Source organism: Gemmatimonas sp., assembly GCF_021298855.1.
GTDB lineage: Bacteria > Gemmatimonadota > Gemmatimonadetes > Gemmatimonadales > Gemmatimonadaceae > Gemmatimonas.
Genome location: NZ_JAJTHI010000024.1, coordinates 1 through 57,671, shown reverse-complemented (window position 1 = coordinate 57,671; position 57,671 = coordinate 1). Strand labels below are relative to the sequence as shown.

Below are 57,671 nucleotides of genomic sequence, written 5' to 3'. Positions count from 1 at the left end.
TGCCGTCGAGGTTGGTGGCTACGGTGTGGTGCCATCGGGCATCGTCCAGCTGTTCCACCGGCACCGCAACATCGGGCCACACGCCCGCGTTGCCGACGAAGATGTCCACGTGGCCGAAGCGCTCGACTGCACTGGCCACAAAGGCATCGTTGGCGTGACGCGTGGCAAGATCCCCCTGAAAGGCCACGGCGTCGCGGCCGAGCCCCCGCAACGCATCCACGAGCTGTGCTGCCTCACTGGCGCGCGAGCGGTAGGCGATGGCCACATCGGCCCCGGCGCTGGCAAGCAACCGGGCGCAGGCGGCACCGATGCCGCGCGCGCCGCCCGTGACCAGTGCCGTCTTCCCGGTCAGGTCAATCACAGCGTGGCCTCGATGGCGTCGCAGATCGCGTGCTGAATGCAGAGGTGAATCTCCTGCGCGCGGTCGGTCCGATCGGTGGGCACCACAATGCACAGATCGGCACGCGTACGCAGCGCGCCGCCATCCTTCGCGCTCAAGGCCAGCACCGCAACGCCCCGCTGGCGTGCCGCATCGGCCGCGAGCAACACGTTGGGAGAATTGCCACTCGTGGAATGGATGATGAGCAGGTCACCGGGGCGCGCCAACGCTTCCACCTGCCGAGCAAACACCTGATCGAAGCCGAAATCGTTGCCCGCTGCCGTCAGGAGCGAACTGTCGGTCGTGAGCGCGATGGCCGGATAGGCTCGGCGGTTGCGCATGTAGCGCACCACGTACTCGGTGGCCAGATGCTGGGCATCCGCAGCCGATCCGCCATTGCCGCAGAAGAGCAGTGTGCCCCCGCGCGCCACGGTGTCCTGCACCATGGCCAGCGCACGAGCGATCTCCCCTTCGAGCTGCGAGGCGGAGCGCTCGGCGGTTGCGGCGAGATCACGCAGGGCGGCGAGGAGAGGAACCACAGGGTCGTGCTGTTCCGACGACGTCATGAAGCGGCGCGGCGAGGGGGTCAACGGCGGAAGAATCGCTTGAGGCGATCGAGGAGTCCAGCGCGCAACGGAGGAACGGGAATGGGGTCCTCATCGTGGAGCACGCATTCGGCATTCGTGTGCGTCAACAACGCCACCTGCTCGTCCGCCCCATGCGCCTCAAGCCATTCCCGGGCACTGGCGAGCGAGCGCGCATCACCGTGGTTGTCCGAGGCCAGCACATCGATCACACCGGCCGCCAGCATCTCGCGCGCCAGTTCCGATGGCGCCCCCCGCCCCATCAGCATCGACGCATCGGTTTGGATGACCACCCCGATCTTCCGCCACTCACGCACCGCGTCCAGCGTGCACCCGAAGTACCGCTCAGGGTGGGCGAGCACCGGCGTCAACCCACTGCGTGACAGACGCCGCAGTTCGGCCGTCGCGCCTCGCGGCAGGCCGCCACGCGTGAACTCCACCAGCACGGCACGCGAGCCTCCCAGCGCCAGTTCCCTGGCGGTCAGATCGATGTTGGGGGCGTCAAGCATGATTTCCCACCCCGGCTTGAGCGCGAGCCCCGCCGGCGCCCGCCGCTGCAGTTCAGTGAGCAGCTCCCGGTGCGCCTGGACCGGCGCCTCGGCGGCATCGCTGGCGTTGAGATGCGGCGTGCACACCAGCGTGGTGACGCCCTGCTCCGCAAACCGCTGGAGCACCGCGACCGAAACCTCGAACGACGGTGATCCATCGTCGACACCCGGGAGGAGATGGGAATGAATGTCGATCACTGCCGCCTCCAGGACGGGGTCACGTGGGCACTATTCCTGAAGCGCCGCCGGCAATGCCGCGATGCGCGCCATGGCCCGGGCCGCCCGCTCTTCCAGACGCGCCGGATCGTCGGCGGCTGCCTGAAAGGCGTATGTCACCAAGGCATCGACGGCCAGCAGGTCGAGCGCGGTGGCACGCGTAGTGGACCCTGACGTGAGCAACGCGTCCAGCAGCCGCTCCCCGGCTTCGAGACAGGCTTCGGGCACCTCCTGCGCCGGGAGTGCGGCCCAGGGGGCGACCAGCTCACACAGCCGCCCGTGGAGCGCCGGGGGCGGGACCGGGTCGATCCGTGCCATCCACTCACCGACCGTGAGCGCCGGTGCCGTACCGGTCGCCGTCGACGCCAATCCCGTCACCGTCACGGTCATTTTGCATCCGCCAGGCGCGACACAATCTCACCGGCAGCGGCCAGAGCGCTATCGAGCTGCGCCACCTCCACCCCGGCCTGCGCCATGTGCGGCTTCCCACCGCCGCGTCCGCCAACGGTGGCCGCCACCTCGCGCACGATCGCGTCGGCCCGCAGCCCACGCTCACGCACGTCTTCGGTGGCGACGGCCAGCAGCGCCCCCTTACCGTCGGCAAGCGCCGCCCCCAGTACCGCCACGCCACTGCCGAGCGCCTCGCGCACGGCGTCGCCAAGCGCCTGCAGCGCCTTCGCATCAGGGACCGCGACGCGCGATGCCACGAGCCGGGTGCCGGCCACGTCGTTCGCCTTGGCGGCGAGTTGCTGCGCGAGCCCGCCGCCCTGCGCGCCGCCTCGCATGGCCTCCTCGAGCCGCTTCTCCAGTTGCTTCCGCTCATCGAGCAAGCCATCGAGCTTCTTCTCGATTTGTTCGCCCCCCGACGTCATTCCGCTCATGGGCACCTTGAGGCGCGCCGCGACCTGCAGCAGCGCACGCTCCCGGTCTGCCATGAAGTGAAACGCCCGCGGACCGGCAACCGCCTCGATACGGCGGACACCCGCCGCGACGCCACTTTCGCTCACGATGCGGACGAGTCCGATTTCCGACGTGTTGCGCACATGGGTGCCGCCGCACAATTCGACGGAGAGCCTGGGAATCTCCACCACGCGCACGACGTCGCCGTACTTCTCACCGAAGAGCGCCATCGCGCCCCGGGCAACGGCGTCGGTGTACGATTCTTCCTGAATGGTGACCGGCGCCGAGGCCCACACGCCGGCGTTCACATCGGCTTCGATGGCGGCCAACTGCTCGGCGGTTACCGGACCGTGATGGGTGAAGTCGAAGCGCAGGCGATCGGGGGCCACGAGCGACCCCGCCTGATGCACATGCTCCCCCAATACCTTCCGCAGCGCCGCGTGCAGCAGGTGCGTGGCCGTGTGGTGTCGCTCGGTATCGTTGCGCCGTTCGCGCGGGACGGACGCGTGCGCGCGCCCGAAGGTCACCTCCGCCGTGGCCGTGCCAATGGCCGCGATGCGACCGTCCATCTTGCGCACTTCGGTCACCGACACCGACCACCCGTCGCCGCGGATCTCCCCCTGATCGGAGACCTGACCACCGGACTCCGCGTAAAATGGCGTCTCGCGCAACATGACGGCCACGCGCCCATCGGTGAGCTGACGCACCGCCGTGACCACCGAGTCGACCTCGATCACCTCGTATCCCACGAAACGCCCGAGCGCCTCGGCATGCTGCTGATCGTGCGTCCATTGCGTCGGGTCGGCAAAGTCGTCGGCGCTCACGGTCAACTGCTTCGACTTGCGCTCCTCCTGCGACTGCTTTCGCTGCGCCGCCAGTGCCTGCTCGAAGCCGGAGATGTCGACCAGATAACCGCGCTCACGCGCCATCAGTTCGGTCAGGTCGATCGGGAAGCCGAAGGTGTCGTACAGCCGGAACGCGTCTTCGCCGGAGATCGTGCCGCGGAGCCGTGACGAGCCCTGCGTGGAGCTCTCCGGCGCCATCTCCTCGAAGCGCGTCATCCCGGCATCGATGGTCGCGAGGAACCGCTCCTCCTCCGCCCTGGTGGTTTCGAGGATATGCTTGCGGCGCACATGCAACTCCGGGTACGTGTCGCGCATCGACTCGATCAGCGTCTCGACCACGTGCACCAGCGTCGGCTCGCGACGGCCCAGCAACCAGGCATGTCGCACCGCACGCCGCAGGATGCGACGGAGCACGTACCCGCGACCATCGTTGCTCGGGAACACCCCATCCGCAAGCAGAAACCCAACCGCACGCGCATGGTCGGCCAACACGCGGAACGAGGCCGGATCGATTTCCTTGCCCGACGCATCGTGTGCCTTGCCGAGCCCGACCCCCGGGCGGTAGGGGTACTTGATCCCGACGATCTCCTCCACCTTGGTAATCAGCGGCCGGAAGCCATCGGTGTGAAAATTGTTGGTCACGCCCTGCATCACCGCAGCGATGCGCTCGAGCCCGGCGCCGGTATCCACGGACGGCTGCGGCAGCGGCACCAGCGTCCCATCCGGCTGCCGGTCGAACTGCATGAAGACGAGATTCCAGATCTCGAGGAAACGCCCTGCCTCGGCGCCTTCGACGAAGGCATCGAGGGAGTACTCCACGAGGTCGGTGTTGGTCCATTCGCCGGACGCATCGGCAGGGAACGCCCAGTCCGCGGCCATCTTCGCGAGGTCGACGTAGATCTCGGTGCACGGACCGCAGGGACCGGTGTCGGCCATCTGCCAGAAGTTGTCCTTCGCGCCCAGACCGTAAATGCGGTTGTCCGGGAGGCCGGCTTCCTCCTTCCAGAGCTGCCGCGCTTCGTCGTCCTCGTGGAAGACGGTGACGCGCAGGTGCTCACGGGGAATCTTGAGATCCTCGGTCACGAACTCCCACGCGAACCGAATGGCCTCTCGCTTGAAGTAGTCGCCAAACGAGAAATTGCCCAGCATCTCGAAGAATGTATGGTGGCGCGCCGTGTGCCCGACCTGTTCGAGGTCGTTGTGCTTGCCGCCGGCGCGGACGCACTTCTGCGAGGTGGTGGCCCGACGTTTCCCGTCGGGCGCCTCTTCCATGCCGAGAAAGACCTTCTTGAACTGCACCATGCCGGCGTTGGTGAACAGCAGGGTCGGATCGTCGGCAGGCACGAGCGCGGAGCTCGGGCGGACGGCATGGCCATTCTTCGCGAAATAGGCCAGGAATCGGGCGCGGATATCGGCAGCGAGCATAAGTCCTGCAATATAGCCGACTTGGGGTGCGACTGAAACGCCCCGTCCTTACTCTGCGCGTCGTGACTCCAGAACTGAGCGCGCCACACGCGCGGCAATGCCGGCGGCGAAGCCACGACGCAACAGAAAGCCCTGCAGCTTGCGACGCGCCGCAACGGGATCGGTCGCATCAAGCGAGCGGGCCCGCTTCTCGGCCGCAGCGCGGCATGCCGCCTCTTCATCGAACGCATCGTCGTGCATGGCGCTGGCCATCGCCTCCTGCACCTGCGGCGCGGCCACACCCTTTCGCCGCAGCCGTTGCTGAATGCGCGCCGGTGCCTCCCCCCGCCGAAGTCGCGACGCGGCCTCGGCCTGCGCAACGGATTCGTCGTTGAGCAGACCGGCCGCATCGAGCCGAGCGAGCGCTTCCTGTACCTGTCCAGGTGTGCCATCCCGCCGACGCAGACGCAGCTCGAGTTCACGCCGGGTGCGCCGACCACGAGCGAGCGCGTCCAGCGCCCAATCGGCCAGCGAGGTCACGGCGTGCTCGTGCTGCAGGCGGCCCAGGAGCTCGGGCGCCAGGACCACCCCCATCCGCCCGGCGCCGGTGTCGGCGAGCACCCCGGCTGGCACCACGAACTGCTGCCCATCACTGAGGCTGAGCAAGAATCGGCCTGGGCGCCTCGGCGATTCCCGGAGCGCGGTGACATGCGGTGACGGCAATGGAGACTGTTCCATAAGGAGAAAAGAGCCGAGGGGCTACTCACGATGAGCCGTGGTGATCCGGGCACCACTTCCCACCGCGAGCGACCCCTCGGCCCGCATCCCTGCGCATCCAGCCACGCGGGGAACCGCGGTCAGTCTTCTCCCTCGTCAGCACCGCCAGTCGGCGCCGGCGCGTTCACACCGAGTACCACTTTGACCTTTTCCTCGATTTCCGCCATGAGCACCGGGTTATCCTTGAGGAACAACTTGGCATTCTCACGTCCCTGACCGATGCGCTGCGATCCATAGCTGTACCAGGCGCCGGACTTGTCGATGATGCCGGCTTCCACACCGATGTCGACCAACAGCGACGTATGGCTGATCCCCTCGGCGTACATGATGTCGAACTCGGCCTGCTTGAATGGGGGCGCGACCTTGTTCTTCACCACCTTCACTCGCACATGTGAACCGATGACATCTTCCTTCTCCTTCACCGGGCCAATACGGCGAATATCGAGTCGCAGCGACGCGTAGAACTTGAGCGCCTTGCCGCCGGTCGTGGTTTCGGGGTTGCCGAACATCACGCCAATCTTTTCGCGCAGCTGATTGATGAACACCACCGACACCTTGGAACGCGCAATCGCACCCGTCAGCTTGCGAAGCGCCTGGCTCATGAGCCGCGCCTGCAGACCCACGTGCGAGTCGCCCATATCGCCTTCGATTTCCGCCTTGGGAACCAGCGCCGCCACGGAGTCGATCACAATGACGTCGACAGCACCGGAACGGACGAGGATCTCACAGATCTCGAGCGCCTGCTCGCCGGTGTCAGGCTGCGAGATGAGCATGTTCTCGACATCCACACCCAGCTTCTTCGCGTACTCCGTGTCCAGCGCGTGCTCCGCGTCGATGTAGGCGGCAACGCCACCGTTGCGCTGCGCATTGGCGACGACGTGAAGACAAAGCGTTGTCTTTCCGCTGGACTCGGGGCCGTAAATCTCGGTGATGCGCCCCCGCGGGATCCCACCCACGCCGATGGCCGCATCGAGATTGATGGCGCCGGTCGGAATGGACTCGACGCGCACCTTGGCGTCGGTACCCAGCCGCATGATGGAACCTTTGCCGCAGCTCTTCTCGATCTGCGCCACCGCGAGCGCCAGGGCCTTGCGCTTGTCGTCTGTGATTACCGAACCCGCCATGTGAACCGCCGTGGTAAGGGGTTGAAGCTGCCGTGCCCTGGCTCGCGAGAATCTAGGGTGAACGCGAACAGGACCAAGACCCGAATAAAGTACGAAGAAAACGCAGTGTGGACAACTCCTGAATTCGACCGGATTCAGGACAGCTGGAAGGCGTTCGGCACGTGGCACACACGGACAGAACGACCGAACAACAGCACGCCAACCACGTCGAAGCGGTATTCGAGCGAAGATGTCCCGAATCGGTCCACCCAGACCGTGGCCGAACGAATCAGCTCATTCCGCTTGCGGTGGTGTACCGCCTCGACGGGTGACCCGAACGCCAGACCGCGCCGTGCCTTGACCTCAACGAATGCCACCACCTGCCCTTGGCGCATGATGAGATCGATGTCCCGGTGACCGCTGCGGAACCGATGCACCACCAGCTCCCACCCCGACCGAGCGAGCCATCGCGCCGCAATGCGTTCACCCAGCAGCCCGAGTTCCTGCCGCGCTTTCGTCATGCCCTATCGTACAAGGCCCCTCTGACAACTGCCGCACCATTTCTGCGGCGCCCCTACCCCCGCGACGCACCGCACCGTCTGCGGCGCACGGGTATACGATGCCCGTTCAGCGTTCGCCGCGGACCGCCAGCATACGCGCAGGATCGTCGCTGATGATGCCCTGCACGCCGCTCGCCCAGAGACGACGCGCCTGAGCCGGGTCATTGACCGTCCAGACATGCGTTGCCACACCGAAGGGTCGGGTCGTTCTGGCGAGCATGGCCACCGGCACCGGGATCCCGCGGTGCCACGGCGGAATGCACAGCGCGTGGAACCAGGGATGGGCGATGGGCCGACGCAACAGCGCCGGGATCAGGAGCGCCGCGACGTCGGGGGTGCTCGCCCCCAGCGCCAACGGTGCACCGCGCAGCGGCCTGGTACTCTCCGGGTCGAAGCCCGCCACAATCACGCGCCCGGCCAGTCCGTGTCGCTCGATCGCCGCGGCGAGAGCAACCGTCGCCTCTGGCGTCTTGATCTCGATGATCAGAGGCAGGTCGCGCGGCAGCGCCTCGATGACGTCGTCGAAGCGGGGGATGCGCAGCCCCCGCCCTCGCCATGGGAAGTGACGACCGTCGGTGGTGAAGCGGGCACCGGCATCGACGCGGCGCAGCTCGGCCACCGTGTACCCGGCCACCGCCCCTGACGCATCGGTCGTGCGATCGAGGGTGGGGTCGTGCAGGAGTACGAGTTCGCCGTCGCGCGTAACCTGCACGTCGAACTCCAGCGCATCCGCCCCGACCGCCACGGCCGAAAGCAGACTTTCCAGCGTGTTCTCCGGCACGTGCGCCCGATTGCCGCGATGCCCGATAACTGGCCGGGCGCTGAGGTCAAGCAACAGCATGCCGTACGTTAATGCGTGCGCGTCCACGACGGCACACCACGACGCAGACGGGGCGGACCCACCTGGGCCCGCCCCGTCGCAACTCACACCGATGCGATGTGAGGGGACGCGTACCCCGTCCCCCACTGCTCCGGGCTCAACGGGCCCGGATCAGAAGGTGTACTGGATGCGCGTCATGAGCATGCGACCGATGTCCGGCGCGCCCGGGAACGTGCGCAAGCGGTTGTTGAAGACGTTCTGCCCGCTGAGCGACCACATCAGCTTCTGGTCCCCGAGGGTGAATCGCTTGGTGAGCTGGGCATCGACCATGAACGCCTCCGGTACGTTCTCGTAGCAGAAGGTCCCGGCCGGAGCAGGCGAGCACCGTCCGGGTCCACCGGAGGCCGACGGGGTCGCCCCGGTTTGACCGGCGGCAATCGGAAAGGCAAACCCGGTCGCGTACACGCCCGAGTTGACCTGGTAGGACTCCATGTAACGGGTCCGGAGTTCGAGCCCGAGGCCGTTCGACGTGTTGTTGTAGCGGGCACCGATCGAGCCGCGCGAGCCTGGCGAGTTGGACATCAACGGCAGGCTGTTCCCCCCGTTGATGCCGTCGAAAATGGTCCTGCTCTGCCAGCTGTACATGAAGTCGAAGGTCAGGAGATCGGAGGCCACGACATCAGCCGCCATATCCAGCCCGTTCACCCAGACGCTGGACCGGCCGCTGGCGGCGGGCAGATAGGTGGCGTACACGGCGTTCGGGGCACTGTTGCCGTTCGCGAAGGTGACGACCCCCAGAGGCACCGCCGCCACGCTCGGCGTGAGCGCGGAGGCCACGCCCGAAGCCAACGCCGCCGCCGTCGCGGGAATCTGCGCTGCCGGGACGACGCCGGCGAGCGCCTGGGCGAAGTAGGCGCCCAACTGCTGGCCGAGGTAGCCGCCCAGCTGTTGCGGGTTGCCAAAGAAGACATTCGGCGTCGCCAAGGAAGGGGGGGTGCCGATGTCGCCGCGCTCCTGCGACCAGAACGTGGCGTCGAGGCGGACCCGGTCCTTGATGATTGCCTTGTAGCCCACCTCGAACGTGTTGTTGAAGGCCGCGGCCAAGGGGGCAATGTCCGTCAACCTGGCGGGATCGACCGGGATCGTGGCACTGGTCAGGTACGACACTCGGGTCGCGAGGTCGGCGTTGCTGGGTGTCCGGGTGCCGAGAAACTGCACGGCCCCAGCGGCCAGCTGCTGTGCGACGGCCGCAGGGAAATTGGCCGACAGCGCCTGGGCGATGCCGGGGACGAGGCGAGCGCTGAGTGCTTGCACCGCTCCCGGGAACGCCGCCGCAGCCGATGCACCGACGAAGTTCCCCTGGTTGGCGAAAGCCGACCTCATGCAGAAGCCGCTGTAGGCGCTCGCCGAACCGCAACTGCGGTTGAACTGCCACCCTTCCTTGGGCGGGTTCCCGCGGGCGATCACGTCATAGCCAGAGCCACCGATGTTCCGGGCCTGCACGAGATCGAGGAAGAACGCGAAGTTCGCCGGAGTCTGGAACGCCCGGTTGTACGTGAAGCGGATGTTCTGCGACTCGGTGGGCTTGATGATGAGCGCTGCCCGCGGCGAGAAGAACTGCCCCTCGATGACGTTGTTGCCGTCCCCGCGCGCGGCCAGCAGCAGTTCGACCTGCTTGATCGGCTTGGTGGACGACTGGATGTAGGCCCCGTACTCGGTGACGTTGTCCACATCTTCGTTGCGCCCGTTGATCGTGTTCGCCGTGCGCGGATTGGTGTAGATGTAATCGAGGCCGTAGGTGAACGTCTGCTTCTTGCCGACGTCGAATCCATGCTGGAGCTGGGCCGCCATCACGCGCGACTGGTCCACGATGGGCTGTCCCGAACGGAGCAGGAAGGTGCCGCGATCGTCGGCCGCGGACTCGTTGCCCGCATTGCTGGAGTTCAGGAACGCCTGCAGGAACAGCCGGTTCCAGCTGAATCGCTGTTGGGCGCTGAGATACGTCCAGTTGCGGATCTGCGAGGACCCGTTGGCGCCGGTCATTTCGATGGCGCTGCCGACCCTGGTGTAGCCCACCGTGGTAATGGCCTCGACGCCATCCGCTGGCCGCACGTCCAGACGGGCTTCACCGCTGGTCTTCTCGAGGCTGAAGTCGCGGGCGTTCGGCCGGCCGGCCCGACTGGCAGGAACCCCGGTCGTCGGGAAGACGGTGGGTTCGGACCGGTCGTTGTATTCCCAATCGTTGCCGCGCATGTACTCGCCGGACAGCTTGAACGCCATCTTGTCATTCAGCTTGCTGGCATGACGCAGGCCGGCCCGGAGCACCGAGCGCTCGCCGCCGTCGAGGCTCACCGTGGTCCCCTGCGAGGCAAAGGGCGACTTGGTGATCACGTGAAGCACACCGTTGCCGCTGTTGGGGCCATACAGCGCCGACGCGGGGCCGAGCAGCACCTCCATGCGGTCGATGTCCTCGTTCGTCCCCGTGAAGAGGAACGGCACGTTCACGCGCAGCGACGGGACGCCGGCGAAGCGGTAGTCCTGCAGCATCAGCATCGAACCGCTGAAGGCGTTGTTGAAACCGCGCGACACGATGTTGGCCTGCGCTATGCCACCCTTGTTGATGTTCACACCGGGCTGCGCCATGAGGTGATCGGCGACCGTAACCGCCGGCCGTTCCTCGATGCGCTCGCTCGAGATCACCGAAATCTGCGCCGGCGCATCGAGGGCCTTCTCGGGACGCGAACGGCTGGCGGTCACCACCGTCTGCGACAGTGTCGTCGTGGCCTGCGCCAACGCGAAATCCACGGTCTGGCCGGGGCGGACGTTGGTGACGGACTTGCGCTCGTACCCGATGAGGCGCGCCGACACCGTGTAGGTACCGTTGGGCAGGTTGTTGATCCGATAGCTGCCATCGGCGCCGGAAACGGCTCCATAGCGCTGGCCGGCGGCCAGTTCGGCACTGATGCCGACGTTCTCGATGGGCCGCCCGGTGGAAGCGTCGGTGATTTTTCCGGAAATGGAACCGCCTTGGGCTGCCAGGGGGGCGGTCGCGACGGCCGCGGCCGCTACGGACAGTGCCGCCGCAGCCAGACCACGTCGGAGCAGCTTGAACATCTCGTACCTCGTAAGGGAGGAAAGACAACGAGGGGCGGCGCGGGCGCGTAGGATCACGCGCAAGGGAGGGAGTCCGGGGTGGAACGCGCCGAGGGACAAACGGAATGTCCCTATGTTGAGTGAGGCACCATGCTGCGTCAATACTCGGCGGGGCGATTTAGCGGCCTTCGCTACCCCTCGCCACAGATCCGGTCGAGGTCCTGCGGCCCCACCAACACGTCCCGCGGGCGCGCCGCACCTTCCGACGGGGCCAGCACGCCAGCCGCTTCCAGTTGGTCGATGATGCGGGCCGCGCGGCCATACCCGATCTTCAGCCGGCGCTGCAACAGCGACGTGGACCCCTGCCGATGCTGAATCACCACTTCCGCCGCCTCGCGGAATCGGGCGTCTCGCTCGTTCGAGCCCCCCCCGTCATCGTCCTCCCCTTCTCCCGCCGCCTTGGCTTCCTGTGCCCGTACGGCTTCGAGGATGTCGGGCTCCGCTGGCACGCCCCCCGACGCATCGGCCTCCATTCGCAGCCGCGCGTCATCGTACCACCGCAGCAGCCTTTCCGTGTCCTCGCTCGACAGGTAGGCTCCCTGCAGGCGTGAGGCCTCGGACTTGCCCGGCGGAATGAACAGCATATCGCCGTTTCCCAGCAACGACTCGGCGCCCGCCCCATCGATGATGGTGCGACTATCCACCTGCGAGGCCACCCGGAAGGCAATCCGGCAGGGGAAATTCGCCTTGATCAGTCCCGTGATGACGTTCACGCTCGGACGCTGGGTGGCCAGGATGAGATGGATACCGATGGCGCGCGCCTTCTGCGCCAGCATGGCGATCGGTGTCTCGACCTCACCCTGCACGGTCATCATGAGATCCGCCATTTCATCGATGACCACCACGATGTACGGCAGGATGCCACCGCCGTAGGTACGGTCCTCGAACGCCACTTCCGGACTGCGCGGCTTGAGTACCGGTGGCCCTTCGCCGGCTGCGTGCTGCGTGACACGCTTGTTGAACTCCTGGAGATTGCGGCACGCGTTGGCCTCCAGCAGGCGATAGCGATCCTGCATCTCCATGACCGCCCACTTGAGCACGGCCGCGGCATCCCGGTTGTCGGTGATGACCTTGTGCCGGAGATGCGGCAAGGCGTTGTAGACGCTGAGTTCGACCATCTTGGGATCGACCATCAGGAAGCGCAGCGTGCGCGGGGTATGCCGGTAGACGAGGCTCGTGATGATCGTGTTCACGCACACCGACTTACCCGAACCGGTGGCGCCGGCAATGAGCAGGTGGGGCATCTTGGCCAGGTCGGCAAGCACGGGGCGGCCCTCGAGGTCCTTGCCCAGGGCGATGGGCAGTGCCGCTCGCGCCGAGCGGAACTCCGGTGCTTCCAGCACTTCGCGCAGCACCACCATTTCCGGCGACGGGTTGGGCACCTCCACCCCGACCGCGCCGCGCCCCGGGATCGGGGCCACGATGCGAATGCTGGGGGCACGCATGGCCAGCGCCAGATCATCGGCGAGAGCAGCGATCTGCCGGACCTTGATGCCGGCGGCCGGCTCGATCTCGAACTGCGTGACCGTGGGCCCCGTCGTGCGCCCCACCAACTCGCCGTCCACCTTGAACGTGCGCAGGGTGTTCATGAGCTTCTCGCCCGCCAGATCCAGTTCGCGTCGACCGAGATCGACGTTGCGCGGTGGCGGTGGTGACAGCAGATCGGTTCCGGGAAGATCCTCGCTGAAGAGCGCCGGCTCTGCCCCCTGCTCCAGCGCCGCCTCGACGATCTCGTCCCGCGCTTCCTTCCCCTTCCGGCCCCGCCGCTCCTTCCCCTCGACCGGCGGCGGGGCAAACGACGCCTCGGCGGCCCCTTCCCCCTTCTTTGTCCGGGACGGGGTAGCCGACAGCACGTCCCGCGCCAGCGCCGGGTCAATGGCGGGCATCTCCTCCGGGTCCGGCGCCAGCTGCTCGGCAAGCGTTGGCGCATACCTCACTGCCGAGGGCGACGAACTCGCATCACGTGGCACGGCCGGGCCAATGAGCAGTCGAATGGGATTCCATCGCAACGTGGCCACCGTGAGCGCACTGGTGGCGAGCAGGAAGGCGATCCACGCACCGGCGGCTCCCAGCCCCTTGCGGAGGTAGTGTGCGGCAAAGGTTCCCCAGAGACCCGCGGCCTCGTTGCTCAGCGGATCGCCGCCCTGCGCCAGCCCGATGGCCACGGGGACCAGGGTCACCGTTCCGGCGAACAGGACCGTCCAGTCACTCGCGTCGTCGGCACGCCTGATGCGCCCGAACATGGCCAGTGCCACCACGAGGCATCCGAGCGCAATGAGTACCATCCCCGGCACGCCCACGGCTGCCACCAGTGTGCAGCGCGCGACCGTACCGACAGGGCCGAAGGGGCCGGCGGCGTCCCAGCAAACGGCGGTGGTACTGCGCTGAAAGACGAGAGCGCCCACCAGGAACACCGCCAGCAGGCTGAGGCCGATCGCCCCAAGTTCCCGCCGCAAAGGGTGTCGTTCCATCGATTCTCCGGTGGTGCGCCGATGCCCGCGCGTCAGCGCGGCGCGATCATCGCGTCGAGTTGCAGGTGCCGGTCATGATACCGCCCGACCCGCTCGAAGTGTTCGAGGGTGAGGCCCGCCTGTCCATCCGGCTCGAAACCGGCGCCGATGAGCGTGCGCGCACGCACCGCTTCATGAGCCCCCTTGGCGATGCCTCCCCCGACGGGACGCCCAACGAGTTCAGCCACCCGCGCCCCGTCACCGCGATCCCCGTTGCCACGGCCGTCGGGCAGCGCGGTGGCGACCGTCGTGGCCGCACGCAGGACGTCGATGACCGCGACCACGCGATCGGCCACATCGGCGGAGGTGACCGGCGCCTCGCCGAGCAGCACGTCAATGCGCACTCAGCCCGGCTCCTTGAGCAGGTCGGCCCCCTCGAACTCCAACCACTTGGTGTGCACCTTCCCCGCCTGGAAGTCGGGGTGCTGCATCACGCGGGCCAGGAATGGCATGGTGGTCTTCACGCCTTCCACCACGAAGCTTTCGAGCGCGATCTGCATGCGCTTGAGCGCCTCCTCGCGAGTCGCCCCCTGAACGATGAGCTTGGCGATCATCGAGTCGTAGAACGGCGGCACGGTGTAGCCGGCATACGCGTGCGTATCGATGCGAACGCCCGGGCCACCGGGCTGATGAAACACCTCCAGCTTCCCTGGCGATGGCTGGAAGTTGCGCGAGGGATCTTCAGCGTTCACGCGGCACTCGATCACATGGCCGCGGAACGGGGGCAGCTCCGTCACGGACAGGGGAAGCCCGGCGGCCACGCGAATCTGTTCCTTCACGAGATCGACGCCGGTGAGTTGCTCCGTCACCGGATGCTCCACCTGGATGCGCGTGTTCATCTCCATGAAGTAGAACGAGCCATCCTCGTCGAGCAGCATCTCGATGGTGCCGGCTCCCACGTAGTTGATGGCCTTTGCTCCGCGGGTCGCGGCCTCGCCCATGCGCTCGCGCAACTCCGGCGTCATCACCGGGCAGGGCGCTTCCTCGATGAGCTTCTGGTGCCGGCGCTGCACCGAGCAATCCCGCTCTCCAAGGTGAATGACATTGCCGTGCGTATCGCCCAGCACCTGGAACTCCACATGGCGCGGACGCTCCAGGAACTTCTCGACGTATACGTCCCCGTTGCCGAACGCCGACAGCGCCTCGGAGCGGGCGAGCTGAAACGAGCGGAGAAAGTCATCGGGATCGCGAGCGACGCGCATGCCCTTGCCCCCACCGCCGGCCGCCGCCTTGATGATGACGGGGAAGCCGATCTGTCGCGCGAACTCCAGCGCTTCCTCCGGATCCTCCACCGGTCCCGGCGTACCGGGGACGATCGGCACCCCGACCTCCTGCATCGCGCGCCGCGCCGAGGCCTTGTCGCCCATGACACGGATCTGGTCCGGCGTAGGACCGATGAACGTGATGCCGGAGGCCCGGCAGGTCTCCGCGAATTCGGCGTTCTCGGCGAGGAAACCATACCCCGGATGAATGGCGTCCGCGCCGGTGATTTCCGCGGCGGCAATGAGGCGCGGGATCTTGAGGTACGAATCACGCCCCGGCGGCGGACCGATGCACACGTCGTCATCGGCAAAGCGCACGTGCAGCGATTCGCGGTCAGCCTCCGAATAGACGGCGACCGTCTGGATGTCGAGTTCACGGCACGCACGGATGACGCGGAGGGCGATTTCCCCGCGATTGGCGATCAGGACCTTTTTGAACATCCCCTATGGTGGCGAGGTCACGTCCCCGCCGCCAGCCCTGTACAGCACCTTCGGGGGGGTTCCAGGCCGCTCAGACGGCGTTGCTCCCCGGCTTGAAGCCCGAGAAGGAGGTATCGCTGGCGCCATCGACCCCCTGCACCCGCAACGCGAACTCGGCGGGGTTGGTGGCATTGAAGAGCGCGTCTTCGTAGGAAATGATTCCGCGCGAGTACCAGTTCATGAGCGACTGGTCGAAGCTCTGCATGCCGTAGGCGACGCTGCCTTCCCTGATCAGATCCGGGATATTGAGCGTCGCCGACAGGTCGCGAATCTGCTCGCGCACGGCCTCGGTGTTCACGAGGATTTCGCAGGCTGGAACGCGCCCGGGCTGGTCGGCACGCGGCACGAGGCGGAGGGACACCACCGCCGACAGGGCATTCGCCAACGCGAATCGCACCTCATTCTGCTGGTGCGGCGGGTAGAACGAGAGCACCCGGTTGATCGTGAGCGTCGCATCGGTGGTGTGCAGCGTGGAGAACACCAGATGGCCCGTCCCGGCCGCCTTGAGTGCCACCTCGAGCGTCTCCAGATCGCGGATTTCCCCGATCATGATGACGTCGGGGTCCTGTCGCAACACCCGTCGGAGCGCCTGCGAGAAGGAGGCCGTATCGGTGCCGACTTCACGCTGGTTGATGTGGCAGCGCACATCGCGATGCACGAACTCGATCGGGTCCTCGATCGTGATCACGTTGGCGCCGCGGCGCTCGTTGATGTACTGGATCATGGCGGCGAGCGCGGTGCTCTTGCCCGACCCGGTCACGCCGGTCACGAGCACCAGACCTCGCGGGCGCATGGCGATCTGCTCGATCACCGGCGGCAGGTTGAGGTCGCGAACGCTCGACGCGGCGTGCGCGATGGCACGCATGGCGAACGCCACCGTGCCCTTCTGCTGATACACATTCACCCGGAAGCGCCCGATCCCCGGCACGTTGATGGCGAAGTCGCTCTCGCGAAATTCCACGAACTCGCGCAGTTGGGCCGGCGGCAGCAGATGCTCGGCCAGGGCCCGCAACTCCTCGGGCCGCATGGGCGGCATTTCCAGGGCAACGAGGTCTCCGTGCAACCGCAGCGTGGGCGGTCGACCGACCTTGAGATGCAAGTCGGACGCGCCCTCCCGAACCATGCGCTGCAGTGCGGCCTTCAGGTCGAGCCCGGGGGCCGGGGCCGCACGGGTGGCGGTGGCGGGTGCCGCGCCGGAGACCATCGTCATGTCATCATGTCTCAGCCGGTCGGATCGATGCGGAAGAGCACCTGACCGTACTCCACGGCGTGCGTGTCGGCGATACCGATCTCACGCACGACGCCGTCGAATTCGGACTCGAGCTCGTTCATGATCTTCATCGCTTCAATGATGCAGACGATCTGCCCCTTGCTGATGCGATCGCCGACCGATACGTACGGCTTCGCACCCGGCTCGGGCGCCGCGTAGAACGTCCCCACCATGGGCGACTTGATCTCGAGGGCCGCGGACTTCGGTGCCTCGGCCTTCGGCACCGCCGTTCCCCCCTCCTCGGTAGGACGCGCCGCTGCCGCAGCAGGCAACACGGCGGGGGCCGCAACGGCGACCGGGGCCGGGAGCGCCGGCGCCATGGCTACCGCGGCACGCTGCTGCGGACTCTTCGAGATGCGGAGCTTCATCCCCTTGTCCGAAGAGATCTCGATGGAATCCACGGTGGAGCCGTCGAGCATCTCGATCAGCTTCTTCACGTAGCGCAGGTCGATCATGAGCGGGAAAGGCTGGAGAATGCGCGGCGACCCGGGGCCGCCGCACAGCGATCAGGCGATTTCGATGAGGTGGCGCGGAAAGCTCGTGAGAACCTCCCTGCCATCCTCCGTCAACACAACGTCGTCTTCGATACGCACCCCGCCCCACCCCGGCACATAGATGCCCGGTTCGATGGTCACCACCATGCCGGCGGCCAGCGGTGCGTCGGCGGTCCTGGACAGGCGCGGGGCTTCGTGCACGTCGAGGCCGATGCCATGGCCCAGCGAGTGCCCGAACTCCTCACCGTGTCCGCAGGCGTCAATGTAGTCTCTCGCGATCGCATCTGCAGCCATCCCGGACATTCCAGCCCGAATCGCGCCCGAAGCGCGCGCATTTGCCTCCTGCACCACCGCATACAGCGCACGCTGTGCGCTGGTGGCCGGGCCAAGGACCACAGTACGGGTGATGTCCGAGCAGTAGCCGTCGCACACGGCGCCAAAATCGAGCAGCACCAAGTCGCCCGTCTCGAGTACCCGATCGCCGGCCCGCGCGTGCGGCAGTGCCGAGCGCGGTCCGGAGGCCACGATTGATGGGAAGGGAAACGCCTCGCTGCCGAGATTCCGGAGATGCTGTTCGAGGATACCGGCAACGGCCGACTCGCTCAATCCGGGACGCAGCACCTCGAGGGTCCGCTCCAGCGCCCGTTCCGCGACCTCCACGGCCCGCACAATGGCCGTCACTTCGTCGCGATCCTTGACCGCCCGCTGCGCTTCGACCAAGTCGGTCGTGGGGCGCCAGTGCCAGCGGGCTCCCTGCTCCAGCAGACGGGCGAAGTCCCGATGCAGGAGATTCGACGATTCGAATCCGATGCGCTGGACGCCCGCACTGCCAGCGATCGCCGGCCAGAGCCCGGACCACAGGCTGGAGGACTCGATGCGCACGGACGCGGCATCCCCGACTTCCTCCTCCACCTGTGCCGCATAGCGGAAATCGGTGAAGAGCACGCACTCCAGGGGAGCCACCAGCAGCAACGCGCTGCTGCCTGCAAACCCCGTGAGGTAGCGGATATTCGGCAGCGTCGTGATCAGCAGCGCGTCGAGGTCGGCGCGCCCTAGCGCATCACGCAGGGCCGCCACGCGTGCCGGGCGGCGGTCAACGGGGGGAACGGCATCAGCGCGCATCGCGCGATGCTATCGGGTCAGCTGCGGCTTCGCAACGTTTGGACAAGTCCGCGCAACGCGAACTCGTATCCGCTGGCACCCAGGCCACAGACGAGGCCGATGGCCCCACTCGCGAGCACGGAGTGCCGTCGCTCCGGCTCGCGGGCATAAATGTTCGAGAGGTGCACTTCGACGAACGGGAGACTCGTGGCCGCCAGTGCATCGCGCAGGGCGAGGCTGGTGTGCGTGTACGCACCGGCATTGATCACGATACCGCAGGCAACACCGCGCCATGTGTGCAGCTGGTCGATGAGCGCTCCTTCGCTATTCGACTGAAAGGCCCGCACCTCAGCGCCGAGTTCGGCCGCCACGGCACCGCACCGCGCGACGATCTCGTCGAGGGTCGTCGTACCGTAGACCGCCGGTTCACGAGTGCCGAGCAGATTGAGATTGGGCCCGTTCAGGACGCCGATGATCACGAATTCCCCAATCCCTTGATCCACTGGGAGAACTGGGCCAGATCATCGCCGGCGGCCGGGGCACCGGGCGCGGCCGCGGTCGTGCTGGTCCCCTCACCACCGGAGGCGGCGCCACCGTCGTGGGTGTGCCCGCGTGCCTGGGCAGGATCCGGGAAGAACCGATCGAAGCTGAAATCGGACGACGCGCTGTCGGTGCGTGCCGTCGACCGCGGCGTGGCCGGCCGTGCCGGGGCCATCGGAGGCGCCGCGCCGTACGCGGGCGTTACCGCGCGTGAGGCGTCGCTGCCGCCAAACAGGCTCCCCACCGGGGCCTCGACCTCCTTGAGCGGTGGCGTGAACGCGCTGGCCAGCGTTTGCGCCGCGTCATCATCGGCCAGCATCGTCGGGGTGCCGAACAGCGACGCGAGGGACTCGTCAGCGCGCTGGGCCGGAGTGGACGCCAGCGGAGTGCCGAACGCCGGCGCCGACGGCGGGGTCGGCATGGCGGGCTCGGCCGCCGATGGCGTGTGTCGCGGCATGACCGGCGAGGCAATGGCAACAGGCGCCGGTACCGGCGTGCGTCGAACCACCCGGCGGGTCGCAAGCTTCGCGTACCGATCACGCGCCGTGTACAGCGCCAACGGCAACGCCCTCGCTTCCTGCTCACGCAGCTCCGCGAGCCGGGCCGACAGCACCGGGTCATACGGACGGCGACGCACCAGCTCCTCGTAGACCGCGACGGCGCGGTCAACGAACCCCTGCGCGACGAGCAGCTCCCCCATGGTTTCCGTCACAAACGCCGGGGCGCTACCGGGTGGCGTGGCCACCGGCGCCCGTCCGGCGTCCGGAACCACTTCCTCGCGCTCGCCTGCGGCATCCGGGTTCACGTCCACGAAACTGGTTTCCGCCGCGCTCCCGAGCTGTGACACTACGGGCTGGGGAGCCGAATCGGCGGGACGCGAAAACGACACCGACACGTCCTCGGACTCACCGCTCGCACGCGCATCATCTTCGAGCGCCTGCACAATGGCCGAGACCTCGGCCACCGGCGTGCGAGACGCCGCGAGCCACGGGAGCTCCGCGGGCTGATCCGCCTCGGTCGTCACGGCATCGTCCTCATCGACGGCCTCCACCGGGCTGGCTTCCGCTGGCGCGTCGCCGCTCCCCCAGACGAGCTCGGTTTCCACGACCTCCAGCGTCTGGACCACGGCGACGACCTCGATCCTCTCTGCGAAGTCGGGCTCCGCCGGCGTCTCGCTCATGACGGTTTCCACCTCCGGCTGTTCGAACGCCGCGGCGGGGGCCGCCGACGGTTGCAGGTCGGCTTCCCCGAGGTACACATCAAGCTCCGGCTGCGGCACGGCCACCGGTGCGCGATCCCCGACTTCGCGACCGAATGCCTCCGCCGCCGCCTCGGGCACGTCGATCGGCACCGCCGCCGTGGCACGCGGCGTGGGCACCCGTGGGGCGAGCGTGTGAGGATCGGGCCACCCCGCTGCGACCAGCCCCTCCTCGAACGCGGCTTCCAGATCGACCGGTTCGACCCCTCCGCTGTCGACCGTCTGCTCGCCCGCGCTGGCCTCGCCGAAGCGGAAGGGATCGTCCAAGGCCGTTGGCACCATCGGGGGCGCTTCGGGAACGACCGGCCCGGGGGCCTCCCCGTCATCCGCGAGATCGAGGGGCTCTGACGTCTCCGGCCGGCGCAGACTGGCGTTGACCATGTCGAAATCCACCGCCCGCATCGAGCCGTGGGGGGTGGGGGCCAGCGGCAGCGCATCGATGACGGGTTCGCCAACCGGCTGCGTGGGAAGGGCCCCCGGGATCCGAGGCGGCTGTCCGTACCCCGTGTCCAGGAAGGCCAGTTCCATTTCATCTGGCAGCTCCTGCTCGGCGACTACCGCCGGGGGGGCAACAGCCGGTGTCGGCACGGCCGGCTGGAATCGGACCGGCGTGGCCAGCGACGCGAGCTGCAGCGCGATATCGTCGTTGCCCGGGTCGGTCTCGAGTGAGCGCTCGTACCAACGGCGAGCGGCGGCGGTATCGCCCTGCTGTCTGGCGATGTGGCCGAGATGATGCAGCGCGATCAGGTTCTCGGGGTCGAGTGCGAGTGCCTGTTCGAAGACCACGCCGGATTCGTCGAGCGCGCCACTTTCGTAGAGGGCCTGACCGAAGACGATGTACCCACTCATGTGACCGGGCTGCTTTGGCAGGTGCTCGCGGCACAGCGCGATGGCCTGCGTCAGGTCCCCGGCTTTCCGGAGTTCGTTGGCCAGCGGCGCGAAGTAGCGACGCGGGTTTTCCTCGAACTTCTTCCGGAGTTCTTCGATCCGGGCGGCGGTGCTCATCCGTGCGGTGCCCTCAAGGTGGTTTCCCGCGGCCTGCCCCCTGTCACACCGGCGGCACAGCCGCGGTGCTTTTGCGCAAGGTTGGCGAAGATGGAATTCTTCGCCCGTGGGGCCTGGGAAGTCAATCGCGAAACGGTGACGGGAAGTGCTGGCGTGTCTTGCCTTTAGGAGAACGCGCTGGCTAGGTTTCCGGACTCTGCGGCACACGCCCGTCTCCAGGGAGGTGCGTGTGCCTTTCCGTTTGCCCGTTTTTCCCGACCGAAGGAGTCACGCCCCGTGCTGCAATCGATGCGGAGCGCCGCGAAGTACATCTGGATCATCCTCATCGTGGCGTTCGTTGGCAGCTTCCTGCTGTACGAGACCTCGGGGCTGGCTGGTCGCGCACCGGTCACCACGACCACGTCCATTGCCACGGTGAATGGCGAGGAGATCCTCCTCACCACGTGGCAGAACGCCGTCACGGCGCTCGAGCAGGAGCGGCAGCAGCAGACTGGCGGTACCATCACGCTCGACGAACGCCAGCAGCTCGAGGAGCGGGCGTTCAACGAACTGGTGACGGAGCTGCTGCTGCAGCAGGAGTACAAGCGTCGGGGCATCACTGTTACTGACGACGAAATCCTTCAGGCGGCACGAGTTGCCCCCCCGCCGCAAGTCCTGCAGTCGCCGGACCTGCAGACGGACGGCCGCTTCGACATGCAGAAGTACCAGCGGTTCCTGTCGAGCCCCGTGGCTCGCCAGTCGGGGACGCTGGCGGGTCTCGAGGCGTACTACCGCAATGAGATCCCGAAGCAGAAGCTGTTCGACCAGATCGCCAGCGGGGCCTACATCTCCGACGAGCGGCTGTGGCAGGTGTATCAGGACCGTCATGACAGCGCTACCGTGAGTTATGTCGTGCTGAGCCCCGCCAGCCTCACGGACACGGCCGTTACTGTCACGGATGCCGAAATCTCGTCGTTCTATGAGCGGAACAAGAAGCGCTTCGACCGCCCGGGGCGGGCCGTGGTCTCGCTGCTGACCGTACCTCGCGCCATCACGGCGGCCGATTCCGCCGATGCAAAGGCTCGCATCGACGCGTTGCGCGCCGAAATCGTGGCGGGCGCGAAGTTCGAGGACGTGGCCAAGCGTTCTTCCGCCGACTCGGGGTCGGGCGCGGTCGGTGGCGTGCTGGGCAAGGGGGGCCGGGGCCGCTTCACGCCGAAGTTCGAGGAAATGGCCTACGCGCTCAAGCCCGGGGAGCTTTCGCAGCCGGTGCTCACGCCCTTCGGCTGGCACCTCATCCGCGTCGACTCCCGGCAGGGAGACACGCTGGACCTCCGGCACATCCTCATCAACATCGCGCAGAGTGATGCGAGCGCCACGCGTACCGACCGTCGGGCGGACTCGCTGGCGGCCAAGGCCGGAAGCCAGGAGGACCCCGAGCTGTTCGACGAGGCGGCCAAGCAGCTGGGACTGACCGCTGCCAGCGTCGTGGCGGTGGAGAAGGAGCCGCTGTCGTTCGCCGGCCGGTATGTGCCGAGCGTCAGCGCCTGGGCCTTCTCCGGGGTACGTCCCGGCGAAACGAGCGATCTGTTCGACTCGCCTGAGGCATACTACCTCGCGCGCCTCGATTCCCTTACCAAGGGCGGCCAGGCGCCGCTGGCCGACGTGAAGGAGGACATTCGTCGTCGCCTCGCCCGGGACAAGCGGATTGAGAAGCTCCGGCCGGTGGGCGAGCAGCTCGCGCAGGCCGCCAAGCGCTCGACGCTGGATGCGGCCGCAGCCCAGCGCAACTTGACGGTGGAAAAGTCGTCGCCCTTCACGCGGCTGGATGCCGTGCCGGGGCTCGGCCAGTTCTCGGCGGCGGTCGGCGCGGCGTTTTCCGCCCCGCTCGGACAAGTTGCCGGACCGTTCGTGGCGCCTGATGCCATGGTGGTCCTGCGCGTCGATGCCCGTACGACGGCCAACCGTCAGGCCTTCGAAGCGGAGAAGAGTGTGCAGCGCCAGCAATACGTGCAGTCGCTTCGCCAGCAGAAGGTTGACGAGTACCTCACCGGGCTGCGCGAGAGCGTGAAGGTGGATGATCGTCGTGCCGAGGTGCTGTCCCAGCTACGTCGGCAGTCGGACAGCTGACCGCCGTTGACGGATCGAAGGCCCCCCGCGAGCTGCGCTCGTGGGGGGCCTTCGGTGTCTGGTGGGCTCCTCACCGAGAGGCGCCTACGTGCCACGAATGCGAAAGGGCACCGCGCTGGCGGTGCCCTTTCTGAACGGCAGAATCAGGAGCGTCTTACTGCAGGAGGCGCTTGGGCTCCGGACGCTCTTCCTCGCGCGCGGCCGTCACGGGCGTGCCAGGGGCAATCTGCTGCTCCGCGCGCGGTGGCTCGGTAATCTGACGCTGCGCGTCGCTGAGGTTACGCTTGAACTCGTTGATCCCTTTGCCGAGCGACCCGGCGATCTCCGGGATGCGCTTCGCTCCGAAGAGGAGGAGCACGATCACCAGAATGATCATGATCTCCATGAAACCGAAATTCTGTAGACCCATGGGAAACGCTCCTAGAAGAGGGACCGCGCGATGAGGTAAGCGATCAATACCCCGAGGAGGCTCAACAGGGAGACATCCAGGGCGACTGGTCCAACCGCGAACTTCAATATAATCAGATCTACGGGAAGCGGCCCGACGGCTGGCGTCACCCCGGTGGTCAGGAACTCCTTGACGGCCCCGGCGGGGAGGAAGCGCCGGGCCACCTGCGTGAGCAGCCCGCCGCTGACGAAGCCTGAGGCGAGCACCATGAGGTGGAACACCGGACGGTGCTTGGACGGTCCTTTGGCCATTACCAGCGGCGCTCCACGACATACCCGATAGCATCGAGCAGCGAGGACTTGGAGGGGCCCTCGGGCAGATCCGCCAGGGCCTCCTCGGCCTCGCGCGAGTATTGATCGGCACGGCGTCGCGCATACTCGAGGCCACCGTGCTCCCGCACGATGGTCACCACCTCGGCGATGGCCTCCTCTTCTGGCTCGGCGGATGCAAACAGGGCGTCCACGCGGGCGCGCGCCGACGCGGGCATCTCGCGGAGGGCGGCGATGAGCGGCAACGTGACCTTGTGCTCCTTGAGGTCGAGCCCGCTGGGCTTGCCGGTCATCTCCTGCTGCTCTGTGTAATCGAGCAGGTCGTCGGCCACCTGAAACGCCATGCCGAGGCGTTCGCCGAACCGGGACAGCGCCTCGCGATGCTGCGGGGCACCGCATTGGGCTCCCACATCGCATGCCGCCATGAACAGGGCGGCCGTCTTGGCACGAATGAGCGTCTCGTAGTCCCTTTCGCTGAACGACAACGCATCGTACTGGGCCAGCTGTCGGATCTCCCCGAGCGTCATTTCGTTGGACGCAAAGGTGATGGCCCGCATCGCCTCAAGGTCGCCGATCGTCACGAGTTCGCGCAGGGCACGCAAGTACAGGTAGTCGCCCATGATCACCGAGACCTGGTGGCTGAACAGCGCGTTCAGCGTCGGCATGCCTCGCCGCAGGACGGAGTGATCGACCGCATCGTCGTGCACCAGCGTAGCAAGGTGAATGAGCTCGATGATGGCCGCGAAGGTGACGGCTCTCCGCGGCGATTCTCCCTCGACACTGGAGGAGAGCAGCAGCAGCGTGGGGCGGAAGAGTTTCCCCTTCATGCCCATGAGATGTTCCTGCACATTCTGCACGAGCGGCACGTCGGCAGAGACGATGCGCCACAGCTCCTGCCCCACGGCTTCGAGATCGGGGCGCACGGGCGCCTGGATGTCGCGCAGCGCCGCCGCCAGCGCGGACGGGGTCCGCGTGGTCAGCGTCATCGGGGCGCCTGCTCGAGCGCCGCCAGACGGGCGGCCACGTCACGGAAGTGGATATCGGTCGCGTACACGCGTTGAAAATAACTACGGGCCTCGTCGTTGCGCTGCAGTGCCTCGCAGGAAAATGCGAGCAGGTAGAGGACGCCCACCCGCTGGTCGTCGTGAAGCCCCGGCTCATGCAGCGCCCGGGAGAGTACCGTAGCCGCCACCTGAAAGCGGCCCTGCTCCACGAAACACTGCCCGAGGGCCTCGTATGCCGGCAACCGGTGCACACGACTGCGGAGCGCCTTCTGAAACTCCGCGATCGCATCGTCGAGCAGTCCCATTTCCTTGTAGGCCACACCAAGGTCGTAGTGACTCTCGAAATCGTCCTCTCCGAGAGAACGCGAGACCCCCTCCTTGAAGTGCCTGAGCAGCGCATCGAAGTCGGCCTGCTCGTCACCACTGATCGCCGGCTCCCGCATCCGCATGCGGGTGTCGGCCGGCTCCTCGTCATTGCTCAGCCAGTCGGCGAGATCCACGAAGTGCTCGTCTGGCTGCGGAACCGGAGTGGGGGGCGGAGGGGCCGCCGCACCGAGAGCCGCGCGGGCCCGATCGTCGGAGGGGTCGATTTCGAGCACGCGCACATACACGGCGCGAGCCCGTCCCTCCTCGCCCAAGCGCACCAGGGCATCCGCCAAGTCGAGATACGCGATGCACAGGCGCTGCTGGTCGTGACTTCGCACCGCCAGCTCGACCCGCTTTTGGTGGTACCCAACCCGGTCTGGACTGACCTGCACGAGTTCATCGGCGATATCCGAAGCCGCACTCAACTCCCCGTCGTGGACCAATCCCTGCTGCGCGGTCTCGAGTTCGTGCAGGGCCGCATCGCGCTCCCCGGACTCGAAGAGCGCCTCGGCAAGCCGACGCCGGAGCAGCCAGTTCTTCGGCATGCGCACGACCGCCGCGCGCAACGAGTCACGCCGTGAGGTGGCGACGGTGTGCGCCGCTTCGGCGATCGCCGCAATGGGCAGCGACGGGGTCACCCCTACCCCACGGCCGGCGCCCAGGCGCTCCGCCTCTTTCCCACCCTCCGGCCCCGTGTCGATCGCGCCGGCCGGCTCCCGGGCGGGTACCTCCCCGGTCGAGGGCTCGATATCGGCCGCGACCTCCAACTCGTCCGACGACAGGACCTCAGCCACGAGCGGTGCTACGTCGAGGAAAACCACCTCGAAATCGGCCGCGGGCGACGCCGGCACCGTTGCCACCATCTCCTCGTCCAGCGGCGCCGACACGGCGCCGTTGAGTGACGCCGAGCCCGCCCGGTGGAGTCCTGACTCCACGATCGTGTCATCGAGGCGGAGCGGTGGCAGCTCCCCTGGGAGGATGAAGTCGTGCGGATCGAGGCGGTACGGTGGACGATCCGGAGGCAGCTGCTCGGGAATGTCGTCCAGTTCAATCGCCGCGAGGGGCGGTAGCGTGGGATCCGCCTCGGGCACCACGGTCTCCACGAACGGCGGGGTCTCCGTGGAGAGGGCGTGGACCGCCCCGGGGTCGTTCGCGTCGTCGCGAAGGTCCTCGCTGAGCACGCTGGCCAGCTGCGCCGCCTCGGATTCCGGCTCCGGAGGAACGATCCAGTCCAGCACGAGGGGCGGCTCCACCTCGATCTCGGGGGCACCCTCGAACCCGGTCGGCGCCAGCGCGTCATCCACGGTGAAGTCATCGGGGAGCCGGAGCTCAGCGGGATGCGCGACGTCGGCAGTGGCCTCGCCCCCCTCAAGCACCGGCGGCTCCACGGTGAGGCGGGGGGCGAACATCGGGGCACTCTCGGCCGGTGGCGCGAGCCCCTCGAGCGTCTCGATCGGTTCGTCGACGACTGGCGGCGCGGGCACGCGCTCGCTGGTGTCGAGCAAGGGGAGCCCGGGGGCCGGCGACAGGCCTCGCGCATCGAGGGGCTCGGCCGGGACGCCGTCTGTGGCCGACGGCGGTGGCACCACGTCGGCGGAGGCCGGTGTGGGTACACGTACCCCCCGCGCCGGTGTCCGTTTCGGGGCACTGTAATCGACGTCGAGGAAGACCAGATCCTGCGACTTCTGTTCCCGTACGGAGGGTGTCGACACGGGCGTCGCGACCCGGTCATTTCGCAGCGGCGTCTTGCGCCTTGGCAGGGCGATTTCCGAGCGCGAGGCAAGCTCCTCGACCATCGTGCGGACGTCACTGAGCTCGGGCATGAGATCGAGCACCTCGGCGAGTGCGCGAATCCCGTCCTCGATTCTGCCGTCCTGCTGCATGCGCGTCGCGTACTCGAGGAAGTTGCGCGTGGCGTCGCCGCGCAGCCCCTTGCGTGCCGAAATGCGGCCAAGCGTGAAGTAGACGTTGGCGCGGCCTGGCGCATTGCGGAGGATCTTGTTGCAGAGCGCAATGGCGTTGTTGAACAGCCCCGACGTGGCGTAGTGCTCAACGGCGCGCTCGTAATACGTCACCGCGTCGGGCACCCGTCCCTGTCGCAGGGCCAGGTCGCCGACCTTGTTGTACAGGGCGACGTCGACCTCTTCCCCGGCAGCTTCGCTCTCCTCGATCGCCTTCGCATAGGCGGCGATGGCACGGTCGATCTGCTTGAGCTGCTCGAACTCAGCCGCCTTCTTCCGGTGCTTCGCGGCGTTGGACATGAGTTCGAGTGGATCTCCAGGTAGCGGGAAAGGTCACGAAACAGTGCCGTGGGGATGCTCCGGCCCTGAGCTATCTACGGCTCAGGGCGTCACGTGACAAGCACGGCCGTCCATCCACGACCCCGTGCAGAGACGCTCGCCAAACCAGTAAGGCAACTCCCGGTAGTCGTCCACGTCATGAATCGCGAGGTCGGCCCGGTACCCCACCGCCAGCTGGCCGGTGACGGCGGCAAGCCCCAGCGCCGCCGCCCCGTTGACCGTGCCCGCTATCCACGCTTCGGCAGCCGACATCCGGAGCTGGCTTACCCCCAAGGTGAGCACGAGTGGAAATGACTGTAACGGGGACGTTCCGGGGTTGAAATCACTGGCCAGGGCTACGGCCCCACCCGCCTCGATCAGCTGGCGGGCAGGCGCCTGGCGCCCGGTGCCGAGGAACAGCATCGTGGCTGGAAGCAGGGTAGCCACCGTGTCGCTGGCTGCCAGCGCGCTCATCCCCGCGGGTGAAATGGCGGCCAGATGATCGGCGCTCGCAGCCCCCAGTTCAGCCGCAAGGAGCGCAGCGCCGCCGTCGTGCAGTTCGTCGGCATGAAGCTTGGGGAGCAGGCCGTACCCTCTGGCGGCGGTCAGGAGCCGCCGCGCTTCGTCCACGGTAAACACGCCCGGCTCGCAGAAGACGTCGGCAAAGGCCGCCAGCTGCTCGGCCGCCACCTGCGGGTACAGCTCGGTGCACAGGGTCTCGATCCAGGCCTCGCGCCCACCGGGCCGATGCCGGTACTCGAGCGGGATTTCGTGCGCACCAAGGCAGGTGGCCACCAGTCGCCACGGCCCCCCGCCTGCCAGCCGGGCGATGATCCGCAGGGTCCGAAGCTCGTCATGGACGCTGAGGCCGTAGCCGCTCTTCACCTCGATCGTGGTGACGCCCCCGGCTGCCAGTTTGCCGAGCCGCGCCTCGGTCAGGGTGAGCAGCTCATCATCGCTGCGGGCACGCAGATCACGCACCGAACTGTGAATCCCCCCGCCTCGGCGAGCAATGTCCATGTAGGGGACACCACTCGCCCGCAGTTCCTGCTCCGCGAACCGTGCCCCCCCGAAGACTGCATGGGTGTGGGAATCCACAAATCCGGGCGCCAGCAAGCGCCGCCCGCAATCGATCGCTGCGGCGTTCGGGTAGGCGCGTCGCAGGGCATCGTCAGGGGCCACGGCAACGATGCGCTCGCCCTGCACGGCCACGCCAGCGCCGGCCACGACCCCCGCCTCCGCCATTTCCGCCCCACGCCGAGCCCGACCGGGACCGGCACACGTGACGGTTTGCGCGGCGTTCAGAAACAGCGTCGTCGGCACGGCCTCACCCATGGCGTTCGCTCAGGCGACGGTTGGGGTAACGGTGGCCATGACATCTCGAACCCGGGAGGCCAGCCGGAGCGGCGCCTGCGCTTCACCGCGGCAGGCGTAGTAACAGGCGTTGCAGTCGATGGGGGCGTACCCGCGATACGACTCCCAGGGACCGTCAGGCTTGAAGTCGGGACACCGCCGGACCTGCCCCTGCGGATCAATGTGGATGGTCGTGGACCCGCTGCGACAGGGCTCGGTCATCTCGCCACGCACGTAGCGTGGAATCTGCTCGAGATAGTAGTCGGAGTTGGTAATGACTCCCGCGCGACGCTTCTTGTAGGCGAGCAGCTGGTCGACAACCTGTTGCACGGCCACCGGATCGACCCCCTGCAGCAGATGGCGCTCGTTGCCGTTCTTGAGCGCGGTGTACACCGAGAAGTTCACGCCGCCCCCCAGCGCCGCCGCCCGCTCGACAATGGGCATGATCTGATCGAGGTTGTCGTTCTTGATGACGGTGTTGAATCGGACCCCGCCAATGCCGGCCTTTCGCATGCGTGGTACGAGGTCGAGGATCTTCGCGGTGAGCCCGGGGATCCCGCGCGCGTCGTCGTGCCGACCGTCGAGGTAGTCGAGCGAAATATTGAACTGATCCACCCCGGCATCCCAGAGCGATTGCGCGCGTTCCAGCGACAGCATGCCGGCATGGGTGATGAGTTGCACGTACGTATACCGCACGCTGCGCCGCACCGCGCGGACGATATCCTCGAGATCCCGCCGCAGCGTGGGCTCGCCGCCCGTGAAGGTGACCAGCATGGGGCTGAAGTGACGGGCGATCTCGGCGAAGTTCGCCCATTCGCGCTGCTTCTCGCTGGCGGGCGTCTGCCAGTAGTCGCAGAAGCCGCAGCGCGCATTGCAGCGCATGGTGACTTCGAAGTTGAGCAGCACCGGCCGGCGCCGTGCACGCAACCAGGCGTACTTGGCGAGAAAGATGGGCACGTGATACGGCTTGTAGCGACTGGACAGCATGGGACTCCGTGAAGAACGCGACGCCGCCGCGATTCAGCCTTCGAGCATGGGCAGACGGATCCGTTCGCGTCGCGCCGTCTCGAGGGCCAAGGGATACCCGGCGTCGGCGTGCCGGGCCACGCCAATACCGGGGTCGTTGGTGAGTACCCGTTCCAAACGTGCCCGCATGCGCGCCGTGCCGTCGGCGACGATCACCTGTCCGGCATGCAGGGAGTTGCCGATTCCGACGCCCCCGCCATGGTGAAAGGAAACCCAGCTGGCCCCGCTGGCCACGTTGAGCAGCGCATTCAAAATGGCCCAGTCGGCAATGGCGTCACTGCCATCCCGCATTCCCTCGGTTTCGCGGAACGGCGAGGCCACGCTGCCGGTATCGAGATGATCACGTCCGATCACGATCGGCGCCTTGAGCTCGCCGGTCGCGACGAGGTCGTTGAGAGCGAGCGCGAACCGCGCCCGTTCCCCCTGCCCCAGCCAGCAGATGCGCGCCGGCAACCCCTGAAACGCGATACGCTCCTGCGCGAGCGTGATCCACCGACGCAGCTGGACATCGTGGGGGAACAGCTCCAGCGCCAGGGCGTCGGTGCGCAGGATGTCCGCCGGATCTCCCGAGAGGGCCACCCACCGGAACGGGCCGCGGCCCTCACAGAACTGGGGCCGAATGTACTCGGGCACGAAGCCGGGAATGCGGAACGCATCATCGACCCCGGCATCGAAGGCGACCGTGCGGATGTTGTTGCCATAGTCGAACACGACGGCACCGCGATCCTGCAACTGCCGCATGGCCCGCACATGCAGCACCACACTCTCTGTCGCGCGCTCGACATAGGCCTGCGGGTCTGTGCGCCGGAGGTGGGCGGCCTCTTCGAGGCTCACCCCGAGCGGCACATAGCCCACCAGCATGTCGTGTGCGCTCGTCTGGTCGGTGACCACATCAGGGGTGATGTCGCGACGCACGAGTTCGGGCAGGACCTCCGCGGCATTGCCCAGCAGCGCCACGGACAACCCGGTGCCCGCCGCCTGTGCCTCGCGCAACCAGGCCAGCGCTTCATCCAGCGATGCCGTACGTCGGTCACAGTAGCGGGTGCGCAGGCGCATGTCGATGCGCGATGCGTCCACCTCCACCGCCAGCACCGCCGCGCCGTGCATCGCGGCGGCCAGCGGCTGTGCGCCGCCCATGCCCCCCAGGCCGGACGTCACCACCAGGCGTCCGGCGAGCGAGCCGCCGAAGTGGCGCATGGCGACCGCGCCGAAGGTCTCGTACGTCCCCTGCACGATGCCCTGCGACCCGATGTAGATCCACGAGCCGGCCGTCATCTGCCCGTACATCGTCAGCCCGAGCGTCTCCAGCCGTCGGAACTCCGGCCATGTCGCCCATCGCCCCACGAGGTTGGCGTTCGCCAGCAGCACACGCGGTGCGTCGACATGCGTGCGGAAGACCGCCACCGGCTTGCCGCTCTGGACCAGCAAGGTTTCGTCGTGGTCGAGTGTCTCGAGCGTGCGCACGATCGCGTCGAACGCCTCCCACGAGCGCGCAGCCCGCCCGGTGCCACCATACACCACCAGGTCGTCCGGACGCTCGGCGACCTCGGCGTCGAGGTTGTTCATCAGCATCCGCAGCGCCGCTTCCTGCTCCCACCCGCGGCACCGCAACGTGGCGCCACGAGGCGCTCGGACTGGACGTGAACCCGGAGTCATCAGATCGTCACCATGTCGGTCAGCGAGTCAAAGACACCAGCCGCCAGCGCGTCGCCCATCCGCACGATGTCGGGGGATGGGGACCGGTCACCGGTTGCCGGCGCCACGAGCGTGCGAATGTGCTGATGGGCGGTTTCGACGGCCGTGCTGCTGCGCAGCGGCCGGCGATGCTCCAGCGCCTCCGCGGCGGCGATGCACTCGATGGCGAGGACGTGTCGCAGGTTGCGCACGGCGCGCCGCAGCTTCACCGCCGCATGCATGGCCATCGGCACGACATCTTCCTTGTTGCCGTCCGTGGGAATGGAATCGACACTGGCCGGGTGAGCCAGCGCCTTGCACTCACTGGCGAGCGCCGCTGCCGTAACCTGTGACATCATGTGTCCCGATTCGACCCCCGGCTGCCCGGCCAGGAATGCCGGTAGGCCCTGGTTGAAGTCGGGGTGCACGAGACGATCTATGCGTCGTTCACTGATGACGGCCAGATTCGCGGTGACGATGGCCAGCATGTCACTGGCCATCCCGACCGCCTGGCCGTGGAAGTTACCCCCGCTCAGCAACTCACCGGAAGACAGGACCAGGGGGTTGTCGGTGGCCGCATTCAGCTCGCGCTCGATGAGGCCGCGTGCAAAGCGCAGGGCATCGAGCGCCGGACCATGCACCTGCGGCACGCAGCGCAACGCGTAGGCGTCCTGCACACGGGGATCACCATGCCGGTGTGATTCCCGGAGCGCGCTGCCGTGCAGCAACGCCCGCAGCAGCGCCGCCGATTCCCGCTGGCCGAGCTGGCCGCGCGCATCCTGAATGCGGGGATCGAAGGCATCGGGGGTGCCGAGCAGGGCTTCGAGGCTCATGGCCGTGGCGACATGCGCGGCGCGCCACAGTCGCGTGAGCTCGGCGCAGGCCAGCGTGGCCACCGCCGTGTGGGCCTGCGTCCCATTGATCAGGGCCAGTCCTTCCTTGGCCGCCAGCTCGGCCGGCATGACGCCGGCACGTGCCATGAGCACGCTCGCCTCATCCTCGGCACCGTCACCGCGCAGGCGTCCCTCCCCCATCACGGCGAGCGCCAGATGCGCGAGCGGCGCCAAATCGCCGCTCGCCCCCACACTCCCCTGTTCAGGCACGGGGGGCCAGAGCCCCGCGTTCAACATGCCGATGAGCGTGTCGACGAGCTGCGCGCGCGCCCCCGCGTAGCCCGTGGCCAACACATTGGCGCGCAGCAGCATCATGGCGCGTACCTCCCGCTCCGGGAGCGCCTCGCCAACGCCGGCAGCATGACTGCGCACGAGATTGCGCTGCAGCGCCGCCAGCTGCGGCGGCGCGATGGTGACCTCGCTCAGCTTGCCGAAGCCGGTATTCACGCCATAGACGGGCACGCCCCGCTCCACCGCGGCATCGACGACCCGACGGGTCTGCTCCATGCGCCGGCGCGCCTCGTCCGCCAGGGCGACCGGCATTCGCTCGTCTGCCACGGCGACCACGTCCGCCATGCGCAGGGTCCGACCGTCGAGATGCAGCACCTGCGCTCCTTCGCCCGCGGCGGGCGGAACTGCGCCTCAGAAGTTGCTCGACCGGAACGTCTGACGGTCGTAATTGAACTTGAGGTCGGGTTGGGCCTTCAGCGCGATGAAGAAGTTGAAGGCGAAGTTTCCACTGGGGGTCTGCGAGAACGTGAAAATCGCGTTCCAATCATGCAACTGCCGCTGCAAGCCGATCTGCTGGCTGGCAAACCGTGCGCGCTCCACATCGTACTGCGTGCTCCACTGCGCCGACCAGTTGCGGGTGATGCCGAACGACATGTTGGCATTCACCCCCTGCACGGGCGGCTGGCGAACGAACGGGGCCCCGATGGCACTCTGCCCGGTTCCGAGGCCCGTGGGCGGGCTGGTTTGCGCATTGAGGAAGCAGCGTTCGTAGGCCGCGATGCCCTGCGCGCGAAACGCCTCGCACAGCTTGGCGGGATCCGCCTCGATGATGACACCATTACCGCGCGGGGCGCGCTGCCGCGCGGCATTGTACTGGAGACTGAGGTTCCATCCCTGGCCCGACTCCGGCAGCGACATCTGCATGCCGCGCATGGCGCCGCCACCCGCGGCATTCATCTGCCGAGTCTGGCGGGCGAGGTTCTGCTGCGCCGCCGCCTGGGCCGGGCGAATCGATGCGGAATCGGAGAGATCGGCGGCGCGTCCGAACAACCGCGCAATGAAGCCAAAGACCGCACTCTTCCCATTCATCGAGAAGGTAATGCCCGTCTCCGTGCGGTACGGACTGAACGTCGCCGTGTCGGAGAGCGGGTCGCCCTGAAAGAGATCGTAGCTGGTGCGGAAGTCGAGCCCAGGGAGCAGATCGGTCCGGGCGCTGATGGCGAAGGTACGCTCGGTGAACCCGTTACCGGTACTGTCAGCGCGCGCGAAGTCCCAGCTGAGCGGCGAGAAGTTGACGGACAGGAGCTTGATCTTGCGCCCCTGGTCGGGTTCGGAATCGACCGGCGCGCGCAGCTTGGCCTCCAGGTTGGTGGCCAAGTTGAGCGACACGCGGTTCTGCATGAGCGCGCCAAGGTAGCCCACGCGGGACCGTCCGATGGCGGCGAGATACTCGTCGCTCACCGATGCCGTTGGGGAGTAGCTGTAGCTGATCGACGGATTGATGGAGTGCCGGAGCCGCGCAATGGGCCCCAGCCCGGGCAGCATGGCGTACAGCGTTGGCGACGCCGTGAGGGCATAGCTGAGCCGCTTGCTCTGCGACACCCAGCGTCCGCCGCTGCGCTCCGTCCGCACGAACAGCCCCCCCTGATCCACGTTCTGCACGTTGATGGAGGGTGACACGTTCCACGTGCCCTGGAAGAACCGCGGCAGATTGAAGGAGGTCGTCCAATCCACGTTCGTCTCGAAGGTGCGCGCGAACACGCGAATGGAACGCAGGGACGTGTCGCGCACCCCCACGATCTCACGCTGCTCGGGGTAGTCGCGAAACTGTTCGGTGACGGAGAACGAGTTCTGCCATTGGAAGTCCCACAACTTGATGGGGGTCTCGAAGGCGAACTGCATGTTGCGACGGCTGGCGTTGAAGCGCGAACTGTCCACGCCGCCGCCGGGGAGCGGGTTGTACACGAAGGGGAACTGGATGCCCTGGTCGATGCGGCTCGACCCGGAGACGGCCAGACGCAGTGACGGGGTCCAGGCGACCGGGCCGGCTTCGAGCGTCCCGGCGGTCACGTTGAGCTGCGGGAAATCCATGTCCACCTGCGGACGCCCCGGATACTGCACCCGGGATCCGCCGACATTGATCGACGCCGGCCCGATCTTCGTCTGGTAGTTGAGCTGGGAGCGGATGGTGGCGTTCGCCGCCATGGGGTTCACGGTGGTATTGCGCTGAATCTGGGTGTTCTGCACCCAGTTGAGGCGCGCCGTAAGCTTGGTGGACTTGGAGAAGTCCTGATTGTGATTCCAGGTCCACGATGCATTGGTTGTGCCGTTGCGCAACGCCATGTACGACACGGCAAACTCCCCCGTGATGAACCGATCCACCCAGCGATAGCGCATGTCCGCGTTGCTGCGCAGGAAGCCGGGGTCCACATCGGAACTGCGCGCGCCCGACCGCCAATCCATCGACAGTTCGGCGTTCATGTAGTCGTTCAGCGCAAAGAAGTAGCCGATGTTCTGCACACTGCGCCGGTAGTTGGGGCTGTTCCGGATCAGTTCGGCGAAGCCGAAATTGGGGGTGAGCATGCCGCTACGGCGTCCGCTGCGCACGTCCTGGAAGAAGAACGGAATCCAGAACACCGGCACTTCGCCGATGTAGAGCACCCCGGGACGCGCTACCATGACATTCTGCGAGACGAACTTCATGTCCCGGGTCGTGAAGTGAAAATGCGGCTCGGCGTGGTCGCAGTAGGTGAACGATCCGTTTTTCGCGAAGACGACATGACGACCACTGACCAGCGTGTCCGACAGGATCGTACTGCGCTTGGCCGTCAGAAAGAGGCGCTGTCCGCTCACGACCGAGGTGGAGAATGCGCCCGTCGTTCCCTGCCGGGTCTCCAGGTCATACTCGATCATCCCGTTGGCGATGAAGTCATCGGTCTCCTGCGCCTGCGGATCGCGCAGCAACACGGTGTCCCCGGTGGCGACAACTCTCTTGGTGGAGTCGTTGTACTGAATGGAGTCGCCGATGAGCATGGTTTCGTCACGCTGCACCGCCGAGGGCTTGCCCTTGAGCGTCAACAGGCGGGTTCCGGCGTTGAACTTCACCGTGTCCCCCTGATACTGCACCTTGGAGTAGCCTTCCTTGTCGAGCAGGGCACGCATGGCGGAATCCGGTGCCTGCCATTCGTACTTCACCTTGTCCTTGGACAACTCCCGGGTGCTGTCCTGCCCCGGCTGTCCGCGCGACAGTCCGGCCGGGGGCTGGGCGGGCCGGGCGGGGCGCTGCCCCTGGGCCTGCGCCACGCCTGCTCCGGCCACACTCGACCACACCAGCAGCGCCAACCCGGTGCGCCACCAGCCGCACGCGGTGTTTCGCAGGGTCACGCGACCTCAGCAGCCAGGCTGCGTTCTCGGCGCCGCGCAATCAGGCGCGACACGCTGATCGAGACCTCGTACAGGCCGTACAAGGGGATCGTCAACAACAGGAGCGAGGTCGGGTCACTGCCCGGGGTGATGATCGCCGCCGCGACCAGACAGCCCACGGCCGCATGCCGGCGGAACTTCGACAGGTATTGCGGCTGCACGATGCCGAGGGCGGACAGCAGCGCGATGACCACCGGCAGTTCGAAGACGGCCCCGAACGCCAGACACATGGAAATGACGAACCCCATGTAGTCCTTGACCGTCGGCATGATCTCCACGACCCCGCTCTGAAAGGACGCGAAGAACTGGAGCGTGACCGGGATGACATACTTGAACGCGAGGGTCATGCCCATCAGAAACAGCAGGGCCGCCCCGACCAGCGAGGGGATGACGACCTTCTTCTCGTGGGTGTACAGGGCCGGAGAGAGAAAACCCCAGATCTGCCACACGATCACCGGTGATGCGGCGATGAGACCCAGGGTGATCGCGGCATCCATGGCGATATCGAAGAGATCGCCGGGGTGCGTGACGATCAGCTTGCCGGTGATGTACGGTCGGATTGGCTCGGACAGGATCGCGACCACGTCGATCTGCTTGCTGAAGATCAGGGCAAACGACACACCGATGCCAATGGCCAGCGCCAGGGCGATCTTGAAGAGGCGCCAGCGCAACTCCTCGAGATGCTCGAGGAACGGCATTTCCGCGGGATTGCTGCCCGACATGGGTGACTCGTTACCTGGGGTACTGGTCGATCAACGCAGCGTCTTCAGCGTTTCCGCTGCCAGTTCGGCCTCATCGCTACGCGGGAACCGCGCCACGACCTGCTCGAACAGCTGACGCGCCTGTGCCGTGTTGCCCTGCTTGAGGATGAGCTGGGCGCGCTTGTAGAGGGCCGTGGGGGCCTTGGCCGACGTGGGATACGCGCTCACGACGGCCGCGTAGGCGGCGTCTGCGGCGGCCACATTGGATTCCTTCGCGAGGGACTCCGCAATCCAGAACTGCGCGTCCGCCGCGTAGTCGGACTGGGGATAGTTGGTGATCAGCTCCTGAAAGGTCATGCGCGCCGTGGCGGTGGCGCCGCGCAGCAGCTGGTCGCGCCCGGTCGTGTACAGCTGATTCGGTCCCGCGAGCACATTGGCCGATGTGTCGGGCTGCGTGGTCGCCGCGGCGGGTGCCCGCGTACCGCCGGGGCGCGTGGTGCCCCCTGCCGGGTCGACGAGCACCGCCGGCGTTGGAAGCATGGCGTTGCGCGCCTCCATCTCGGAGCGCAGTCGCGCAATGGTTGCCTGGCTCTGGCCAAGCAGCGTTTGCACCTGCAGCAGCTGCTCCCGCACGGCGCGCATCTCGCCGCGCACGTCCCCCTGAATGCCCACGGTGCGGGCGCTGACCCGCGCCAGTGAATCGCTGGCCACCTGAATGAGACGCTGCGTCTGCAGCAGGGCTTCCTTCTGGTCTGCCTGATTTCTGAGCAGCTCCGTGCGCATGGCGGCGATGTCACCCTGCAGGATACGCATGTCGCCGCGCGTCGCGAAACAGCCCCCCGTGGCGACAAGCGCCACGAGGGGAACCAGCCGCCACACTCGGTGGAGACGCATCGGCATCATGTCGGTGCCTTCGCAGGTGGCCACGGGAATCAGCTGGCCGGCTTCAGGGACTCGCCACCAGCCGTGATCTCGAACTCGTCGCGACGATTCTTGGACCAGGCGTCTTCGGTCGTTCCCTGCACCGCCGGACGCTCGCGACCGAACGACGACGTTTCGATGCGCGACGCGTCGATCCCGCGATCGGTGAGATAGCGCTTGGCCGCTTCGGCGCGGCGACGACCGAGCGCGATGTTGTACTCGTCACTGCCCCGTTCGTCGCAATGGCCGGCGATGCGGATGCGCAGCCCGGGATTCACGTTCAGGATGGCGATCTTCGCATCGAGTGCCTCGCGGGCATCATCACGCAGCTCGTCGGCGTCATATTCGAAATAGATGGTTTCGAGCAGACGCATGCGCGCCGCCGCGACCTTCTCGTTGTACGCCGCCATGGTGTCGACCGGAGTGGCGCGAGGGGTGGTGCGCTCAGGCGCCCGCTCGGTCGGCGTGGGGGCCGGCGTGGGGGCCGGGGCCACCGTCTTCTTCTTGCAGGCGCCCAGCATCAGCGACGAGGATACCACGACCAGCAGCAGACGAGAGGAACGCATCATGTCGAAAGGCTCCGGATTGGAGGGAGGAGGGTATGCCCGCAGGCGCTTACTGGGCCTGCAGGCGCGGGGACCACGCGGCAAGACGGGTTTCCGGACCACGCGTCAGCTGGCGCGCCCGCCCGGTCTCGATGTCGACCACCCACAACTGGCGCGTGCCGCTACGGTTCGAGGTGAGCACGAGGTGCCGCGAGTCCGGCGCCCACGACGGATCGTCATTGCGGCCATCGTTGGTCACCTGCCGTACCGACTGATCGCGCAGATTGATGGTCATGATTTGAAAGGTGCCACCGTTGCGGGACTGAAAGGCGACCAACCGTCCATCGGGCGACCAATCCGGTCCCGCGCGGTAGTCACGGTCACCGAACGCCGCCGCCGTCAGCAGCTCCACGTTCGTACCATCGAGATCGCTAATATAAACCTCCGGATGCCCGGAGCGATCCGACATGAACGCCACACGCTGACCGTCTGGGCTGAAGGTGGGCTGTGCGCTGGCGCGCCCGCGTCCCACCGTGACCCGCCGGGCGCCGCCGCCTTCGAATGGCTGGGCGAACAGGTCGGTACCGGAATCGGAGCCCCGTGCATAGAGCAGCGTCCGCCCATCGGGCGAGATGGCCGGCGTGGTATGCTCGATCCCGGGGGCACTGGCCAGCACGCGCTGGGCGCCGGTGGCGAGATCAGTGAACATCACCGGATTCCGCACCCCATCGAGCACCGTGTACACGATCCCGCGCCCGCTGGGCAGCCACTGCGGTGACATCCCGCCTGGCGTTACCGGGATCACATTTGCTCCATCGCTGTCAACTGTCCACACCCGGCCGGCGCGAGTAAATGCGATGCGCGTCTGCGCGATGCCACGCTGCCCCGTGATCCACTCCTCCACTGCATCCGCCACGCCATGCACCGCCAGACGCCAGGCGGGGGAGAGCGCACCGGCGGGAAGCGGGAAGTCCTTCTGGTTGCGCACGCTCTTGAGTCCCACGTCGTGCAGCAGCACCCGGACCCAGCCACTGGGCAGTACCGAGACCTGCACGATGCCATCAACGCCCAGCCTGGAAAACAGCGCCCAGTTGATGCCCCCCGTCACCGCAGGGGCCGCGGACGAACTGACCACGGTAAAGCGGTCGCTGAAATCGAAATCGCGGCTCAGGATGGTAGTCAGCGAATCCCCATTGGCCCCGCGAACCGGGAGCACGATCAGGGCGGTCTTCTCTCCCGGACGGTATTGCAGCCCCAGACTGACGCCCTTGGTCGGCTGTGCCATGAGCGCGGGGACCGGGGCCGACAACAAGGCACCGAGGGCAACAAGGGCGCTTGCCAGCGCCCACCGGACAACGCGAGGGACTCGCACGCGCGCAGACACCATCGGCAGAGACGGGGAAAACGGAATCATCGGACCTGGCACGTCACTGCGGGCGCAGCGCGTAATCGAACGTGAAATAGACCACCAGCACATCGTCGGCCCACCCGGCGGGGAGCGCACCGAAGCTGCGAGTACTCCCGACCGCCTCGATCGCCCCCATGGCATCGAGGTCATACAGGCGGTCACCGGAGCGCTTCACCACCTCGATGCCAACGACGGTGCCGTCGCGGCGAATCATGAACTTGAGCTCCGTGACCAGCGCCGCCGATACGCGCCGTGGGGACCAGTTGAGGGCAATCTGACGCACGATGTTGGACAGGTACCCGGGATACGGGAACGCGATCCCATCCGTGCGCACATTCGCCACGTCCGCCCCGCGCGTGCCGGTGGCACCGGCGCCGGACTTTTTCGCCGCGTTGGTCTTGGTTGCCGTGGGCGACGGGGCGTTGCGGTCTCCCCCCTTCTTGGTCCGGTCCGTGGAGGGGGTGGCCTTGGGAGACGGCAAGACCTTCTTCGCCTTGGTCGGGGTGGGAATCGTCTTCTCCTCCGCGACACGCTCCGCCCCGGCAACGTCCTGCGTGGACGCCGTAGCCTCCGTGGTCGGTTTCTCGACACCGGCCTGACGAGGGCCGGCCTGCCCGATCAACTCGACCCGGTACACTGGTGGGCGGGATTCGGCCGGCCGTGTCCCGGCCCACAGCACGAAGGCCAGAAGCGCACCATGGACGGCCATCGAGGCCACCAGTCCGGTCCCAAGGGACCGCCGCCCTGCCCGCGGTGCGCGAGCCGCCGCCACCGTCGCCATGCTCAGCGCGGCTCGTCGGGCTCGGCGACCAGCCCGACCTCGGTGATACCGCGCGCCTTCATGGCGGCCACCACGCGGATGACCGTGCCGTAGTCCACCCCGGCGTCCGCCCGCACGAAGACGCCGCCCGCCCCCTTGCGATCGGAGAGCGCCTTGATGCTGCCGGCGAACTCCTCAAAGGTGAGCTTGGTGTCATCGACGAAGATCTGACCGCGGCGATCCACGGTGACCACCAGGCCGTTCTTCGGCTCGAGCGGCTTGACCTCCGCCGTGGGCAGGGCGATGTCGACGCCGCCCTGCATCATCGGCGCCGTGATCATGAAGATGATCATCAGCAGCATCATCACGTCGATGAGCGAGACGACGTTGATTTCGGCATTCACCCCGAGACGTTCACCACGACGGCCGCGGCGCATGCGTCAGATCCGCCCTTCGCGAACCATGAGCGCGATGAGTTCGGACCCGAAGCCCTCGAGCTCGTTGTCAAGGCGATTGAGGCGGGCCGCGAACACGTTGTAGGCGAAGGCTGCGGGGATGGCGACGGCGAGCGCCGCCGCCGTGGCGATCAGTGCCGTGGCAATACCCGGAGCCACCGCCCCGATGTTCCCCGAGCCCTTCGTGGCGATGCCCTCGAATGCTTCGATCACGCCGAGCACGGTGCCGAACAGTCCGATCAGCGGACTCACGCTCCCCACCGTCGCCAACCACGGAATGAAACGGCCCAGTTCTTCCCGCTCGCGCCCGGTCTGTGAATCGAGCACCAGCCGGAGCGCCTCGACCTGCGATCCGGAGAGCCTCGCCGTGCGGTCGGAGGTGGCGCCCAAGGCGGGCTTGGTATCGTTGAGGAATTGCACCGCACGAGCAAAGACGGCCGTGAACGGACTGGGCTTCGACCGCTGGGCCAGCAGCATGGCGTCGTCGATGCCGCGCGCCCGTTCGAACTCGCGCACGAAGGCATTGCCGCCCGACTCGGCGCTACTGAACGTGCGCCACTTCGCGAACATGATGGCCCACGACAGCAACGACAGCACCGCCAGCAACCCGAGGACCGCCTTGGTCACCGGATCGCTGGTGAGAATCAGCTGCACAAACGAACGCGGCGTGGTGCCGCCGCCCTGCGTCGACAGCTGCAGGAGCAGCAGGGCACCGGACAACGCCCCTCCCCCCGTCACGCCGTGGCCCCGGCGGCCAGCCGCGCGCGACGATCAGCGAAGAACCGATAGGTGTTGGCGAGTCCGTCGGCCAGGGAGACCTCCGGCGCCCAGCCAAGCACGGCACGCGCCTTGTCCGTCTGCAGCGCCGACCGGGCCAACTCGCCCGCGCGGGCGGGCGCATACTCGATGGGCGCCGTTGCCCCGGACACCGTGCGCAGCGTCTCGGCGAGCAGGTTGACCGACGTCTCGATGCTGGTGCCGATGTTGAAGGCGCGCGCATCGAGTCGCCCCCTGGGTGGCAGTTCGCGCGTGGCCGCCAGAAAATTGGCGCGCGCCACATCGCCGGCGTACACGTAATCGCGCGTCTGTTCACCGTCGCCGAACACCGTGAGCGGGCGGCCATCGAGCAACCGATTGCAGAAGATCGCCACGACCCCGGCTTCGCCATGCGGATCCTGCCGTGGTCCATAGACATTCCCGTAGCGCAGGGCGACCGTCTCGAGGCCATGGACGCGGCCGTAGTACGCGAGGTAGTACTCGACGGCCAGCTTCGCGATGCCGTACGGCGCCTCCGGATCCTTGGCGAACGCTTCCGTGCTTGGTGGCGGATCGAAGTCGCCATACAGCGCACCGCCCGTGGACGAGAACACCGTGCGCGTCGGATACCCGCTGGTGCGGACCGCCTCCATGATGTTGAGCGTACCGAGCACATTGCGCGTCGCATCATACACCGGATCTTCGACGCTGCGTCGCACATCGATCTGCGCCGCCAGGTGACAGATCACGTCGAAGCGTCCGTCACGGACGAGCGCCGATGCCTCCGCCGACGTAATGCACCCGCGCACGAACCGGGCGGCGGCCGGGAGGTTCTCTTCGCGACCGCTGGACAGGTTGTCGAGAACGGTGACGGTCCAGCCTTCGGCCACGAAGCGATCTGCCACGTGTGAGCCGATGAACCCGGCACCTCCCGTCACCAGGACTGATTTCGCCATGCCGCTCGCTGCCTCGTCGTCGGAGTGATGTTGTCGTGAATCCCGTCAATGTAAACACGCGCCGGGGGCCACGGGGCACCCGGCGCGTGTGGATATTCTTCCGGCGACGCACGATGTGATCTCACCACCCGTGCGCTGCTGCTGTGCCGGCGACTACCGTTGGTCACGGCCGTCGCCGGATGTCCTCAGGGCGCTTTCGCGTAGCGACGCACCGTCATGCCGACCGCTATGTCGGTCTGGTACTGCTGGGTGATGATGGCCGTGGCATGATCACGATCGGCCCGAACCACGCGCACCGTTGCCGCGACCGCTTCGGTCGTGCCCTGCGCAATCCGGCGATAGATCGCCATCTCATCGCCGGCCGCCAGTCCGCGGGCACTCCCGGCCGAGAGCAGCACGAAGCTCTGCAGGGTCGGCTGCCCCTCGTTGGGGTCGAGCCAGGCAACGGTAGCGGATACATCCGGGGTATCCAGACGCGTGGTCTTCACCCACGGTGCACCGCCCTCGGGAGCGGGGAGCAGGTGCTGCCCTTCTTCGATGCGCCCGGACTGCCGTCGCACCGTCGCCAGCGCTGGCTTCCCCGCCTCCGCCTTTACCACTTCAAGCACGCCGGTCGGTTGCACCAGCAACTGCCCAGGCAACAGGAGCGAGGGGGGGCCAAAGGCGATGAGGCGGTCGCCCACCTTGTAGCTCTGCAGCGCCGGAGCCGCCAGCTCCACCTGATCGGTCATAATGGCCCGCTGGGGATACGCATCGCCAGTGGATTGCGACGATCCGACGCGGCCGGCCAAGCGGCCCGCCTTGGCCAGCACCGCCTCGGCCACCACGAACGGCGCCGACTGAAGCTCGGCAACGCGCGGCGCCGGCGTGTTCGGCCGAAGCACCGCCCGTGTACGCCGCTCCGCCTCGGCGGCGTCCGGAAGATCTCGATGAAAGACGGTCGTGACCTCATTCGGCTTGCGCGACGCCATGGCCACCTCCTGATCGACCAGTCCGACACGACGCGCGCCGCGCTCGCCCATGAGCGTGCCCACGCTCGGGCTGAGATCAGCGCGTCCGGTGTCGGCGGCCGTTGCCACCTTGGCAGTGGTCGAGCTCGGCGCAGAAGCGGGTGCTGCAGATGCCGCCATGGCCACGCGCGCCCCAGCCCGCCCCGCATTCTTCTTCCCGGCCGTCTGTGCGGCGAGAGAACCGGCGGGTGCCTTGGCTGGCGAGGCGTCGGGGGCAGGCGGCAGCGTGCCTTCGCCGGCCTTGGCGAGGGCCCCCTTGGGCACCGTGCTGTCAGCAGGGGCGGCCGCGACCTCGGCTGCCTTCGGCCCACGGACCGTAGGACGCGACGGAACCGTCAACCGCATACCCACGCGGAGCGGCGGTTCGGCCGAAACCGAGAGTCCATTCGTACGCGCAAGTGCTTGCCACTGGTGGCCATCGCCGTAGTAGCGCGCGGCGAGACTCCAAAGGGTTTCGCCCGGCTTCACGACATGAACCCGGGTGGACGCCTGCGACGCGGCCGACGGCGTGCCCTGCGCGTGCAACATGGCGGGACGCCAGACGAGCAGCAGGGCCAAGGTGGCCAGAACCGCGATGAGAAGACGGGACAGCACGCTGCTCGCGGGGCTGTCCGTGACGGCGGTGGAGGCGTGCGCCCGATTGGCAGCGCGCATCAGCGAACCTCGACAGGGGAAGAGTCAGGGCGTCCGAAAAGGGCGGATGCCGAAGGTGCCGTGCCGGTGCTGCACACAGCGTACCCACACGAGAGACGCCTGCCCGCGCCCACGGTAACGGCGGGACATGTCGGTCCCGGCGCTCCCTGTCACACCGCGGGCATTTCCCTGGCGACGCCAATGCCGCCAGGGTCCACGCCCCTCACGCGGATGTCAGAACGGCAAGTCGTCGTCTTCGTCGTTGAGGGCGCCAGGAAAATCATTGAAATCGTCGGCACCCGCCGGGGTTGCCGCCTTGCGCGGGGCAGCGGGTGATGAGGGGGCCGACCGGCGCGGCGCCGCGTCCATGTCATCACCACCGCCCATACCGCCAGCGCGACCACCAAGCAGCATGAGTTCCTTGACCTTGATCTCGGTGGTGTACTTGGTCTGCCCCTCCTTGTCCGTCCACTGGCGGTACTCGATCTCCCCCTCGACGTAGATCTTTTCGCCCTTGCGCACGTACTTCTCGACGACATCGGCGAGGCCGGTCCCGCGCCCGCTGTTCCACACGACGCAGCGATGCCACTCCGTCTTTTCCTGCTTGTTGCCACTCTGATCCGTCCACTGGCGGCCCGTCGCGAGTGAGAACGTCGCGACTCGGCCGCCGGTCCCGACGGTACGGACTTCGGGATCTCCCCCGACGTTGCCAATGAGAATGGCCTTGTTCAGGCTGCGGCTCACGTTGCCTCCTCAGAATCGAAATTGAACGCCGATGATGCATCGAACGATGGGAACATACGGCACACTCGGCAGGACGCGTTAACCGGCACGACGCCGGGACCATCAATCCTACGCGGGGGATCTGACAGGACGAACCCGTCGCAACACCAGGGCATCCTCGGTGGGGTGCTGGTAGTATTGGCGTCGCCGTCCCACCAACTCGAAACCGCGGCTGCCGTACAGGTCCCGCGCCGGACCGTTGGATGTGCGCACTTCGAGATACACGGCGGCCACGTCGGCGGTGTCGGCAAGATGCAGGGCGTCGTCGAGCAGCTGCGCACCGACACCGCAACCGCGACGTGCCAACGTGGTGCAGATGTTGGCAATCTCGCCCTCGTCGGCCGCGCGCAACAGCACACAGTAACCGGCGATTTCCCCCGACCCCTCACACGCCACCCGCAGGCGGGCATACCCATGCGAGAGCAGGTCGAGGAAGGCCGACGGCGGCCACGCGTCGGCAAAGGCTTCGGCTTCGATCTCGGCCACCGCCTCGACATCGCCGAGGTGCATGTCCCGAATGGTGACCGGGAGGCGCGCCATGAGTCGTCAGCTCCGCACGACAGGCGCATCCGGCAAGCTGATGCCGTAACGCTCCTCCCACTTCACCTGAGCTTCGGCAAGGCGCCCGTACAGGGGCTCCCACCCGTTCAGCTCGATCGGGCGATCCCGCCACTCCCCGCGAGCCGCCGGCAGGCACTCGGCCGCTGGCATACACAGCGCACGATCCTCGGCAAACGGCGACGACAGCACCGCCAGCCGCTGCCCCGCGGGCACCGCCGACTCCAGCATCGCCGCCGCCATGCGGACGGCGGCTCCCGCCGGGCGCCAGAACCCGCCCTCGTATCGCCGGACCGGGAGTACGTAACGCTCTCCACGGAGCGCCTCGGCGTGCACGACATACTCGCCGGCTGGCACGTCCGGCAACGATGCAGCGGCCAGGAGCAGCGACGGCACGGCGTAGAGGGGGCACCCGGCACCATGGGCCAGCCCCTTTGCCAGTGCGGCAGCGATACGCAGCGAGGTGAAGCCACCTGGCCCCTCTCCGCACACGATCGCCCCCACGTCGCGCGGGTACACGCCCGACAACCCCAGCATGTGCTGCAGCGTGGGGAACAGCTGATCCTCCTTCCCTGCCCCCATGGTCACGCCCTGAGCGCCCAGCAGACGGCCACCGGCGAACAGCGCCACCGTTCCATTGCTGGTCGAGGCGTCGAGGACGAGTGTCGGGGCGGATTCGGAAAGGGCGGTCACACAAGGAGTTTACCGCCGCCTCCCCTTCGATCACACCCCGCCCGTGACACGCCAGTGACGTCAGGCCACGCGCGGCGCCCCCCGCTCGGGCGGCGCCCCGGTCATGACGGTCGGCAGCTGTTCGAACCCGTTTGCCTGCTCCTGCGCCAACGAGCCCAACGGTCCATCCTCACGTCCCGTTGGATCAGACGCCGTTCCCAGATGATGTCTGCCAGCGGCACCGTGCCGGGACGCGCGCTGACCGAGGCTCACGACGAAGCCGTGAATCGGGACACGAACGCAGTACCGAGGTACGATGGACCTCGTGGGAGGGCACACGATGCCGGAGTGTCGGACCCGATCGTCGGGGCCTGTGGTTGGGGTACCGACCCATTCCGTCAGCGCCGTCGTGCACGGCCAGCCCGCGCCGCACGTCGAACCGTTCAGCGCGGGCGTTGCGGCGCCACGCGCAGTACGCGCCGACCCGCGTGAGCCGGGTCGTGCGCCAGCGTGATGTGGATGGTCTCCGGTGGCAGGGTGTGCCGTGCGCGTTCGGGCCACTCCACCAGCAACACCGGCGCGGTGGCGACCAGTTCGTCCCAGCCGAGTGCCTCGAGTTCAGACTCGTGGCGCAGCCGATACAGGTCTACGTGGACGACGGGGCCGCGGGGCGAGTCGTACTGCTGCACGAGGGAGAAGGTCGGACTGGTCACCGCCCCGAGCGCCGATACCCCAAGACCGGCACAGATGGCACGGGCGAGGGTCGTCTTGCCGGAACCGAGGTCACCCTCCAGGGTTACCACGGCCGGTACGGGCAACGCCGCTCCGACCGCACGTCCCCACGCTTCGAGGGAATCGCGCTCCGGCGCCCTCGGCGCGCCACGCGTGAGCAGGTGCGACAGCACGGAGGCTGTCGAGTCAGCGGCCACGCTTCCCTCCGGCACGGCGCCCTGGGGCACTCCCTGGCGGTCGCTTTGGCGCGAGGGCGTTGCCGCGGGCCTGCGCAGGTGCCTGCCCCAGCGCCGTTCGCACCTCGAACAGCTGATCGCGGAGTCGGGCCGCCGCCTCGAAGTCCAGCGCTGTGGCGGCTTCACGCATGGCCACTTCTAGCTCGGTCACCAGCTGTTCGAGCTCCTCCCGTGACCGTGCCACCTGCTCGTTGGCCAGACGCTTCGGCGCCGGGGCCTCACCATCACGCTCGACGCGCGCGTCGGCCACCCGCGTAATGAACCGGACCTCGTCCACACTCTTGCTCACCCCCTTCGGCACAATCCCGTGCGCGACATTGTGCTCGTGCTGCATGGTGCGCCGACGGTTGGTCTCGTCCATGGCGCGCTGCATGGACCCCGTGATCCGGTCGGCATAGAGGATGGCCATGCCGTGCAGATTGCGTGCCGCCCGGCCGATGGTCTGAATGAGCGACCGATCGCTGCGCAGGAAGCCTTCCTGATCGGCATCGAGAATGGCGACGAGCGACACCTCGGGCATGTCGAGTCCCTCGCGCAGCAGGTTGATGCCCACGAGCACATCGAATTCTCCCAGCCGCAAGCCGCGCACGATTTCCATGCGTTCGATGGCGTCAATGTCGGAGTGCATGTAGCGCACCCGTACGCCCATCTGCTGCAGATAGTCCGTGAGATCCTCCGACATGCGTTTGGTGAGGGTGGTGACCAGCACCCGCTCCCCCCGGCGCTCGCGCTGCCGAATTTCGTGGAGCAGATCGTCCACCTGTCCCTTTACCGGCCGCACCTCGAGGACCGGATCGAGCAGCCCCGTTGGCCGAATGACCTGCTCCACCACGATCCCCTCGGAGAGCTGCAATTCGAGTTCGCCCGGCGTGGCCGATACGCTGATGAGCCGCGGGACCAGGTGCATGAACTCCTCGAAGACCAGCGGCCGGTTGTCGAGCGCACTCGGGAGCCGGAATCCGTAGTCGACGAGCGTCAGCTTTCGTGCACGGTCGCCATTGTACATGGCGCGCACCTGGGGCAGCGTCACGTGCGACTCGTCCACGACCACGAGATAGTCGTCGGGGAAATAGTCGAGCAGACACGCCGGACGTTCTCCCGCCAGGCGGCCACTGATGTGCCGAGAGTAATTCTCGATGCCGGCGCAGGTGCCGATTTCCGCCAGCATTTCGAGGTCGAAGTTGGTGCGTTGCTCCAGCCGCTGTGCCTCGAGCAGCTTCCCCTGCAGCCGCAGCTCCGCAAGTCGCTCCGCCAGCTCATCGCGAATGGCCTTCGACGCGCGCTCGATCGTTGGACGATTGGTGATGAAGTGCTTCGCCGGATAGATGGCCATGCGGTCGAGCGTGACGATCGTGTCACCGGTGACCGGATCGATCTTGCTGATACGCTCGATCTCATCCCCCCACAACTCGAGCCGCACGGCCTGCTCCTCGTACGCCGGGTAGATCTCCACGGTATCGCCACGCACGCGGAAGGTGCCGCGATCGAAGGCGACATCGTTGCGCAGATACTGGATGCCCACCAAAGCGCGCAGGATTTCGTCGCGCGGGATCTGCTGTCCCCGTGACAGGGACACCATGCGTTCACGGTACGACACCGGGTCGCCGAGGCCGTAGATGGCCGAGACCGTGGACACGATCACGACATCGTTGCGCTCCATGAGGGAACTCGTGGCGCGCAGGCGCAGGCGATCGATATCCTCGTTGATGCTCGCGTCCTTCTCGATGTAGGTGTCACTCGAGGGGACGTACGCTTCCGGCTGGTAGTAGTCGTAGTACGAGATGAAATACTCCACCGCATTCGCGGGGAAGAACGACTTCAACTCGCCATACAGCTGCGCCGCCAGCGTCTTGTTGTGCGACAGCACCAGCGTGGGGCGCCCCCACTGCGCGACGACATTGGCGATCGTCATTGTCTTGCCGGAGCCGGTGACGCCGAGCAGCGTCTGGTGGCGATCACCGCGCCGGAGTCCGGCGGTCAACTCGGCAATGGCGCGAGGCTGGTCGCCAGCCGGATCGAAGGGCGACTGCAGGCGGAACGGGTATTCCATTGTGCGAAAGCTAGCACTCTCGGTGTCTCTTCGGTAGAACCGATTCAGTACCGATCGCTACCCGCCCCCGCTCACGCTCGTGACCTGCACAACCGTCAGTCTCGATCGGTGAGACGTGCCCTATCCCTGCGGACGGCGCATGTCGGCAAGCCCCGTGACGGATTCCCGCAGCCCCCCGCGCCGTCTGGCGCGCCGCCAACCGCACCTCATCCCCGCGCCTGCGCCCCTCGATGCGACGCGCACGCTGAGGACACCGGCACGGCTGCACGCCACCGGCCGGGGGCGCGCGGCCCAGTCGGCTACTCGTCGGCCGTGATCTTCTCGCGCCGGCTGACCACGGCAATACCCTTCACACGGCGCGCCGCCTTGATGATGCGTTCGAGGTGCGCGAGGTTCTCCACTTCAACCATGGCTGCGCCGGTGACCTTGCCATCCGTGGTCTTGAGCTCGAGGCTCTTGATGTCGGTGCCGGTAGCGCTCACGGCCGCTGCAACATCCGCGTACAGCCCGCGGCGGTCATTCCCTTCGAGTGCCAGCCGCACCACGAACCGCTCGCCGGCCATCTCCTGCCAGTCGATCTCCAGGCGTCGCTCAGGCTCGTGCGCGAGGAGCAGCAGGTTGGGACAATCACCGCGATGGATGCTCACGCCACGCCCACGCGTGACATACCCCACCACGCGATCGCCGGGAACCGGCTGGCAGCATTGCGCATACCGCACCAGCAGCCCGTCGGCACCCTGAATGCGGATACCCTTGCCGGTGCCGACCACCTTGTTGACGATGCGCTCGAACGTGCTCGGCTTCGCCGGCTCCGGCGGACTCGTATCGAGCAGCGGGTGGAGCAGCTTGAGCACCTGCAGGACGTGCACGTCGCCGGCACCAATGCTGGCAATGAGGTGCGGCGTATCCTTCAGCTTGAGCAGCTTGGCAATGGGATACAGCTCGGCATCATCCGCCTTGGACAACCGGCGGCGACGCAATTCTCGCTCGAGGATCTCCCGCCCCAGGCGCATCGCCGACGACCGCTCCTCGAGGCGCAGCAACTGCCGGATCTTGTGCCGCGCCTTGCCGGTACGCACGTGGGCGAGCCAGTCGCGACTGGGCTTCGCATTCGGATTGGTGAGGATCTCGACCGTCTCGGAGTTCTTGAGCTCGCGCGACAGCGGCGCGATACGGCCGTTGACCTTCGCCCCAGCACAGTGCGCCCCCACCTGCGAGTGGACGGCAAAGGCGAAGTCGAGCGGAGTGGCCCCCTTGGGCAGCTGGATCACGTCGCCGGTGGGCGTGAACAGGAAGATCTCGTCCTGATACAGGTCCAGCTTGAGAAACTCGAGAAACTCCCCGGGCGTCTCGGCATCCATCTGCAGCTCGAGCACCTGCCGAAACCACGCCAGAGCCTTGTCCAGCTCGTCGGCGCTCTTGGCGCTCTCCTTGTACAGCCAGTGCGCCGCAATGCCGTAGTCGGCCGTGCGATGCATGTCCCGCGTGCGGATCTGGATCTCGAAGAGCTGGCGGCCCGGACCGAATACGGTCGTGTGCAACGACTGGTACCCGTTGCTCTTCGGCTGCGCGATGTAGTCCTTGATGCGCTCCTGCACCGGCGTCCAGCCATCGTGAATCACCCCCAGCGCGTGGTAGCACTCCAGCACGTTGGGGACGATCACGCGGATGGCAAGCAGATCGTAGATGTCCTCATACGGACGATCACGCTGTTGCATCTTCTTGTAGATGGACCACAGATGCTTGGGGCGGCCCGTCACCTCGACGTCGGCGATGCCCGCATCGGTGAGGCGCTTCTCGAGCGGCTCCTTCATCTGCGCAATGAGCGCCTCGCGCTCCCCACGCTTGGCCGCCACCATCTTGGCCAGCGACTTGTAGGCTTCCGGCTCGAGATACTTGAACGCCAGGTCCTCGAGCTCCCAGCGCACCTTCGCCATACCGAAGCGATGGGCCAGCGGGGCATAGAGATCACGCGTTTCCTGCGCAACGCGCCGGCGCTTTTCCGGAGCGAGCCAGTCGAGCGTGCGCATGTTGTGGAGCCGGTCGGCCAGCTTGATCAGAATGACGCGGGCGTCCTTGGCGATCGACAGCAGCAGCTTGCGGTAGTTCTCCACCTGCCGCTCCTCGCGCGAGGACAAAGGCAGGTTGGCGATCTTCGTGAGGCCATCAACGATCTGGGCAATTTCGGGGCCGAACTCCCGGGCCACGTCCTCGACGGTGATGTCGGTGTCCTCCACGATGTCGTGGAGCAGGCCGCAGGCCACGGTGGTGGTGTCGAGCTGCAGGTCGGCCAGAATGCGCGCCACCTCGACACAGTGCGAGACGTAGGGCTCGCCCGAGTGCCGCACCTGGCCGGCATGGGCCACGTCGGAGTACCGGTACGCACGCACGAGCAGGTCGTGATCGAGTCGATCGTAGGCGCCATCGACGCCTGGTCCGAATCCCGGAATCATCTCGTGCAGCGCGATCGTCGTCACAACAGTCCTGCCTCCGCAAAGCTTACGTATCGGCCCCGTCCCACAATGACATGGTCGTGCACCGGGATGTCCAGCAGTCGCCCGGCCGCGACCAACTGCTCCGTGACCGCGCGATCCTCCGCACTGGGCGTCGGGTCACCGCTGGGATGGTTGTGCACGAGTATGACCGCCGCCGCCCGCTCGGCGATCGCCTCCCGGAACACCTCACGCGGGTGCACCAGGGAGGAATTGAGCAACCCTCGTGTGACCATCACGTCCCGCTCCAACCGATGCTGCGCGTCGAGGATGGCCACGTGGAACTCCTCAACCGGCGCATCCTGCAATCGCGGCGCATACACTGCCGCCACATCACGCGGCCCGCGCAGCGGTTGTCCCGCCTCCCGTGCCTCTCCTGCCATCCGGCGACCCAGCTCCAACGCCGCCTGCACCGCCGCCGCTCGCGCCGTTCCAACCCCACGCGTGCGGGTCAACGCGGCAAAGGGAACCGCCGCCAGCCGACCGAGCGACCCACCGGATTGTGCGAACAGCTGCTGCGCGCATTGCAGCGCCGACCCCCCACGATGTCCCGAGCCAAGCAGCGTGGCCAGCAACTCGGTGGTGCTCAGCGCCTGAGCGCCAAGGAGGCGCAGACGCTCCCGCGGCCGCTCCGTCGACGGCATCTCCTTGATCTTAAGGCGAGGTTGGGTGGGCTGGCTAGTCGGCTGGGGCACGGGGTCTCCGAGCAAGGGACTGTCGAACGCGAGCGTATACAGTACCGGGGGCCGCGCGTGATCCACGTACCACAAATGCCACCGCCGGCTCCTTTGAACGCTGATGCGCGCCGTCGCGTACCTTGTGCCGTATGCCTCCCAGTCAGCCACCCGATTTCCCCGTGTCGCCAAATGCCGCCGACGCGCCGCCCGGCCCCTTCGAGCGCGCGACGTTCGACCCCACCAGCGACGCCGAGTGGGAATCGCTGCGGAGGCTGGGCCATCGCATGCTGGACGACCTGCTGGCAGCCCAGCGCGCGCTGCCGGAGCAGCCGGTGTGGCAGGCGCTTCCGGACGTCCTGCGCGCCTCCTTCGAGGAATCAGGGCCGCGCCACGGTATCGGTCCCGAAGCCGCCTACGAGCGGGTACGCCGCAGCGTGCTGCCCTATGGCCTTGGCAATTGGCACCCGCGCTTCTTCGGCTGGGTGCAGGGCAATGGTACGCCGCTGGCCATGCTGGCCGACATGATCGCCGCCGGCCTGAACCCCCACCTCGGCGGCTTCAACCAGGCGCCAGCGCTCGTCGAGCGCCAAGTGGTGTCGTGGTTTGCCGAATGGCTCGGCATGCCGGGAGCGAGCGGGCTGTTCGTGACGGGGGGAACCATGGCGAACGTGCACGCGCTGGCGTGTGCCCGTATTGGCGCGGCACGTCGCCTTGGGCGCGACGTACGGCGTGATGGGGTGCAATCGTGGCCGGGGGAGCCCGCCGTTGCGCCGCTGGTGTATTACGGATCGACCGAGACGCATGCGTGGGCATTCAAGGCCGCCGAGTGGCTGGGGTTGGGATCGCGGGCATTTCGGACTGTACCGGTGGACAGCGACTTCCGCATGCGCCTCGACGTGCTGGAATCCATGCTGGAGGCGGACGAACGGGACGGCCTCATCCCGTTCTGCGTGATCGGTACGGCGGGCACGGTGAATACGGGCGCCACGGACGACCTCGTCGCGCTCGCCGACCTGTGCCGCCGACGCCAGCTGTGGTTCCATGTCGACGGGGCGTTCGGCGCCCTGGCGGCACTCTCCCCGCTCGTCCGTGAACAGGTCATCGGCATGGAGCGCGCCGACTCCCTCGCGTTCGATCTGCACAAGTGGGGATCGATGCCGTTCGAGTGTGCCTGCGTACTCGTGCGTGACTCCCAACTGCATCACGAGGCGTTTCGCCACCGCGCCAGCTACCTCGTGCCAAGCGAGCGTGGCCCTACGGCTGGCGGAATGTACTTCAACGAGCGCGGACTCGATCTCACGCGTGGGTTCAAGGCGCTCAAGATCTGGATGCAGTTGCACGCTGACGGCGTCGAGCACTTCGGGCGCATCATCTCGCAGAACGTGCGGCAACTCCGTCGCCTCGTGGCGGCGATCGATGCGCATCCGGAGCTGGAGCGATTGGCGCCGGCGCCACTCAACATCGCCTGCTTCCGGTACGTCCCGCTTCGTCCGCGGGGGGCCATGGGTGCGTACACCGACGCGGAACTCGATCCCCTCAACCGCGAGTTGCTGGCGCGTCTGCAGGAGCGCGGCCTCGCCATGCCGTCGAGCACGGTCATCCATGGCCGCTTCGCGATACGGGTGGCCCATGTGAATCACCGCACCACCGACGCCGACATGGACCATCTGGTGCAGCAGATTGCTGTCCTGGGGCGGGAGATCGCCGGCGCGTCTGCCGTACCGGTGTGACGCGCCGTGCAGGGCCGGATATGCAGAACGGGACGACCGCCATGGCCGTCCCGTTGTGTACATCTCGTTGCGAGTGGATCTGAGCCTCGACGTACCGAGGCGGAAAACGGTTCAGCGACCGCCCGAGCCGCGCGGCTTGGCCGTCCGCGCTCCGCCGTCGGAGGATCCGGACGAAGCCCCCCCACCGCCCATACCGCCCATGGACCCGCCGCCAACGCCTCCGCCCCCACCACTGGGCGAGGCCGGCGAGTATATGCCCGAGCCGCTGCCGGACTGCGGCGTGGAACGCGTATAGCCACCGCCACGAACCGCCCGACCGCGTACCGGGCCACTGGCGTCACCGCCACTTCCGCCATTGGGGACGATCACGACGGGGCCCCCGCCCCAGAAGACGCCAGGCCCGAACCCGCCCCCCCAACCGCCGCCCCACCCCCCACCCCACCCGCCGCCCCACGGCGAGAAGGCGTTGAAGCCCCAAGGGCCACCCCCGAATCGATAGGGGTTGAAGTACCCGAAGCCCCAGGGGTCGAGCATCCCGAAGCGATAGCCGAACCCCCAAGCGCCCAACCCGCCGGGGCCGTAGCAGAGATCGTCCATCATCTGGCAGCGCGAACCCATTCCGACGCCTCCCATGCCGCCACCACCGGTCCGCCCATTCCGCATGGCCACGATCCCGGGGCCCTGGGATGCCCCCGATGCGGTTGTCATGGCCGGGCCGATCTGGAAACGATCGGGATTGGCCAGGGCCACCATCACATCGATGACCCGCGGCGGGACTCCGCCGTCCGCCAGCCGAAGGAGGGACTTGGCGTCGAGCGCAAGGCGCTGCCCGATCTCCGAGAGCCATGCTTCGGCCAGGCTTGCGGGAACGACACTGGCGGTGGCGATCACCTCGTCAATGCCCATCGCCCCACCGGTGGCCACGCGCAAGGCACGTGAGGAGCGCGGGGCGCCGGCAGCGGCCTGCTCGCCGTCGCCATCGAAGCGGAAGCGGGCCACGGAGGTCGCTTCGTTCTTGCCGACGGCGAGATGCTGCAGCTGCACCCACTGCCCGGCGTCGTTCATCGTCATCAGGCCGGTTTCCACGCGCTTCACGCCGCGGGCGCAGGAGAGCTCTGCCTTGAGCACCAGACGCGCGTCATCGGGTGACCATTCGGCGCGTTCTGTTCCTTCGCACTCGTCGATGCGGCGCGGGACCGCCGAGCCGGCGACTGGCAACGCCGTTCGCGACATGACGGAATCGCGATGGTAAAGAACGATGTCCACCGAGCGTGCGACCGTCGAGCTGGGCATCACGCAGGCCCGCGTCGGCTGCTTGTCGCTGTCGAGTTCCTCGAGACCGAGTCCGGTGTCGAGCGGACGCCAGCAGCCGAGCCACGGTTGGAAGCGCGCATCGACCGGCGCGCTGGTCCCCTGCGCGTGCGCACCGGAGGCGGAAACCAGCAAGGCCGCCGCCGTGATCGGCACGCGAAGGCGTCGTGCGAGAGGTACGCGGAACATGGGCGAGTCTCCGTTGGCGAAACGTTCAGGCGACGGCCGCAGCCGGCGCGTGGGCAGGAAGGACGTACGCATCAGAACCGGAACTGCAGACCGGAGGTGAGGCCGATCCCCGACAATGCCGTGCGATCGAAGCCGGTGAAGTCACCCTGCAGAGGGGCTCGCGAATGGTCGTAGCGCAACTCGGTGTTGATGGCGACCGCCGGCATGAAGGCCCAAGTGACCCCCGTGGCCCCGTACGCGAGCGGCGCCCACCCTTTGGCCTCGAGCGTGGCGGAGAAGACGTTGAGATTCGCGGCCCGAAAGTCGACGAAATCTCCTTCCTGATGAAATCGGTAGTACATGGCCCCGGCGCCAGCGGCGACGTACGGCACGATTTTCGCCGGCACCCAGGCCAGGCGGCTGACGCTCCGTCCGGCGGGGGTCAGGTTGTAGCGCACGCCGACGCTGAGCGGTGTGCGCCGCAGGCGCGTGGCCTGTTCGATGGGCAGATCGCGGTTGTCGACGAAGTCACGGTATTCCGACTGGACGCGCCGGGTGACTGTGGACGCCGAGAACTGCAGTTCGAGGCGTTGCGTGAGCGGGACGCCGATATCGCCGCCCAGGGAGAGTCCGGTGTACCTGTCCGGATTCAGGGTGAGCAGGCTGTCTGCAAAGGCGAACACCCCATCGGACGCGTTCGGGCGAGCAGCGCCGGCGCGGAGGGTGATCGTTGCCAAGGGGCGCCCGAGCATGTAGTCCCTACGGGACTGGGCCTCGACGGGTGCGGCGTGGATTGCGCCTGCTGCGGCGAGAGCGAGCGCCAACCGGGTGGCGGTGGACGCACGAACCTTTCTGCTGTCCGACATGATGTTCTCCGGATGGATCTGCCGTGAATGTACCCGCATGCTGCCGTGAACGGTCCACAACCTGGCGCGGGTCCGTACGCTCGCCCGGCAGGCGGGTTCCAGCCGGCGGGCGGCACACTTCATTGATCCCGATCATCTGCTCCCGCTTCGCTCGCCCGCGCCAGGCGGAGGCCCAGTTCACGACGCGGTGAGGATAGGCGGGTGTGTCAGTCGGTTGTCAGCCGTTTCGGGAGAATGGTACGCGATTGGGGATTACAGAATGATGAACGTCCTGTGGAAAAGACGCAGCCCCCGCTGCATGGATACGAGATCCACGCAGCGGGGGCTGCAAAGGGTGCCGGCGACGGCCTACTCTCCCGCGAGCTCTCGCCCGGAGTACCATCGGCGCTATCAGGCTTAACGACCGTGTTCGGGATGGGAACGGGTGTGGCCCTGACGCTCTAGTCGCCAGCGAATGGGGGGCCCCCGAGGGGGCAGACCATTCGACAGACAGCTTGGGAAGTGATCATGAGGCGCCGGTGCGCCTTTCGGGCGGCACGGCGCTGACGATACGGGTGCTTTGCGGTGATACTCGATTCTGTCCAGGCCGAAGCCTGGGGGAGTCAAGCCGCACGGGCGATTAGGACGGCTGCGCTCGGAACGTCTCGCGACGCTTCCACGTGCCGCCTATCGACGGAGTCGTCTCCTCCGGCCCTTCAGGGAGCTCAGGGCTCCAGGGAGAATTCATCTTGGGGGGCGCTTCCCACTTAGATGCGTTCAGCGGTTATCGCCACCGACCATCGCTACCCGGCGTTGCAACTGGCGTCACAGCCGGGACACGAGCGGGTCGTCCGACTCGGTCCTCTCGTACTAAAGTCCGCTCCCCTCAATTCTCCAACGCCCACGACGGATACAGACCGAACTGTCTCACGACGTTCTGAACCCAGCTCATGTGCCACTTTAACCGGCGAACAGCCGGACCCTTGGG

General features: G+C 67.2%; 47 protein-coding genes and 2 rRNA genes (1 of these 49 running past the window's edge). 2 read left to right on the top strand and 47 right to left on the bottom strand.

Going from position 1 to position 57,671, the window contains the following annotated elements:
• The 18 genes from LW840_RS09570 to LW840_RS09485 form a co-directional block, all read right to left on the bottom strand.
• Window positions 1–361: the beginning of a glucose 1-dehydrogenase gene (locus LW840_RS09570; RefSeq protein ID WP_291261797.1), read on the bottom strand. It extends 395 nt beyond the left edge of the window; only the first 361 of its 756 coding nucleotides appear in the window; its start codon is at window positions 359–361; its stop codon lies beyond the left edge, outside the window.
• A complete protein-coding gene (locus tag LW840_RS09565) occupies window positions 358–918 on the bottom strand; it encodes an SIS domain-containing protein (protein WP_291276885.1) in 561 nt (186 codons plus the stop codon). The genes LW840_RS09570 and LW840_RS09565 overlap by 4 nt, the downstream gene beginning before the upstream one ends.
• Before the next feature lie 47 nt (window positions 919–965).
• Window positions 966–1,709, bottom strand: a complete 744-nt coding sequence (locus tag LW840_RS09560; RefSeq protein WP_291261799.1) for a CpsB/CapC family capsule biosynthesis tyrosine phosphatase — start codon at window positions 1,707–1,709, stop codon at window positions 966–968.
• 30 nt (window positions 1,710–1,739) lie between these two features.
• Entirely contained in the window at window positions 1,740–2,117 is a 378-nt protein-coding gene (locus LW840_RS09555; RefSeq protein WP_291276884.1) for a hypothetical protein, read from the bottom strand.
• Window positions 2,114–4,897, bottom strand: a complete 2,784-nt coding sequence (alaS, locus tag LW840_RS09550; RefSeq protein WP_291276883.1) for an alanine--tRNA ligase — start codon at window positions 4,895–4,897, stop codon at window positions 2,114–2,116. Before alaS ends, LW840_RS09555 begins: the two co-directional genes overlap by 4 nt.
• Before the next feature lie 48 nt (window positions 4,898–4,945).
• Window positions 4,946–5,542, bottom strand: a complete 597-nt coding sequence (locus LW840_RS09545; RefSeq protein ID WP_291276882.1) for a regulatory protein RecX — start codon at window positions 5,540–5,542, stop codon at window positions 4,946–4,948.
• A 191-nt stretch (window positions 5,543–5,733) separates the two neighbouring features.
• Window positions 5,734–6,777, bottom strand: a complete 1,044-nt coding sequence (recA, locus tag LW840_RS09540) for a recombinase RecA (protein ID WP_291261803.1) — start codon at window positions 6,775–6,777, stop codon at window positions 5,734–5,736.
• Window positions 6,778–6,911: 134 nt separating this feature from the next.
• Window positions 6,912–7,277, bottom strand: a complete 366-nt coding sequence (locus tag LW840_RS09535; RefSeq protein ID WP_291261804.1) for a YraN family protein — start codon at window positions 7,275–7,277, stop codon at window positions 6,912–6,914.
• Between the two features lie 106 nt (window positions 7,278–7,383).
• Window positions 7,384–8,157 carry a glycerophosphodiester phosphodiesterase family protein gene (locus LW840_RS09530; RefSeq protein WP_291276881.1) on the bottom strand — a complete coding sequence of 258 codons (774 nt, stop codon included), beginning with the start codon at window positions 8,155–8,157 and terminating at the stop codon, window positions 7,384–7,386.
• Between the two features lie 150 nt (window positions 8,158–8,307).
• Window positions 8,308–11,250 carry a TonB-dependent receptor gene (locus LW840_RS09525; RefSeq protein ID WP_291273835.1) on the bottom strand — a complete coding sequence of 981 codons (2,943 nt, stop codon included), beginning with the start codon at window positions 11,248–11,250 and terminating at the stop codon, window positions 8,308–8,310.
• 170 nt (window positions 11,251–11,420) lie between these two features.
• Window positions 11,421–13,760: a DNA translocase FtsK gene (locus LW840_RS09520; RefSeq protein ID WP_291276880.1), complete on the bottom strand. Its 2,340-nt coding sequence runs from the start codon at window positions 13,758–13,760 to the stop codon at window positions 11,421–11,423.
• Between the two features lie 32 nt (window positions 13,761–13,792).
• Entirely contained in the window at window positions 13,793–14,143 is a 351-nt protein-coding gene (locus LW840_RS09515; protein WP_291276879.1) for a hypothetical protein, read from the bottom strand.
• The gene (gene accC, locus LW840_RS09510; RefSeq protein ID WP_291276878.1) at window positions 14,144–15,502 is read right to left on the bottom strand and encodes an acetyl-CoA carboxylase biotin carboxylase subunit; all 1,359 of its coding nucleotides are present in this window, start codon (window positions 15,500–15,502) and stop codon (window positions 14,144–14,146) included.
• Between the two features lie 70 nt (window positions 15,503–15,572).
• Entirely contained in the window at window positions 15,573–16,751 is a 1,179-nt protein-coding gene (locus LW840_RS09505) for a PilT/PilU family type 4a pilus ATPase (protein WP_291276877.1), read from the bottom strand.
• Window positions 16,752–16,762: 11 nt separating this feature from the next.
• The gene (accB, locus tag LW840_RS09500) at window positions 16,763–17,266 is read right to left on the bottom strand and encodes an acetyl-CoA carboxylase biotin carboxyl carrier protein (protein ID WP_291266531.1); all 504 of its coding nucleotides are present in this window, start codon (window positions 17,264–17,266) and stop codon (window positions 16,763–16,765) included.
• Between the two features lie 51 nt (window positions 17,267–17,317).
• Window positions 17,318–18,427, bottom strand: coding sequence for a Xaa-Pro peptidase family protein (locus tag LW840_RS09495; protein ID WP_291276876.1), 1,110 nt, complete (start codon window positions 18,425–18,427; stop codon window positions 17,318–17,320).
• A 17-nt stretch (window positions 18,428–18,444) separates the two neighbouring features.
• Window positions 18,445–18,885 carry a type II 3-dehydroquinate dehydratase gene (gene aroQ, locus LW840_RS09490; RefSeq protein ID WP_291261813.1) on the bottom strand — a complete coding sequence of 147 codons (441 nt, stop codon included), beginning with the start codon at window positions 18,883–18,885 and terminating at the stop codon, window positions 18,445–18,447.
• Window positions 18,882–21,209 carry a tetratricopeptide repeat protein gene (locus tag LW840_RS09485; RefSeq protein WP_291276874.1) on the bottom strand — a complete coding sequence of 776 codons (2,328 nt, stop codon included), beginning with the start codon at window positions 21,207–21,209 and terminating at the stop codon, window positions 18,882–18,884. Before LW840_RS09485 ends, aroQ begins: the two co-directional genes overlap by 4 nt.
• A 276-nt stretch (window positions 21,210–21,485) precedes the next feature.
• Between LW840_RS09485 and LW840_RS09480 the strand changes: the two genes are divergently transcribed.
• Window positions 21,486–23,318: a peptidyl-prolyl cis-trans isomerase gene (locus tag LW840_RS09480; protein ID WP_291273837.1), complete on the top strand. Its 1,833-nt coding sequence runs from the start codon at window positions 21,486–21,488 to the stop codon at window positions 23,316–23,318.
• Between the two features lie 154 nt (window positions 23,319–23,472).
• Here the strand turns inward: LW840_RS09480 and LW840_RS09475 are convergent, their stop codons facing one another.
• From LW840_RS09475 to radC, 25 genes are all read right to left on the bottom strand, one after another.
• Entirely contained in the window at window positions 23,473–23,727 is a 255-nt protein-coding gene (locus LW840_RS09475) for a twin-arginine translocase TatA/TatE family subunit (RefSeq protein ID WP_291261816.1), read from the bottom strand.
• An 11-nt stretch (window positions 23,728–23,738) separates the two neighbouring features.
• Window positions 23,739–23,987 carry a DUF4321 domain-containing protein gene (locus LW840_RS09470; protein WP_291276873.1) on the bottom strand — a complete coding sequence of 83 codons (249 nt, stop codon included), beginning with the start codon at window positions 23,985–23,987 and terminating at the stop codon, window positions 23,739–23,741.
• 29 nt (window positions 23,988–24,016) lie between these two features.
• On the bottom strand, window positions 24,017–25,021 hold the full coding sequence (locus LW840_RS09465; RefSeq protein ID WP_291261818.1) for a polyprenyl synthetase family protein: 1,005 nt from the start codon (window positions 25,019–25,021) through the stop codon (window positions 24,017–24,019).
• The gene (locus tag LW840_RS09460) at window positions 25,018–27,666 is read right to left on the bottom strand and encodes a tetratricopeptide repeat protein (RefSeq protein WP_291266528.1); all 2,649 of its coding nucleotides are present in this window, start codon (window positions 27,664–27,666) and stop codon (window positions 25,018–25,020) included. The genes LW840_RS09465 and LW840_RS09460 overlap by 4 nt, the downstream gene beginning before the upstream one ends.
• 81 nt (window positions 27,667–27,747) lie before the next feature.
• Window positions 27,748–29,019, bottom strand: coding sequence for an imidazolonepropionase (gene hutI, locus LW840_RS09455; protein ID WP_291266527.1), 1,272 nt, complete (start codon window positions 29,017–29,019; stop codon window positions 27,748–27,750).
• A 9-nt stretch (window positions 29,020–29,028) separates the two neighbouring features.
• Window positions 29,029–30,024: a radical SAM protein gene (locus tag LW840_RS09450; protein WP_291261821.1), complete on the bottom strand. Its 996-nt coding sequence runs from the start codon at window positions 30,022–30,024 to the stop codon at window positions 29,029–29,031.
• A 33-nt stretch (window positions 30,025–30,057) separates the two neighbouring features.
• The gene (hutU, locus tag LW840_RS09445) at window positions 30,058–31,719 is read right to left on the bottom strand and encodes a urocanate hydratase (protein ID WP_291276872.1); all 1,662 of its coding nucleotides are present in this window, start codon (window positions 31,717–31,719) and stop codon (window positions 30,058–30,060) included.
• The gene (gene hutH, locus LW840_RS09440) at window positions 31,719–33,236 is read right to left on the bottom strand and encodes a histidine ammonia-lyase (protein WP_291266524.1); all 1,518 of its coding nucleotides are present in this window, start codon (window positions 33,234–33,236) and stop codon (window positions 31,719–31,721) included. The genes hutU and hutH overlap by 1 nt, the downstream gene beginning before the upstream one ends.
• A gap of 36 nt (window positions 33,237–33,272) precedes the next feature.
• A complete protein-coding gene (locus LW840_RS09435) occupies window positions 33,273–36,245 on the bottom strand; it encodes a putative LPS assembly protein LptD (protein ID WP_291266523.1) in 2,973 nt (990 codons plus the stop codon).
• Entirely contained in the window at window positions 36,242–36,982 is a 741-nt protein-coding gene (tatC, locus tag LW840_RS09430; RefSeq protein WP_291269111.1) for a twin-arginine translocase subunit TatC, read from the bottom strand. The genes LW840_RS09435 and tatC overlap by 4 nt, the downstream gene beginning before the upstream one ends.
• A 54-nt stretch (window positions 36,983–37,036) precedes the next feature.
• Window positions 37,037–37,879 (bottom strand): tol-pal system protein YbgF, encoded by an 843-nt coding sequence (ybgF, locus tag LW840_RS09425; protein WP_291266522.1) that lies wholly within the window; start codon window positions 37,877–37,879, stop codon window positions 37,037–37,039.
• A gap of 38 nt (window positions 37,880–37,917) precedes the next feature.
• The gene (gene pal, locus LW840_RS09420; protein WP_291261827.1) at window positions 37,918–38,475 is read right to left on the bottom strand and encodes a peptidoglycan-associated lipoprotein Pal; all 558 of its coding nucleotides are present in this window, start codon (window positions 38,473–38,475) and stop codon (window positions 37,918–37,920) included.
• 46 nt (window positions 38,476–38,521) lie between these two features.
• Window positions 38,522–39,736: a hypothetical protein gene (locus tag LW840_RS09415; RefSeq protein ID WP_291276871.1), complete on the bottom strand. Its 1,215-nt coding sequence runs from the start codon at window positions 39,734–39,736 to the stop codon at window positions 38,522–38,524.
• Window positions 39,737–39,878: 142 nt separating this feature from the next.
• On the bottom strand, window positions 39,879–40,568 hold the full coding sequence (locus LW840_RS09410; RefSeq protein ID WP_291269109.1) for a TonB C-terminal domain-containing protein: 690 nt from the start codon (window positions 40,566–40,568) through the stop codon (window positions 39,879–39,881).
• 74 nt (window positions 40,569–40,642) lie between these two features.
• Window positions 40,643–41,056: a biopolymer transporter ExbD gene (locus LW840_RS09405; protein WP_291261830.1), complete on the bottom strand. Its 414-nt coding sequence runs from the start codon at window positions 41,054–41,056 to the stop codon at window positions 40,643–40,645.
• Between the two features lie 3 nt (window positions 41,057–41,059).
• Window positions 41,060–41,794, bottom strand: a complete 735-nt coding sequence (locus LW840_RS09400) for a MotA/TolQ/ExbB proton channel family protein (RefSeq protein WP_291266521.1) — start codon at window positions 41,792–41,794, stop codon at window positions 41,060–41,062.
• A 14-nt stretch (window positions 41,795–41,808) separates the two neighbouring features.
• Entirely contained in the window at window positions 41,809–42,786 is a 978-nt protein-coding gene (locus LW840_RS09395; RefSeq protein WP_291266520.1) for an NAD-dependent epimerase/dehydratase family protein, read from the bottom strand.
• A gap of 185 nt (window positions 42,787–42,971) precedes the next feature.
• The gene (locus tag LW840_RS09390; RefSeq protein WP_291276870.1) at window positions 42,972–44,450 is read right to left on the bottom strand and encodes a LysM peptidoglycan-binding domain-containing protein; all 1,479 of its coding nucleotides are present in this window, start codon (window positions 44,448–44,450) and stop codon (window positions 42,972–42,974) included.
• A gap of 213 nt (window positions 44,451–44,663) precedes the next feature.
• Complete coding sequence (ssb, locus tag LW840_RS09385) at window positions 44,664–45,173, bottom strand: single-stranded DNA-binding protein (protein ID WP_291261834.1); 510 nt, start codon at window positions 45,171–45,173, stop codon at window positions 44,664–44,666.
• A 108-nt stretch (window positions 45,174–45,281) separates the two neighbouring features.
• A complete protein-coding gene (gene rimI, locus LW840_RS09380) occupies window positions 45,282–45,752 on the bottom strand; it encodes a ribosomal protein S18-alanine N-acetyltransferase (RefSeq protein WP_291261835.1) in 471 nt (156 codons plus the stop codon).
• A gap of 6 nt (window positions 45,753–45,758) precedes the next feature.
• Window positions 45,759–46,463 carry a tRNA (adenosine(37)-N6)-threonylcarbamoyltransferase complex dimerization subunit type 1 TsaB gene (gene tsaB / locus LW840_RS09375; protein WP_291276869.1) on the bottom strand — a complete coding sequence of 235 codons (705 nt, stop codon included), beginning with the start codon at window positions 46,461–46,463 and terminating at the stop codon, window positions 45,759–45,761.
• Between the two features lie 422 nt (window positions 46,464–46,885).
• A complete protein-coding gene (gene tsaE / locus LW840_RS09370) occupies window positions 46,886–47,371 on the bottom strand; it encodes a tRNA (adenosine(37)-N6)-threonylcarbamoyltransferase complex ATPase subunit type 1 TsaE (protein ID WP_291261837.1) in 486 nt (161 codons plus the stop codon).
• On the bottom strand, window positions 47,361–49,460 hold the full coding sequence (gene uvrB, locus LW840_RS09365; protein ID WP_291273840.1) for an excinuclease ABC subunit UvrB: 2,100 nt from the start codon (window positions 49,458–49,460) through the stop codon (window positions 47,361–47,363). The genes tsaE and uvrB overlap by 11 nt, the downstream gene beginning before the upstream one ends.
• Window positions 49,461–49,759: 299 nt before the next feature.
• Window positions 49,760–51,937, bottom strand: coding sequence for a bifunctional (p)ppGpp synthetase/guanosine-3',5'-bis(diphosphate) 3'-pyrophosphohydrolase (locus tag LW840_RS09360; RefSeq protein ID WP_291261393.1), 2,178 nt, complete (start codon window positions 51,935–51,937; stop codon window positions 49,760–49,762).
• Window positions 51,934–52,596, bottom strand: a complete 663-nt coding sequence (gene radC / locus LW840_RS09355) for a DNA repair protein RadC (RefSeq protein WP_291269105.1) — start codon at window positions 52,594–52,596, stop codon at window positions 51,934–51,936. The genes LW840_RS09360 and radC overlap by 4 nt, the downstream gene beginning before the upstream one ends.
• A gap of 182 nt (window positions 52,597–52,778) precedes the next feature.
• Here radC and LW840_RS09350 point away from each other — a divergent pair, with 182 nt between their 5' ends.
• The gene (locus LW840_RS09350) at window positions 52,779–54,359 is read left to right on the top strand and encodes a pyridoxal-dependent decarboxylase (protein ID WP_291276868.1); all 1,581 of its coding nucleotides are present in this window, start codon (window positions 52,779–52,781) and stop codon (window positions 54,357–54,359) included.
• 111 nt (window positions 54,360–54,470) lie between these two features.
• On the opposite strand, the gene LW840_RS09345 is transcribed toward LW840_RS09350, so the two are convergent.
• From LW840_RS09345 to LW840_RS09330, 4 genes are all read right to left on the bottom strand, one after another.
• A complete protein-coding gene (locus tag LW840_RS09345) occupies window positions 54,471–55,859 on the bottom strand; it encodes a hypothetical protein (protein WP_291276867.1) in 1,389 nt (462 codons plus the stop codon).
• A gap of 71 nt (window positions 55,860–55,930) precedes the next feature.
• Window positions 55,931–56,521 (bottom strand): hypothetical protein, encoded by a 591-nt coding sequence (locus LW840_RS09340; RefSeq protein ID WP_291276866.1) that lies wholly within the window; start codon window positions 56,519–56,521, stop codon window positions 55,931–55,933.
• Window positions 56,522–57,039: 518 nt separating this feature from the next.
• Window positions 57,040–57,156 (bottom strand): 5S ribosomal RNA (gene rrf / locus LW840_RS09335).
• Window positions 57,157–57,302: 146 nt separating this feature from the next.
• Window positions 57,303–57,671 (bottom strand): 23S ribosomal RNA (locus tag LW840_RS09330); the annotation flags it as partial.

Coding starts and splice junctions, on each gene's coding strand:
- LW840_RS09555 (WP_291276884.1), bottom strand. CDS start 2,117: ATGACCGTGACGGTGACGGGATTGGCGTCGACGGCGACCGGTACGGCA.
- alaS (WP_291276883.1), bottom strand. CDS start 4,897: ATGCTCGCTGCCGATATCCGCGCCCGATTCCTGGCCTATTTCGCGAAG.
- recA (WP_291261803.1), bottom strand. CDS start 6,777: ATGGCGGGTTCGGTAATCACAGACGACAAGCGCAAGGCCCTGGCGCTC.
- LW840_RS09535 (WP_291261804.1), bottom strand. CDS start 7,277: ATGACGAAAGCGCGGCAGGAACTCGGGCTGCTGGGTGAACGCATTGCG.
- LW840_RS09530 (WP_291276881.1), bottom strand. CDS start 8,157: ATGCTGTTGCTTGACCTCAGCGCCCGGCCAGTTATCGGGCATCGCGGC.
- LW840_RS09525 (WP_291273835.1), bottom strand. CDS start 11,250: ATGTTCAAGCTGCTCCGACGTGGTCTGGCTGCGGCGGCACTGTCCGTA.
- LW840_RS09520 (WP_291276880.1), bottom strand. CDS start 13,760: ATGGAACGACACCCTTTGCGGCGGGAACTTGGGGCGATCGGCCTCAGC.
- accC (WP_291276878.1), bottom strand. CDS start 15,502: ATGTTCAAAAAGGTCCTGATCGCCAATCGCGGGGAAATCGCCCTCCGC.
- LW840_RS09505 (WP_291276877.1), bottom strand. CDS start 16,751: ATGACGATGGTCTCCGGCGCGGCACCCGCCACCGCCACCCGTGCGGCC.
- accB (WP_291266531.1), bottom strand. CDS start 17,266: ATGATCGACCTGCGCTACGTGAAGAAGCTGATCGAGATGCTCGACGGC.
- LW840_RS09495 (WP_291276876.1), bottom strand. CDS start 18,427: ATGCGCGCTGATGCCGTTCCCCCCGTTGACCGCCGCCCGGCACGCGTG.
- LW840_RS09485 (WP_291276874.1), bottom strand. CDS start 21,209: ATGAGCACCGCCGCCCGGATCGAAGAACTCCGGAAGAAGTTCGAGGAA.
- LW840_RS09475 (WP_291261816.1), bottom strand. CDS start 23,727: ATGGGTCTACAGAATTTCGGTTTCATGGAGATCATGATCATTCTGGTG.
- LW840_RS09465 (WP_291261818.1), bottom strand. CDS start 25,021: ATGACGCTGACCACGCGGACCCCGTCCGCGCTGGCGGCGGCGCTGCGC.
- LW840_RS09460 (WP_291266528.1), bottom strand. CDS start 27,666: ATGTCCAACGCCGCGAAGCACCGGAAGAAGGCGGCTGAGTTCGAGCAG.
- hutI (WP_291266527.1), bottom strand. CDS start 29,019: ATGGGTGAGGCCGTGCCGACGACGCTGTTTCTGAACGCCGCGCAAACC.
- LW840_RS09450 (WP_291261821.1), bottom strand. CDS start 30,024: ATGCTGTCCAGTCGCTACAAGCCGTATCACGTGCCCATCTTTCTCGCC.
- hutU (WP_291276872.1), bottom strand. CDS start 31,719: ATGACTCCGGGTTCACGTCCAGTCCGAGCGCCTCGTGGCGCCACGTTG.
- tatC (WP_291269111.1), bottom strand. CDS start 36,982: ATGCCGTTCCTCGAGCATCTCGAGGAGTTGCGCTGGCGCCTCTTCAAG.
- ybgF (WP_291266522.1), bottom strand. CDS start 37,879: ATGCGTCTCCACCGAGTGTGGCGGCTGGTTCCCCTCGTGGCGCTTGTC.
- pal (WP_291261827.1), bottom strand. CDS start 38,475: ATGATGCGTTCCTCTCGTCTGCTGCTGGTCGTGGTATCCTCGTCGCTG.
- LW840_RS09415 (WP_291276871.1), bottom strand. CDS start 39,736: ATGGCACAGCCGACCAAGGGCGTCAGTCTGGGGCTGCAATACCGTCCG.
- LW840_RS09410 (WP_291269109.1), bottom strand. CDS start 40,568: ATGGCCGTCCATGGTGCGCTTCTGGCCTTCGTGCTGTGGGCCGGGACA.
- LW840_RS09405 (WP_291261830.1), bottom strand. CDS start 41,056: ATGCGCCGCGGCCGTCGTGGTGAACGTCTCGGGGTGAATGCCGAAATC.
- LW840_RS09395 (WP_291266520.1), bottom strand. CDS start 42,786: ATGGCGAAATCAGTCCTGGTGACGGGAGGTGCCGGGTTCATCGGCTCA.
- LW840_RS09390 (WP_291276870.1), bottom strand. CDS start 44,450: ATGCGCGCTGCCAATCGGGCGCACGCCTCCACCGCCGTCACGGACAGC.
- rimI (WP_291261835.1), bottom strand. CDS start 45,752: ATGGCGCGCCTCCCGGTCACCATTCGGGACATGCACCTCGGCGATGTC.
- uvrB (WP_291273840.1), bottom strand. CDS start 49,460: ATGGAATACCCGTTCCGCCTGCAGTCGCCCTTCGATCCGGCTGGCGAC.
- radC (WP_291269105.1), bottom strand. CDS start 52,596: ATGCCGTCGACGGAGCGGCCGCGGGAGCGTCTGCGCCTCCTTGGCGCT.
- LW840_RS09350 (WP_291276868.1), top strand. CDS start 52,779: ATGCCTCCCAGTCAGCCACCCGATTTCCCCGTGTCGCCAAATGCCGCC.
- LW840_RS09345 (WP_291276867.1), bottom strand. CDS start 55,859: ATGTTCCGCGTACCTCTCGCACGACGCCTTCGCGTGCCGATCACGGCG.